This window comes from Lentzea sp. HUAS TT2, from assembly GCF_051853195.1.
Lineage (GTDB): Bacteria > Actinomycetota > Actinomycetes > Mycobacteriales > Pseudonocardiaceae > Lentzea.
Genome location: NZ_CP196667.1, coordinates 56361 through 113451, shown reverse-complemented (window position 1 = coordinate 113451; position 57091 = coordinate 56361). Strand labels below are relative to the sequence as shown.

Genomic DNA, 57091 nt, shown 5'->3' with positions numbered 1-57091 from the left:
GCGCCTGCGGTTCAGCCCGGACGGCCGGTTCCTGTTCGTCTCGACCGGTGACGCGCAGAACGGCAACAACGCGCAGAACCTGAACACCAACGCCGGCAAGATCCTGCGGCTCAACCCGGACGGCTCCATCCCGTCCGACAACCCGTTCCCCGGCAAGGCGATCTGGAGCTACGGCCACCGCAACGTGCAGGGCCTCGACTTCGACTCGCAGGGGCGCCTGTGGGCCTCGGAGTTCGGCAACTCGCAGCAGGACGAGGTCAACCTGATCACCAAGGGCGGCAACTACGGCTGGGAGCCCTGCGAGGGCACGATCGGCAACTGCGCCGGCACCGTCCCGCCGAAGAAGACCTGGTCGACCTCGCAGGCCTCGCCCTCAGGCCTGACGATCATCAACGACTACGTCTTCGTCGCCACCACCGTCGGCCAGCGCATCTACCGGATGCGCATCGACGCCAACGGCAACCTCGTCGACCAGCAGATCTACTTCCAGGGCACCTACAACCGGCTGCGCACGGTCGAGGTGGACCAGGAGGGCGACATCTGGCTGACGACGACGACCGACAAGGACGGCTCGGCCGGCAACGACCGGATCATGCACATCGACATCGTCTACGAAGGCGGCTCCAGCGGGTTCAAGCTGACCTCCTCCGCCTTCGCCGACGACGCGATGATCCCGGCCAAGCACACCTGCGCCGGTGACGGCGTCCCCGGTCAGGACCCGTCGCCGCCGTTCGCGTGGGGTGAGTCGTCCGGTGCTGCCGCCTACGCGATCGTGTTCGCCGACCGCGTGAACAACGGCAACAAGCTGCACTGGGCGATCTGGGACATTCCGGGCGCCACCCGGTCGTTGCCGGAGAACCTCGGGGCCGGGTTCAACGTGCCGAACCAGGGTTCGGCGAAGCAGAAGGCGATGGAGTCCGGCGCCAACTCGCTGAAGTACTTCGGGCCCTGTCCCGGTGGCTCCACCAACCCGTACACGTTCACGTTGTACGCGTTGAACACCGCGACTGTTCCCGGGATCACTTCCGGTTCCTCGATGGCCCAGATCGAGACGGCCATCAAGAACGCCTCCACCGCGAACACGGTGCTGCGCGGCCGTTCCAACGCCCGGCGCTCCTAGCTCCACCTGGTGAGACAGGTGCCCGTACGCACGCGTGCGTACGGGCACTTCACTTGTTTCGTAAGGATTTGAGGGCTGCGAGTGTCAGACCCCGCGTGTAGCGTCGAACGGGCCAGACGATCACGGGGAGTGTGGCAGCGTGACTGCGTTGCGTAACCAACCGGCGCCGGCGAGGTTCGCCGACCGCGCCGAGGCCGAGGCTTATGTGGCCTCGGTCTGTTTCAAACACGGGCCTCCGAGGCTGTTCGGCGTGGAGCTCGAATGGACCGTTCACCACGCCGAAGACCCGGCACGGAAGCTGGACAAACACAGGCTGGCGGCAGCTCTCGGGGAGCACGCGCCGCCGACACTCGTTCCGGACAGCCCTCAGCGGCCGCTTCCCAGCGGCACTCCTTTGACCGTCGAACCGGGCGGGCAGGTCGAGATCTCCACACCTCCCTGCACCAGCCTCCCGGACCTCTTCCGAACGGTCACCCAGGACATCTCCCACCTCACCGCGATGCTGGCCGACCACGGTCTCGTGCTCGGCGAACACGGCGCTGACCTGCATCGAAGTCCCACGCGCGTGCTGCGGGTGCCCCGGTACGCCGCGATGGAGCACGCGTTCGGCGAGCTCGGCCAGGACGGCATCTCGATGATGTGCAACACCGCGGGCCTGCAGGTGTGCCTCGACTTCGGCGAGCAGAAGCACCTGCAGGACCGGTGGGCGGCCGTGCATCAGCTCGGTCCTGTGTTCATCGCGATGTTCGCGAACTCGCCCAGCATCGGCGGGATGCACGAAGGCTGGGCGTCCGCGCGGATGAGAACGCTCTACGGCTGTGATCCCGTGCGCACCAGACCCAGTGCTGTGTGCGCCGATCCGGCCCAGGCCTATGCGCGAAGAGTCGTGGACACGCCCGTCATCGTCGTGCGCGGACCGGGTCCTAGTTGGATCCCGCCGCGCCGCATGACGTTTGCGGACTGGTTGAACGGGGCACACGATCGCGTTCCTACAAGCGACGACCTGGACTACCACATGTCGTTGATGTTCCCGCCGGTCCGGCCGCGCGGGTACATCGAGATCAGATACCTCGACACGCCCGCGCCCGGCGGGTGGGTCGCGCCGAGTGCGCTGCTCGTCGCGCTGTTCAGCGATCCGTCCGTTGTGGACGGTGTGCTGGCGGCGACGGAACGGGCAGCCGGGCGGTGGCTCGCCGCCGCGCGGTACGGGATGGCGGACGAACGCGTCGCGCGCGCCGCGAAGGACGTCGTGGCGCTGGGCATCGAGGCGTTGCCCCGCACCGGACTTTCTCAGGACCAGATCGGCTTCATCAGCCGGGAGCTTGAGGGGAAGCTGTGACTGAAGAACTCCGCGAGCAGGTGGCGGAGGAACTGTTGCGCTCGCGCGCGCGTTCCACCGCCCTGACCGACGCCGTCGACGAGCACGACCTCGTCCGGCAGCACTCCAAGCTGATGTCGCCGCTGGTCTGGGACCTGGCGCACATCGGCAACCAGGAAGAGCTGTGGCTCGTTCGCGACGTCGGCGGACGCGAACCGGTGCGCAGCGACATCGACGAGTACTACGACGCGTTCAAGTTCTCCCGCAGCGTGCGGCCCGAGCTGCCGTTGCTCAACCCGCGCGAGGCCCGCCAGTACGTCGGTGACGTGCGCGGCAAGGTGTTCGACGTGCTGGAGAAGGTGCCGCTGCAGGGGCGCCGGCTCGTCGAGAACGCCTTCGCGTTCGGCATGATCGTGCAGCACGAACAGCAGCACGACGAGACGATGCTCGCCACGCACCAGTTGCGCACCGGCGAACCTGTTCTGTACGCACCGCCGCCGCCCAGTGGAAACCTCGTTCCCGTGACGGAGGTGTTCATTCCGGGCGGACCGTTCGAAATGGGCACGTCGGACGAACCGTGGGCGCTCGACAACGAACGTCCCGCGCACGCCGTCCACGTCGACTCGTTCTTCATCGACACCACCCCGGTCACGAACGGCGAGTACGCCGAGTTCATCCTGGCCGGCGGGTACGACGACCGTCGACTGTGGACGGACGAGGGCTGGGAGCACCGGACGAACGCCAAGCTGGTGGCGCCGCGGTTCTGGCAGCGCGAGGAGAACTCGTTCGTGCGCACCGCGTTCGGCGTGACCGAGCCGATCGTGCCGGACGAACCCGTTGTGCACGTGTGCTTCCACGAGGCCCAGGCCTACGCGACGTGGGCGCACAAGCGCCTGCCGACGGAGGCGGAGTGGGAGAAGGCGGCCCGTTTCGACACGGCGACCGGCAAGACCCGGCGTTACCCGTGGGGCGACGAGGAACCGGCAGAAGACCACGCGAACCTCGGCCAGCGGCACCTGCGCCCGGCCCCGGTCGGCGCCTACCCGGCGGGGGCGTCGTCCAGCGGCGTGCACCAGCTGATCGGTGACGTGTGGGAGTGGACCTCCAGCGACTTCGGTCCCTACCCGGGCTTCGAGGTGTTCCCGTACAAGGAGTACTCCGAGGTCTTCTTCGGACCGGACTACAAGGTGCTGCGCGGAGGCTCGTTCGGCACCGACAAGTCCGCGGTCCGCGCCACGTTCCGCAACTGGGACTACCCGATCAGAAGGCAGATCTTCTCCGGCTTCCGCTGCGCCAGGGACGCCTAGGCCGATGTGCCGCCATCTGGCTTACCTGGGCACCGCTGTGCCCATCTCCGGCCCGCTCTTCGACGCACCGCACTCGCTGGAGCACCAGTCGTACGCGCCCGCAGACATGAGGGCCGGGGGAACGGTCAACGTCGACGGGTACGGCGTCGGCTGGTTCCCCGGCCCGGTGCGGTACCGGCGGGCCGGCACGTTGTGGAGCGACGCGAACCTGCGTCAGCTGGCGGGCACGTCGTCCACGGCTTTCCTGGCGGCGGTCCGCAGCGCCACCGCCGGGATGCCGGTGACGGACGCCGCGTGCGCGCCGTTCACCGACGGCACGTGGTTGTTCAGCCACAACGGACGCGTCGACGGCTGGCCGCACACCGCGGCGGGCCTGGCGAAGACGCTCGACGTGACCGATCTGCTCACGATGGACGCACCGACCGACTCCGCGCTGCTGTGGACGGTCCTCAGGCGTCGCCTGGAGACGGGGAAGGACCCGGCCCAGGTGCTCGCCGAACTCGTGCGGGAGGTCGTGGACGCGGCTCCGAAGTCGCGCCTGAACTTCCTGCTGACCAACGGAGAAGTGCTCGTGGGGACGACGTGGACACACGCCCTGTGGGTGCTGCAGAAAGGCGAGGGCGTGACACTCGCGTCCGAGCCGCTCGACGACGACCCGGGCTGGCGGGAGATCCCTGACCAGCATGTGGTCACCGCCGTTCCATCCACTGTGGAGGTTCGACCACTATGACCGAGCCGGTGCTGGACGTTCATCTCAAGCCGGAGGACGCCGCACACGCGCTACGTGCCGACGTGCGGGCCGGACTGACCGCGGACCCCAAGTGGGTCTCGCCGAAGTGGTTCTACGACGCCGTCGGCAGCGCGTTGTTCGAGGACATCACCCGACTGCCCGAGTACTACCCGACCCGTGCCGAACGGGAGGTGCTGGCCGCCCGCGCGGGCGAGATCGCCTCGACCACGGGTGCGCATTCGCTGGTGGAGCTGGGTTCCGGCTCGTCGGAGAAGACGCGGCTGCTGCTCAGCGCACTGACGCGACACGGAACGCTCAGGGAGTTCGTGCCGCAGGACGTGTCGGTGTCGGCGTTGACCGAGGCCGCGCACGCGATCATCGCGGACTACCCGGGCTTGCGCGTGCACGGCGTGGTCGGCGACTTCACACAGCACCTGAGCCTGCTCCCAGGGGAGTCGCCGCGCGTGGTGGCGTTCCTGGGCGGCACGATCGGCAACCTGATCCCGGAGGAACGGGAGAAGTTCCTCCGCACGGTCCGCGACGTGCTGGATCCGGGGGAGTGGCTGCTGCTCGGCACGGACCTCGTCAAGGATCCCGGCACGCTGGTGCGGGCGTACGACGACGCGCAGGGCGTGACGGCGGAGTTCAACCGCAACGTGCTGAACGTGCTGAACCGCGAGGTCGGCGGCGACTTCGACGTCGAGGCCTTCGAGCACGTGGCGTTGTGGAACGCCGAGCAGGAGTGGATCGAGATGCGGCTGCGCGCCAAGCGGGCCATGCGCGTGACGCTCGCCGAGCTCGGCCTCACCGTGGAGTTCCGCGAGGGCGAGGAGCTGCGGACCGAGGTGTCGGCCAAGTTCCGCGAGGAGGGCGTCAAGCAGGAGCTGGAGGACGCCGGATTTTCGCTGCACCGCTGGTGGACCGACGCCGAGGGCAGGTTTGCGGTCTCACTGGCCCAAGCGGTGTAGCCCAGGTCACAACCCGACGATAGGCGGGTACTGGCGGCCTGCCGTCGGTGGTGGGCTGGGGTGATGACTCCTGCATCAACGCGTGCCGTGCGTGTGGCGCTCGTCAGCGCGCTCGCGCTCGGCACCGTCATCACCGGTCTGGGCAGCGCGTCGGCCCAGCCAGAGGCCACCTCCGCCGTCAGACCCGCCGCGTGGGGACCGTGCGCGGCGGACGTGCTCGCCGAGATCCCCGCCGCCGAACGCACCAAGGTCAGCTGTGCGATCCAGACCGTGCCCGTCGACCACTCGCGCCCGCGCGGGGACTCGACGGGCATCGTCATGATGAAGCGCCCCGCGGGCGACCCGGCGAAGAAGATCGGCTCGCTGTTCATCAACCCCGGCGGTCCCGGTGGCGCCGGCCTGATCTACAGCGCGTACGGCTCGAGCTTCTTCACCCCGGAGATCCTGGAGAAGTTCGACCTCATCGGCTTCGACCCGCGCGGTGTCGGCCGCAGCGCGCCGCTGCGCTGCTTCCGCACCCAGGAGGAGGCCGACGCGGTCAACGTCGGCTGGTACGCGTTGCCGATCACCCGCGACGAGATCGCCAGCTCGATCCGGCAGTCCAAGGTCTACACGGACTACTGCAAGATCAACGCCGGCCCGTTGCTCAACCACATGTCGACCGAGGCCGTCGCGCGCGACCTCGACGTGATGCGCGAGGCCGTGGGGGACAGGCAGCTCACGTACGTCGGGTTCTCGTACGGCACGCTGCTCGGCGCCACCTACGCGAACGTCTTCCCGGCCAAGTCGCGTGCCCTGGTCCTGGACGGCAACGTCGACCCGCAGCTGCGCCTGACCAACGGCGCGCAGTACGACCGTGAACGTGCTCGCGGCTTCGAGATCGCGCTCGACGCGATGCTGAAGCGCTGCGACTCCGTCGGTGTCGAGCGGTGTGCGTTCGCCGGGGATGCCCGCAAGAAGTTCGACAACCTGCGCGAGTCGCTGCGCAAGGCGCCCACGACGTTGCCGAACGGCACGACGGTGACGCTGACCGACGTCGTCGGCCGCACGTCGAGCAACCTGTACAGCCCGACGACGTTCAAGGCGCTGACCACGTGGCTGCAGTCGATCCACGCGGCGCAGAACCCGTCCGCGTTGGCTGTTCAGTCCGTTGTGGACGCTCCCGCGATGCTGAACAACCTGGGCGGCAAGGCCGACGTGCGGGTGCTGCCGGAGACGCCGTACACGAGCGACGACTCGTACTACGCCGTCAACTGCATCGACAAGCCGTTCGCGCGGACGAACCGCAACTGGGCTGCCACCGCGGACAAGTGGGAGAAGGAGTCCAGGACTTTCGGCCGCTACCAGGCCGCGTCCGACCTGCTCACGTGCCCGACCTGGCCGACGCGCAACCCGGACCGCTGGATCGGGCCGTGGAACAAGCGCACCAAGAACCCGGTCGTCGTGGTGGGCAACTACTACGACCCGGCCACCCAGTACCTGTTCTCGCAGCGCATGGCCAAGCAGCTCGGCAACGCGCGGCTGATCAGCGTCGACTCGTTCGGCCACTGCATCCTCGGTGACTCGGCCGGTGCCGACGCGGCGGTGACGAGGTACCTGGTGGACCTGACCGCGCCCGCTGACGGTCAGGTGTTCCAGCCGAACGCGCAGCCGTTCTGATCGTGACGTGCCCGCCTGTCGTCCGGGACACAACCAGACGATAGGCGGGTACAAACGGTGCACGCAGGGTGGTGGGGTGCATCCGTGACGTCATCTTCCAGTTCTCTGCGTGTTGTGCGCGCGGCGCTCGCGAGCGCCCTCGTGCTCGGCACCATCGTTTCCGGCCTGGGCGCGGCGAGCGCCCAGGCCGATCCCGCCGTCAAGCCCGCTGCCTGGGGGCAGTGCGCGGCCGACGTTCTCGCCACCCTTCCCGCCACCGTGACGCCCGAGGAGCGCGCGAAGCTCACGTGCGCCGTTCAGGAAGTGCCCGTCGACCACTCGCGCCCGCGCGGTGAGAAGACCGGCATCGCCATGATGAAGCGACCGGCCAACGACCCGTCGCGCAAGATCGGCTCGATCTTCCTCAACCCCGGTGGTCCCGGCGGTTCCGGTCTGATCCGCGGCGCCATCGCGAAGAACTACTTCCAGCCGTCGGTGCTGGACCGGTTCGACGTCGTCGGCTTCGACCCGCGCGGCGTGGCCCGCAGCGCGCCGATGCGCTGCTTCCGCACGCAGGAGGAGGCCGACTCGGTCAACGAGGGCTGGTACTCCCTGCCCATCACCAAGGCCGAGATCGCGAGCACCATCAAGCAGTCCAAGCTCTACACGGACTACTGCAAGATCAACGCCGGCCCGTTGCTCAACCACATGTCGACCGAGGCCGTCGCGCGCGACCTCGACGTCATGCGCGAGGCCGTGGGCGACAAGCAGCTCAACTTCGTGGGCTTCTCGTACGGCACGCTGATCGGCTCGACGTACGCGAACATCTTCCCGCAGCGCACGCGGGCGATGGTGATCGACGGCAACGTGGACCCGCGGCTGCGGCTGACCAACGGCGCCGAGTACGACCGCCAGCGCGCCGACGGCTTCGAGATCGCTTTGGACGCGATGCTGAAGCGCTGCGACTCCGCCGGTGTCGCCAAGTGCGCGTTCGCCGGGGACGCCCGCGGCAAGTTCGAGGCCCTCAAGGTCGCACTGGGCAAGGGTCCGGCCACGTTGCCCGACGGCACGAAGGTCACGCTGTCCGACGTCGTGGGCCGGGTCGCGGGTGACCTGTACTCGATCGCGCGGATCACGCCTCTGGCCGCGTGGCTGCAGAGCATCCACGCTGCGCTGAACCCGTCCGTCGCCTCTCTCAGCGTTCAGTCCACTGTGGAGCTGGCCGCGCCGTTGAACAACGCCGGTGGCCGCATGGACGTCGACCCGCTGCCGGACACCCCGTACACCGCGGACGACTCGTACTACGGCGTCAACTGCACCGACAAGCCGTTCGCCCGCACGACCCGCAACTGGGAGCGGACCGCGGCCGAGTGGGAGAAGGACTCGCCCACGTTCGGTCGCTACCAGGCCGCCTCGGACCTGCTGACCTGTGCGACGTGGCCGACGCGCAACCCGGACCGCTGGATCGGGCCGTGGAACAAGCGCACCAAGAACCCGGTCGTCGTGGTGGGCAACTACTACGACCCGGCGACGCAGTACCTGTTCGCGCAGCGCATGGCCAAGCAGCTCGGCAACGCGCGCCTGATCAGCGTCGACTCGTTCGGCCACTGCATCCTGGGCCGCTCGGCGGGCACGGACGCGGCGGTCGCGAAGTACCTCGTGGATCTCGTCGCCCCCGCTGAAGGTCAGGTGTTCCAGCCGAACGTTCAGCCGTTCGCCTGATCCTTTCGCAGCCGGCGGTGGCGGTGCTCGTGCAGCACCGCCACCGCGGCGGCGACGATCAGCACGGCCGGCGAGTACACCGGCCACAGCCACACGGCGAGGCCGAACAGCGCGGCCGTGACGAACGCGGCAGGGGTGCGCCGCACGACGGCCCACACCAGCACCGCCGCGGCGACCACCCAGAGCAGGCGGTAGTCGTAGAGGTCGAGCTCGCGGCTCATCTCCACACCGCGAAGCGTCGTGACGCTCTCCTCGCCCGTGTACCAGTCCGGCTGGGTCCCGCAGCGGGCACCGGGCCGGGTGCAGAGATCGGACCGCAGGGGTGCGTTCACGGTCAGGGTGAGCGCCGCGAGTGCGCTGACGCCCAGCACGGCCCACGATGGAACCCTCACAGCAGCGCGCTCCTCACGATCAGCACGACAGCACTCACTCCGGACACGACCAGCATCGGCGTCCGCACGCCCTTCGCGTCGACCTTCTTGCGCAACGGCCCCGAGAGCAGGAAACCGGCGACCAGGAACGGGATCAGCGCGAGGCCGGTCCACAGCTGGTGCGCGCGGACCTGGCCGGCGGCGAGCAGCCCGATCACGGACGCGCCGGAGCCCAGCACGAAGAACGCCGCGAGCGTCGCCCTGACCTGCGGCCCCGCCTGGTTCTGGTAGAGCAGCGCGACCATCGGCCCGCCCACCGCCGTCGCCGTGCCGAACGACCCGCTCGCGAACCCCGCCGTCACGAGGGACTTGGGCCGGGGCTCCGGTCGCCAGGCCGTGATCGACAGCAGCACGCACGCCAGCACCGAACCGCCGACCACGAGGCCGAAGCCCTTCGGGTCGAGCGAGTCGACGATCCAGATGCCGACGAACGTCCCCGGCAGCCGGCCGAGCATCGCCCAGCCGACGCCGCGCCAGTCCACGTGCCCGAACTCCCGCGCGAGCGCCATCGACGCGTGCGCGGCGGCGATCATCAGCACCGGCACCGGCAGCAGCGTCGGATCCAGCAGCGCGAGCAACGGCACGGCGACCAGCGCCAGGCCGAAGCCGATCAGGCCCTGCAGCAGACCCCCTATCGCGACGACCACTCCCGCTGCCGCCAGCAACCCCCAAGACATAGTTCGCGATGCTATCGACCGTTGTTCGCCTTCCGTTGGCCCAGCGCATCTACATTGCGCGCCATGACCGCCTCCCGCCGTTCCTTCCTGCTCGGCACCGGTGCGACCGCCGCCGCTGCCGCCCTGGTCACCCCTGGTTCCGCCAGCGCTGACAACGTTGTCGGGTACGGCCGTCCCGACCCGGAGGCGCGGCGGTTCACGCTCGCCGTGATCCCGGACACGCAGTACATGTTCGACCTCGACCGCGGCGACTCGGCGCCGTTGAAGGCCACGCTGCAGTACCTGGCCGACCACCGGAAGTCCGAGAACATCGTCTTCATCAGCCACCTCGGCGACCTGGTCGAGAACGCTCGCGCGAGCGAGATCGACGACATCAGCGAGCGGTTCGAGGTGCTCGACCGCCGCCGGATCGGGTACAGCGTGCTCGCCGGCAACCACGACGTGCCGGACTCGCGGCTGGACGACCAGCGCGGCCGCACGCCGTACCTCGACCGGTTCGGGCCGCAGCGGTTCCGCACGTCGCCGACGTTCCGCGGGGCGAGCGCCGACGGCTACAACTCGTTCCACGTCTTCCGCGCGGCCGGGCAGGAGTGGCTGGTCCTCGCGCTGGACTGGCGCATGTCCGCCAAGGGTTTCGAGTGGGCGCGCTCGGTGCTGTCCAAGCACGCCAAGCTTCCCGTCATCCTCACCACCCACGAGCTCGTCTACGACGGAGGTGACGGTCTTGCCGCGATGTCCGACTACGGGCGCCGGCTGTGGAACGAGCTGATCAAGGACAACGACCAGATCTTCCTGACCCTGAACGGGCACTTCTGGCCGCCGGCGCGGGCGACGTTGCAGAACTCGGCCGGCAACGACGTGCACGTGCACATCACGAACTACCAGGACCGCTACTACGGCGGCGGCGCGATGATCCGGCTCTACCACTTCGACCTGGACCGCCGGGTGATCGACGTGCGGACGCTGTCGCCGTGGCTGCTCGGCAAGAGGTCGCTCAACCCGTTGGAGCGCAAGGAGACCGAGCTGACCGGCCCGGACGACCGGTTCAGCTTGCCGATCGACTTCGAGCAGCGGTTCGCCCGCTTCGACCCGCCGGTGCTGCCGCCCGCCCAGCCGGTCAGGGACGTGCTGGTGCGCGGCACGGTCGCGTACTGGCGGCTCGGCGAGGGCCTGAAGGACCTGTCGGGCAACGGGAACGACCTGAGGCAGACCGGTTCGCTGACGCCGTCTGACGACCACAGCCGGTTCGCGCCGTCACACCGCTCGCTGTTCTTCGACAAGACCGGCTACCTGTCCACTGTGGATTCCGCGCCGGTGAACCGCGAGACGTTCGAACGCGGGTACACCATCGAGGTGTTCCTCAAGCTGCCCGCGGGGTTCAGCCACCCGTGGTGCGGCTTGTTCACCAAGCTCGCGCCCGGTTCCGCCGCGGGCAAGACCGGCGACGACCCGAGCGAGCCGATCGCGACCCTCAACGTGGCCGGTGGCGGCCAGCTGCAGTGGGCGGTGTTCCCGCGCAACCTGCCGAGCATCTCGACCAACTGGGGTCACGAGATGGACTACGAGGCGTGGTGGCACGTCGCGGTGGTCAACGACGGCGTGCACACCACGCTGTACGTCGACGGATCCCCCTTGCTGCGCAACCCGTCCACGCCCGCGCGCGGCATCTCGACCGCCGGCGACCCGTGGCTCGTCGGCGCCTACGCGTACAACAGGGTCGTCGAGAAGTCGTTGCACGGCTGGCTCGGCGACATGCGGATCGTGAACCGGCCGCTGGACCGTTCCGAGTTCATGCGGTCGAAGGCAGCCCGAACCGCGGGAACAGACTGAGGTCGAAGAACGACGAGACGCGCGTGATCCGGTCGCCCCGCACCTCCAGCGCCTGGAGGTTGAACGGCCGGAACACGCCGTCCGGCTCCCTGAGGTAGAGGCCGAAGGCGGGCTGGCCGTTGGCCTCCGTGGCGATCATCCTGGCGCCGTGCGGGACCGACGGGCACTGGTTCGTGAGGTGCCACGCGACCATCTCGGGGCCGCGGTAGAACTGCGGGTACGGCGGCATCTCCCAGATGACGTCCTCCGCGAACATGCCGATGATCGCGGGGATGTCCTTGGCCTCGAACGCCTTCACCCACCGGTCGAGCAACGCCTTGGCGTCCGCGGGTTCGACGACCTCGTCCTCGGTGAGGTCTCCGAGCTGCGCGTGGGCCCGTTGCAGGGCGCTGTTGACGGCTGCGACGGTCATCTCCAGCTCATCGGCGGTCTCGGCGGCGCTGAGCCTCAGCACGTCGCGCAGGATCAGCACCGCGCGTTGCCTCGGTGGCAGGTGCTGCAGGGCCGCGACGAACGCCAGCCTGGTGGACTCGCGTTCGCCGACGATCGCGGCCGGATCCGTCGGGAACGGCTCCAGCCACGGGATCTCGTGGTCCTGCGTGAGCGGGTCGTGCTCCGTGGCGCCCTGGGTGCCGAGCCCGAACGGCAGCGGCCGTTTCGCCCGCCCGTCGAGCGCGGTCAGGCAGACGTTCGTGGCGATGCGGTAGAGCCAGGTGCGCAGCGAGGAGCGGCCCTCGAACTGGTCGTACGCCTTCCACGCCCGGAGGTAGGTCTCCTGCACCAGGTCCTCGGCGTCGTGCAGCGAACCGAGCATCCGGTAGCAGTGGGTGAGGAGCTCCCGTCTGAACGGGTCGGCCGCGGTCTCGAAGTCCGTTGTCATCCTTGTGCTCCGATCGACTTGCGCAGCCGGGTGATGAGCGTGTCCACGTGGGTCCTGAGCTCCTGCGGTTCGTGGATCTCGAAGTCGATGTCCAGGTACAGCAGGAAGAACACGATCCGGTCGAGTGCCTCGGCGCCGGTGCGCATCAGGCAGGAGTTGTCGTCGATCGGCTCCAGTGACGCAGCAACGGGCGAGGTGCGTTCCGCGACGACGTGCAGCGGGGCGTGGACCGTCAGCACGGCCTGGTAGGTGTAGACGTTCGAGGCGACCTGCCGGGAGACGAACTCGCCCAACGACTCCGCCGGTGGTTCGCGCGGCGTGAACCGTGCGGCGAGCGTCGGTTGTTCGGTGATCCGGTCCACCCGGAACGTTCGCCAGTCCTCTTTGGACACGTCCCACGCGACCAGGTACCACCGCCGCCCGGTGTGCACGAGACCCTGCGGTTCGATCAGCCGCTTCGACGGCTCGCCCTGCGTTGAGGCGTAGGGGAACCGCAGCTGCTGGTGGTCGCGGCAGGCGGCGGCGATGATCGTGAGCGTCTCCGCGTCGACCGTCGGGCCCACGGCCGTCAGGGGAGTGGTGTGCGCCTGGAGCGCCTGGACCCGCCTGCGCAGCTTCGCCGGGAGCACCTGTTCCAGCTTGGTGAGAGCGCGGACCGACGTCTCCTCGATGCCCGCGATCGTGCCGTTCGCGGCCGTTCTGAGCCCGACCGCGACGGCGACCGCCTCGTCGTCGTCGAGCAGGAGCGGCGGCAGCTCCGCGCCGGCCCCGAGCTGGTAACCGCCGGCCGCGCCGGGCAGTGACGTGACGGGATAACCGAGGCTGCGCAGCTTGTCCACGTCCCGGCGGATCGTGCGCACGTCGACGTTGAGCCGCCCGGCGAGCTCCGGGCCCGTCCAGTCACGCCGCACCTGCAACAGGGACAGGAGCTTCAGCAGCCGTGCGGACGTCTCCAGCATGGGGTGATTCTAGATTCCATTGCGGACAACGGCCTTCGGTGGCTAGGGTTGTCCACATGACTGCCGGGTCGGCCTCGTGCCGTGAGCGGAACGGTTGCCCGGCCCTGACTTGATCAGGGCCCCTCCATCCCCGCGCCTATCCGTAGATCGGGATACGCGCGTTCGGGAGAGGAGGTGATGCGCAATGCTTCCCAACGTTGGTGATGTCTTCTCGGGGAAGGTCGTCTCGACCGTTCCCTTCGGTTCGTTCATCGAGCACCCCGCCGGTGCACACGGGCTCCTGCACGGCCGGCAGGCCGAGGTCGGTGCCTCGGTGCAGGTGAAGGTGCTCGCGGTGGACGCTGAGCAGCAGCGGTTCAGCCTGGAGCTGGCGTGAGTCAGTGCTCGGGCAGAGGCGCCCTGCCCGGGTTCTCTCACGGCTTGCGGTAGTCCGTGCATTCACTGGTCAGGCGGTCGTGCAGGGTTTTGCGGTGTCCTTCTTCGGAGGGTGCCGGGCCTAGTGCGTCCGCTGGGCTGGTGACGCCGTGCAGTAGCCGGTACAGGACTACATCCGTTGCTGTGTAAAGCCAATCGTCCGCCTTGCCGGGTGGGGCGGCTGGGCCCAGCATGTTCTCGAACCACGCCGGGAAGAGCAGGTCGTTGGCCACCGCGTCCTCTATGCGGGTGCGGATCTGCCGGCGGGTGCGCTTGATGGCCTCGTTGCCGGCCGACTTGGCGACGGTGTCCTTGGCGTGCGTGTCGTCGTCCGGGGCTTCTGGGCGGTGTTGGGTCGCTGCGGCTTTCCACTGCTTGTAGTTCTTGCGCCACAACGGTTCCGCTGTGGGTGGGAGGTGGGTCAGGGCCTCTGCCGCGTCGATCGCTTCCAGGGCTCTCTTGTCGTACTCCGCTATGGCCTTGCGGGTGTCCTTGGCTTCCTGAGGGGTGAAGGTCTTGCGGGCGTAGGCTTCTTGGCCTGCTCTGATGCTGTCGAGCTGGCGGGGTTCGATCTCCGGCCAGTCGTCGAAGTTCGCCTTGGTGGTCTCGCTCGCCCTGACTTTTCTGTTCAGGGCCACCAGGAGGCGTTCCAGGCGGTGGACGCTCTCGGCCAGTTCGGTGACCCGGTCGTTGGTCTTGGTCAGCTTGCGGGCGTTGTCCTTGATCTGGTTCGTCTGAGCCAGTTGGTCGTGGGCCGCGTCTGTTTGAGCGTTCTCCAGCCTGGTTTCCAGGGATTTGAGCTCCTTTTTGAGGCGCTCGATCTTGTCGTCCAAGGCCTTGACCGGGTCTATGTTCACGTGCGCGTCCTCCAGGCCCACCAGGCGATGCCGGCTGCGGTGATCATCGTCGCCCAGCCGTTGGCTATCGGGGTCAGGAGGGTGGCGGCCAGCGCCGCGCTGATCGCCGCGGTCCTCGCCCTGGGCTCCCAGACGGTACGGCCGGCGGGATCCACCAGGACCGCCGCGGCCGTCGCCACCGCCAGCAGCAGGGAGAGCAGGGACCAGGCGTCGAACCAGCCCACGGCGACGATGAGGGCCGCCGCCGTGGTGGCCGCGGCGATCGCCCGGTTCGGCACGGTCAGCCTGGCCGCCTCCACGTTCCTGCGGGCCTGCATGACGGCTTCCACTTCGGCGTTCGTGGTGGTGAGGAGAGCGGGGAAGTCGGGGCTGCCGGGGCCTGCGGCCTTCAGGGCCCGCAAGGCTGTTCGCAGGGACTGCTGGCGGTCGGCCAGGTGAGCGAACGGATCGGCTGCCATGCCCTGACATCGTGATCAAGGGGGGTGGGCTGGGCTAGGCCTGTGAGGGGAGTTGGTCCGGTTGCCGACGAACTTCCCTCACTTGGGCTAGTGGTCTCGCTTCGCTCGCCCTGGGCGTGGGTGAGGTGACGAAGCCACCCCACCCAGACCGCTGGGGTCAGGACTTCCTGCGGGCCTCCGGGGGCCAGACGACCTCGATCGGCACGCCGGATGCGCGTGCCTGTTCCACGACGTCCGCCGTGCCGCCCTTGCCCTGGGCCGGGATGCCGTCCCAGACCGCCACCAGGACCTCCACGGAGGCGAGCATGCGTTCGTTCGCCGCCACGTAGGCCTGGCGCCCGCTCGACATGTGCGGCAGGACGCTGACCACCGTGGCGGCGGCACGCAGTTCGTCGTAGTCCGCTACCTGGTGTGGTTTCAGGCGGTCCCGGTAGTCCAGTGCCGGGAGGACCACCTCCACCTCGCCGCCCAGGGCCAGGACGGCTCTGGCGAAGAGCTGGTCCGCGCCCGGCGCCAGGCAGGTCACTCCCACGAGGTGGGAGTCGAGCTTGGTCAGGGTCTCCGTTATCGCCGCCTGGACCGCTGGGACGCATTCCGGGACCAGGTTGCTGTGGCCGGTGATGCCTACTCGCATCAGGCTGTCCGGATCGCTCTGATCGCGTCCCTGGTGTCCTGCACGGCGGGGATGTGGCGGTGCCGTGCCGCTTCCTTGGCGAAGTCCTCGAGTTTCCTCAGGACTCTGCCCGAGGAGAGCTTCGCCGCTGTCGGCAGGACCTCGTTGATCAACCCGCACGCTGCCTCCGGGTCTCCCGCGACCATTTTGGTGCGCGCCAGTCCGATCACGTCGAAGGCGCGGTTGCGCACCTTGGACGGGTCACGGAGTTCCAGGGCTCGCCGGATGTGTTGTTCGGCGAACACCGCTTGGGTTGGGTCGTGCATTGCCAGGTCTCGGCAGCGGGCGCCGATGACGCCCTCCAGCTCTGCCTCGTCGAAGCTGTGGAGGTAGCGCGGTTCGTTGTCCGCCAGGCGTTGGGCGAAGCTCTCCTGGGCCATGCCCACTGCCTGGTGGAACTCCCGCGTCTTGCCCATCTGGGCGTAGGCCCAGGCCTCCCTGGTGAGGAGCAGGGCCTTGAGGGTCGGGGTTCCTGTCCGGCGGGTGCCGTACTGGCCCAGCTGGACCAGTTCCAGGCCGTCCTCCGGGCGGCCCAGGTCGAACATCTGCCTCGCCATGGCCGCCAGGCAGAGGGCCGCGAAGCCGTCGTTGTGGCCTGCCTTGGCCATGCGGATGGCCAGCACGTAGTAGCGCTGGGCCGCGTTGTGCAGGCCCGCGTCGAACGACATGCTCGCCGCCACCTTCGACAGTTCGGCGCCTATGAAGAACGCGCGTTCTGTCGTGGGGCCGCTCGGTGCCCGGCCCAGGCGTTCCGCCAGCTCGTCCAGCTGGCCCAGGACCGCTTTGCGGGCCAGGCCGTAGCCGCCCCTGCCGCCCCAGCCCCGCAGGCCGTCGGCCACGCGCTGCAACGCGAAGAGCTCCTCCTCGCTGATCGCCGAGTGCGACGACCACTTCGACAGGTTCTGCAGGGGGTGCAGCCACCGCTGCAGCGGCTCGACCAGTGCGGACCCCACCGTCACCGCGGCGGCTCCTGTGAGCGCCGCTCGTCTGCTGATCGCCAAGTCGCTCCTCGCCGTCTCCTCGACCGAACGGGCAATGCTCGTCGCCTCCCAGGGGGCGGCGAGCACGTCTGGCGGGCCCGAATCGGGGGAGCCCACCTGAGCTGGGATGACGACTCGGTCGAACCACAGTCGTTCGCCCGGTACACCGAGCACGAGCGCGAAGTGGCGCAGCCGGTCGAGTCGGTCGATCTGGTTCTCGCCCGACTCGTAACGCGACAGCTGCGCCTGGCTTATGCCCAGCCACGCCGCCATGCGGTCCTGCGTGACGCGGCTCAGGTGCTGGGGGTGGTGCCGGTACGCGGAGATCAGCGCACCCATGTCTCGGTCGGCGCACGCTGCGGCGATCGCGGGGAGGTCCCAGAAGTCGTCGGGCACCTCAGGTGGTCCGTGCACGTCCGCACGAGCGTTGCGGCGGCACCGGTAACACAGCCGATCGGAGTTGTCGGCGGCGATGAACGCCCCACACGGGCAAGCGCGTCTGGATTTGGGTCTCGCTGCATCCATCGGCCTCGCCCCCGTCACTGAGCGTTTCCCCAGTGTACGGAGGTGTGATCGTCAGTCCATCCATCTCATGCATAAGACGTAATGGATTCGCGTGTCGCAGTCCTGGTGCCCCCGTGTGGCGGATGAGCTTCATACGCCCGCTGCATGAGGCTCATGCAGCGGGCGAGTGGTGTTGGCGGGAAGTGAGAAGCACCCTGCACAACGTCAGCCGCGGGTCGATCCCCGTGGCGTGGCCAGTGCCTGACCCACCCAACGGGGAGGACAACCGCCGATGAGCCTCACGACCGCGGAGACCGGCACGTCCGGGATCCCACAGAACAGGGGACACGCACGTGCGATCGGGGAGGCCGTCGCCGGCTACCGGTTGCTCGGCTGGCAGGTGACCGTCACCGAGCAGGGTGTGTTCCTACCACTAGGCCCCGCCACGACAGCCCTGGCGATGCCGGCCAGGATCGGCTCGCGCGTGCTGGCCGACCTGAAGTCGCGCATGCTCGCCGGACCGGTCACGGTCATCCCCGGCCCCCGCGAGCACTGGATCTTCCTCGCGGAGCTGGTGGCGTTGCTGCCCACGCACCTCAAGGCGCCGCCGGAGGTCCAGTTCGTGCGCTCGCCGCACCGGATCGCGCTTCCGCCGACGATGACCAGGTACGGGTCGCTGCGCTGGGCGAACCCGCCGTCGCACTCGCGGCACTGGTTCCCGCCGTTCACCGCCGTGCTGGCCCTGGCCCGGACGGCTGCCGCGGAGGACCAGCGCCGATAATCGGTGCTCGTGGATCGTCGAACAGTGTTGTTGTGTGGGCTCGCCGCCGCGTTGAGCGCCTGTGGCGAGCCCGCTCCTCGCAAGTCGGGTGGTGTCGGGACCGCCCGGCCCGGGGATCGGGTGGTGGCCGCCTCCGGGGTGCCCGAGGGGTCCGGGGTGCTGGTGGACATGCCGGGCAACGCCCAGCTGTTGGTCGTGCAGCCTCGATCGGGTGAATTCCGTGCGTTCAACCCCGCGTGTCCGCACGTGGGCTCGTTGGTCAACCCTCCCGCCGGCGGAGTGATCACCTGCCCGTTGCACGGGAGCGCTTTCGACCCGGCTACGGGTGCCGTCCGCAAAGGACCTGCGACTTCGGGCTTGACCGAGGTCGCCATCGCTCGTTCCGGAGACGATTTGGTGCTCGGCTGAGAGCTGTGCATTTGCTGTGCATCGGGCATCTCGCTGAACTTTCACCGACCGATTCGCGTAATGCTGTGGTGTGACCCCGAACACCCACCACCACGGAGGATCGGTCGTGAACACCGAAAGCCTGGTCAGCAGGCGGGCGGCACTGTGCGGAATCGCCGTCGCCCTCGCTGTACCCAGCGGACTCGTGACCGCGTGCAGTTCAGCGGGTCCCTCCTCGGGCTCGTCGCCCACTTCCGCCGGAGGCTCGGAACCGACTTCCGGAGCCGCTGGTTCCGCGGGTACGTCCCTGGTCGCGCTGGCCGACGTGCCCGAGGGCGGCGGTGCCGTCGTCGACGGTCCCGGCGGCCGCAAGATCGTCGTCGCGCGCATCTCCGCCACCGAGGTGAAGGCGTACGACGCGTCGTGCCCGCATCAGGGTTCCGTGGTCGCGGAACCCGCCGGTGGCACCATCACGTGCCCTTCGCACGGCAGCCAGTTCGGTGCGTCCGACGGCTCGGTGAAGAAGGGGCCGGCGACGTCCGGCCTGCGGGCGGTCGGCGTGAAGGTCGACGGCGACCAGGTGGTCCTGACCTGACCCTTTCTGTTTTTGTCAGACCACGTCGATAGTCTTGACGGCGTGGCAGATCCCTCGACGTATCGCCCCGCCGTGGGCACGATTCCTGAGGCTCCCGGCGTCTACAAGTTCCGCGACGCCGGTGGCCGGGTCGTGTACGTCGGCAAGGCGAAGAGCCTGCGCAGCAGGCTGAACTCGTACTTCGCGGATCTGGCCGGGCTGCACCCGCGCACGCGCCAGATGGTGACGACGGCGGCCTCCGTCGAGTGGACGGTGGTCGCCACCGAGGTCGAGGCGCTGCAGCTCGAGTACAACTGGATCAAGGAGTTCGACCCGCGTTTCAACGTCCGGTACCGCGACGACAAGTCGTATCCGGTGCTGGCCGTCACGTTGCACGAGGAATACCCGCGGCTGCACGTGTACCGCGGCCCGCGCAAAAAGGGCGTGCGTTACTTCGGGCCTTTCGCGCACGCCTGGGCCATTCGCGAGACGCTCGACCTGCTGCTGCGCGTTTTTCCCGCGCGCACGTGTTCGGCGGGCGTTTTCAAGCGGCACAACCAGATGGGCCGCCCGTGCCTGCTCGGGTACATCGACAAGTGCTCGGCGCCGTGCGTCGGCAAGGTGTCGGCGGACGAACACCGCGACATCGTGCTGGATTTCTGCGATTTCCTCGCGGGCAAGACGGACAACATGGTCCGCCGCCTCGAACGAGAGATGCTGCAGGCCTCAGAAGAGCTGGAGTTCGAACGAGCCGCGCGCCTGCGCGACGACCTGGGCGCACTCCGCCGCGCGATGGAGAAGCAGGCTGTCGTGCTCGGCGACGGCACGGACGCGGACGTGATGGCGTTCGCGCAGGACGAGCTCGAGGTCTCGGTCCAGGTCTTCCACGTGCGCGGCGGCCGTGTCCGCGGCCAGCGCGGCTGGGTGCTGGACAAGGTGGAGGCCATCGACGACGCGGCGCTCGTCGACCAGTTCATCATGCAGTTCTACGGCGACAACACCGAGAACACCCCGCGCGAGGTCCTCGTCCCGGTACTCCCGGACGACGCGCCGGCCCTCGAAGACCTGCTGTCAGAACAACGAGGCTCCCGGGTCGTCCTGCGAGTGCCCCAGCGAGGCGACAAGCGGGCACTGATGGAAACGGTGGCGCGCAACGCCTCCGAGGCCTTCGCCCAGCACAAGCTCCGCCGGGCCGGCGACCTGACCGCCCGCTCCGCAGCCCTGCAAGAGATCCAAGACGCTCTTGCGTTGGACACCGCACCCCTGCGCATCGAGTGCATCGACATCAGCCACGTCCAGGGCACCGACGTGGTGGCCTCCCTGGTCGTCTTCGAGGACGGCCTGGCCCGCAAGGCCGAATACCGCCGCTTCGCCCTCCGCGAGGCGGCGACGGAAGGCGACGTGGCCTCGATAGCCGAGGTGGTCCGCCGCCGCTTCCAGGCGATGCTGCGCGAGACCGCCTCGGGCGGCCCCAACCCCGGCATCGACCCGGACACCGGCAAACCCCGCAAGTTCGCCTACCCGCCCAACCTCCTGGTGGTCGACGGCGCTGGGCCCCAGGCCGCCGCGGCCTCCGACGTCCTGGCCGAGCTGGGCATCACCGACGTGGCCGTCGTCGGCCTGGCCAAGCGGCTGGAGGAGGTCTGGGTCCCCGGCGAGTCCGACCCGGTGATCCTGCCGCGCAGCAGTGACGGGTTGTACCTGCTGCAGCGGGTTCGCGACGAGGCTCACCGGTTCGCCATCGCCTATCACCGGCAGAAGCGGTCGAAGCGGATGACCACGTCCGAGTTGGACGAGGTTCCTGGGCTGGGGGAGACGCGGAAGGCCGCGCTGCTCAAGCACTTCGGGTCGGTGCGGAAGCTGCGGCAGGCCACTGTGGACGAGATCAGTGATGTGCCGGGGGTGGGACGGCGGACCGCTGAGGCGGTGGTGGCTACTTTGGCTTCGGCGGGCGGGAAGGCCTGATGGGGCTTGGGGTGTTGGGCCGCGCGGAGGTGGGGACGTTGCGTGCCGCGCGGGTGTGGTTGCTGGCCGGGCTGTCGCGTGCGGTGCGGGTGTGGCCGGCTGCCGGGTTGTGGCGGACCGGGCGGGTCGTGGCCGATGGCCGCTCGTTGCCCACAGCCGCCGGGTCTCCGTTACCCCACAGCACTTCCCGCAGCGTCCGCCCGCCGCACGCAACACGGGTGCTGCGTACCGGACCGGATCGCGGCAGGTGTCCGAACACGGCCGCCGCCCCACCCGATCCGTCCAGGACCGCCGCCCCAACCGGGCCGTCCAGGACCGGCGTGGCCGCAGCACCTCCCACCGACCTCACAACCCACAGCCGTCCCGCCTCTCCCACAAGCCGCAACCGCCCCGCCACCCCCATTCACCCGGCACCAGCCCCGCGAACAGGGCGAGGATCGTGACCGCGGCCACGACGCGCCCCTCCCAACAGCCGAACCTGCCGCGCGCGGAGGCCGTTCCAGTGGAGACTGCACGCCGGGCACAGCGCCACCTGCGCGCGGCCCGCCCCAGCGAGCTCGTTCCAGCAACTGGCAACCGGGCTTGCCCAAACGAGAGCGCCCAGCAGCGCTCATGAACAGGTAACGGAGTCGTAGTCGTGAACGCGGAGAAGTCCGGCATCGAAGTCGCCGTGGTGACCGGGCTGTCCGGTGCGGGCCGCAGCACCGCGGCCAAGTGCCTGGAGGACCTCGGCTGGTTCGTCGTGGACAACCTGCCCCCGGAACTCATCGCCACCATGGTCGAGCTCGGCGCCCAGGCGCGCGGGGCGATCACCAGGGTCGCCGTCGTCATGGACGTGCGCAGCCGCGCGTTCACCGAGGACCTGGCCGCCATCATCAAGGACCTCGACGCGCGCGGGTACAAGCCGCGCGTGCTCTTCCTCGAAGCCACCGACGACGTGCTGATCCGGCGGTTCGAGGCGGTGCGGCGCGGTCACCCGATGCAGGGGCACGGGCGGCTGCAGGACGGCATCGAGGCCGAGCGGATCCTGCTGACGCCGCTCAAGCAGGAAGCCGACCTGGTTCTGGACACGTCGGCGCTGAGCATCCACCAGCTGCGGGCCAAGATCGAGGACACGTTCGGCACGGAGGCGGCCACCCGCACTCGGGTCACGGTGCTGAGCTTCGGCTACAAGTACGGGCTGCCTATGGACTCCGACCTCGTCATGGACGTGCGGTTCCTGCCGAACCCGTTCTGGATCCCGGAGCTGCGCGAGCAGACGGGGCTCGATGGTGAGGTGCGCAACTACGTGCTGTCCCAGGAGGGCGCGGACGAGTTCCTTGATCGGTACCACGAGCTGCTCCGGCTCATCGGTGCCGGATATCGGCGTGAGGGCAAGCGCTACCTGACGCTCGCGATCGGCTGCACCGGTGGCAAGCACCGCAGTGTCGCCCTGAGCGAAGAGCTGGCCGCGCGGCTGGCGAGCGAGGACGGCATGGCCGTGAAGGTCGTGCACAGGGATCTGGGACGTGAGTGACGAAGTTGAAAGCTGTTGCTTTGGGTGGCGGACACGGGCTGCACGCGACGCTGACCGCGCTGAAACGGGTCACCGACGACGTGACGGCCGTGGTGACCGTCGCGGACGACGGGGGCTCGTCCGGCCGGCTGCGCAGGGAGCTCGCTGACCTGCTGCCGCCGGGCGACCTGCGCAAGGCCATGGCGGCGCTGGCCGGGGAGGACGAGGCCAGCCAGCGCTGGACGTCCCTGTTCAAGCACCGCTTCGGCGGCACGGGGGCCCTCGCCGGTCACGCGGTCGGCAACCTGGTGATCGCCGGGCTGCTCGAGCAGCTCGGCGACCCGGTGGCGGTGCTCGACCTCACGAGCAGGCTGCTCGGCGTCAAGGGCAGGGTGCTGCCGATGTCGAACGACCCGCTCGACATCGAGGCGGACGTCGTGGGCCTCGACGAGGACGAGACGGACGTGCGGCGCATCCGGGGACAGGTCGCCATCGCGACCACGCCGGGGCTCGTGCAGCGCATCCGTCTCACTGCCCCGAACGGGCGACCTGCCGGCTGTCCGGAAGCAGTACAGGCTGTACTTGACGCCGATGTCGTGGTACTCGGCCCCGGATCGTGGTTCACCAGCGTGTTGCCGCATCTGCTGGTGCCCGAACTGCACGAGGCGCTGGTGCACACGCGCGCCAAGAAGGTCCTTGTGCTCAATCTCGTCCCCCAACCGGGTGAAACCGCTGGTTTCTCTCCGGAGCGGCATTTGGACGTAGTCTGCGAACACGCACCCGAGCTGAAGGTGGACGCGGTGATCGCCGACGTCGACTCGGTCCCGACCCCGGACCGGTTGACGCGAGCCGCCTCGGCACTGGGTGCGAGAACGCATCTGGCCAAGATCGCCGCACCGGACGCCGCTGAGCGGCATGATCCGATGGCACTGGCGGGTTGCCTGAGGCAAGTGGTCGAGGAGACCGGAGTGGGAGGGACGAGCCCGTGGCGATGACGTCGGCGGTCAAGGACGAGCTGAGCAGGCTCGCGGTATCCAAGACCTGTTGCCGCCGCGCGGAGGTGTCCTCCCTGCTCAGGTTCGCCGGCGGACTGCACATCGTGTCCGGCCGGGTCGTCGTCGAGGCCGAGCTCGACCTGGGATCCGCGGCCCGCAGGCTGCTCAAGGAGATCCAGGCGCTCTACGGCCACCACGCCGAGGTCTTCACGATCCAGTCGAACGGCCTGCGCAAGGGCACCCGGTACGTCGTCCGCGTGGTCAAGGACGGCGAGGGTCTCGCCAGGCAGACCGGCCTGCTCGACCCGCGCGGACGCCCCGTGCGCGGCCTGCCCGCGCCGGTCGTGTCCGGTGGCGTGTGCGACGCCGAGGCCGCGTGGCGCGGTGCCTTCCTGGCGCACGGCTCGCTGACCGAACCCGGTCGCAGCTCGTCGCTGGAGATCACCTGCCCCGGTCCCGAGGCGGCGCTGGCCCTGGTCGGCGCGGCGCGCAGGATGGGCATCTCGTCCAAGTCGCGCGAGGTCCGCGGGGCCGAGCGCGTGGTGATAAGGGACGGCGACGCCATCGGGGCGATGCTGACCAAGCTCGGCGCGCACGACAGCGTGATGGCCTGGGAAGAGCGCCGCATGCGGCGTGAGGTCCGCGCCACCGCGAACAGGCTGGCGAACTTCGACGACGCGAACCTGCGCCGCTCGGCCCGCGCGGCCGTCGCGGCGGCCGCACGGGTGGCGCGCGCGTTGGAGATCCTCGGCCCGGAGGCACCGGACCACCTGGCCGCCGCAGGGCAGCTCAGGCTCGCGCACCGCCAGGCGTCCCTGGAGGAGCTGGGCCAGCTGTCCGACCCGCAGATGACCAAGGACGCGGTGGCAGGCCGTATAAGGCGTCTGCTGGCCATGGCGGACAAGCGGGCCAAGGACCTGGGACTGCCGGACACCGAGTCCGCGGTCACGGCGGAGATGCTCGAGGCCGAGGTCTGAGGGCGAAGCACCCGGAGCACGGTCGAGCCCCCTGACGCGGTGTCAGGGGGCTCGATCCGTTCTAGCGCATCCCGAGCTGGGTGAGCAGCGGCGTCGCGAGCGTGCGCGAGTAGGTCTGGGTCACGTGGTTGTTCCGATACACCACGACGTTGCCGACCACGGCGGGGCAGACGTCCGCGCGGCAGTACCACGGGGTCAGGTCCACCACCTTGACGCCGGAGACGCCGGCGGAGGCAGCCACGAGCGGGTCGCCCTCGCCCTGGAACGCCTCGGCACGCGGGGTGCCGCACGCTGCCGGGTCGCCGGAGTTGCGCTCCAGACACCGCGGCACCTGGCTGTTGGGGCGGGGCAGGTCCCTGATCACCGCGACAGGGATCCCGGCGCCGGACAACGCCGTCAGCATCTCCCGGTAGCCGCGCACCATGTCCTCGCGGGACTTCCACGTCCACTTGAGGTCGCTGAGGTACGACTCGCGGGACATGCCGGACACCACCACGAGGGTGGGCCTGAGCTCCTTGAGACGATCGAGCACGCCGCGGTTCTGGTCGGAGCAGATCGTCAGCGGTGCGCCGGCCGCCGAGGGCGGCACCGAGGTGAACGGGCAGCCGTTGCGCGTCATCGTCCGCACCTGCCACTGGCCGCGGCCCTCGCCGAGAGCGAAGTCGATCAGCGGTGAGTTGTACTGCGCCGCGTGCGAGTCGCCGAGCAGCACCACGGTCTTCCGCGCGGAGCTGTCGCCCCACGTGCAGGCGGTGGAGGGGAAGTCGAGCTGGTAGACGTTGCAGTCCCTGTCGTTGTCGCTGTCCGGGCCGTCCTGGTTCGCCACGGCCGGGTCCGGCAGCAGCGGCACGCCGGTGGGTGCCGGCCGGGGTGAGCGGGCGTCCAGCGCCATCGCGCCGGGGTGGTCGGCGTCGAGCACCGTGAGGGACGCGAGCTCCGTCAGGCGCTTTTCCGCGGTGTACCAGGGGATCGAGGCCGCGACCACGGACACGACCACGAGGATCGCGCCGAACAGGTACGTGCCGCGGCGACGGCCGAACCTGTTGCGGCGGAACGGGTCCTCGACGAAGCGCTTGGACAGCGCGGCGAGCACGAGGCTGATCGCGAGGGCGACGAGCATCTCCTTCTTCGACAACCGGTCGTGCCCGCCGAGTTCGAGGATCACCACGATGACGGGCCAGTGCCACAGGTAGAGGCTGTAGGAGATGTCGCCGACGTAGCGGACGGGACGGACGCTCAGCAGCCGCGCCAGCAGCGTGCCGGCGCAGGCCAGCATCGCCGCGGTGCCGAGCACGGGCAGCGCCGCCACCCAGCCGGGGAACTCCATGTCGGTCGTGTAGAGCACGGTCGAGACCAGCACGGCCGCGAAACCCAGCCAGCCGAGCACCTCCCGCACCGTCCGCGTCAGCGACACGCGGTGCAGCACCATCGCCGTGAGGCCACCGATGCCGAGCTCCCACATGCGGGTCGGGGTCACGAAGTACGCGGCACCGTGGTCGACCGGCGTGTAGTAGACGGAGAACGCGAACGACGCGGCCGTCACCAGTGCGACGGCGCCGACGGCGTAGGGGACCGTGCGGCCGTTGAGGCGTCCCGCGAGCGCCGCGCTGCCGATCAGCAACAGCGGGATCACGAGGTAGAACTGCTCCTCGACGGCCAGCGACCAGTAGTGCTGCACGGGGGAGGCGGCGGCGGTGGCGTGCCCGTAGTCGTTGGACAGCACGGCGAGCAGCCAGTTCTGGGCGTTCAGCGCGGAGGCGACGACCTCGCGCAGGAAGCCCGGCCACCGGGACTCGGGCAGCAGCACCACGACGGCGGCCACGACGGCGAGCAGCGTCGCGGTGGCGGCGGGCAGCAGACGGCGGATGCGCCGCGCGTAGAAGTCGCGCAGGCTCACCGTTCCGGTGCGGCGCAGCTCGCCGGTGAGCGTGCCGATGATCAGGAACCCGGAGATGACGAAGAAGACGTCGACACCGACGAAGCCGCCCGGTAACCACGACGGGCGCAGGTGGTAGAGCAGGACCACGCCGACGGCGAGCGCCCGGAGGCCCTGGATGTCGCCGCGCAGAGCGTGCTGGGGGCGGGGAGCTTCGAGCACCGCGGCGGGTTGCTCGGCGGAGGTGACCGCCACGGACGACTCCTAGCTACGTGGTGTCGCGGCACCCCATCCGCGCAAATGCGGCAGAGGATAACCCGATCGGGTGGCTCCCTTCGCACCCAGGTCAGTGGGTCTGCCGGCCCGCCCACACGGCGAGCTGGGCACGCGAGCGCAGTCCCAGCTTCGACCGCGCGTGCGTGACGTGCCGGGCAACGGTGTGCGGTGAGATGCCGAGCCGTTGCCCGATCTGCCGGTTCGTCAGCCCCTCCGCCACGAGCGTCGCCACGTGCAGCTCACGTGCGGAGACCACGCCGTCGTCCTCGGCCAGCGGCTGCGCGGTCAGGGCGTAGGAGATGGCCTGCGCCAACGACATCCGCTCGCCCGTCGACTCGGCGGCGCGCAGCCGCACGGCCGTGATCCGCTCGCGGCAGACGGCACGCGCGTCGTCGAGGAGGGCCTGCCAGTACGGCTCCGCGCGGAAGTCGTAGCGGGTGCGGACCAGCGACGCGGAGGTCAGCAGCGAGAGCGCGCGTTCGTCGTCGGAACCCACGCCGACCAGGCCCAGCGCCAGCCCCTCCAGGTCGTAGTACTGGTCCATCGGGTGCTCGGAGCCGACCTCCAGGCTCTCCCGGAACAGCTCGACCGCCTCGGGATAGCTCCTGCGCGCCAACGCGATCGCGCCCGCGCTGTGCAGGACCGGGTTCAGCATGTGCGGCAGGCCGATCAGCCTGGTCAGCGTCAACGCCTCGCGCACCAGCGGCGCCGCCCGGTCCGCGAAGCCGTGCTGCAGCAACGTCCAGCCGTAGGAGTTCAGCAGGATGGCGCGCGCGAGCTTGTCGTCCGAGTCGTGCAGCAGCACGGCGGCCTCGTCGAACATCTGCCAGGCCAGCGCGGGATCACCGGTGTGGGCCTCCGCGGAGGCGAGCACCTCCAGCGCACGGGCCGTCGTGCCGGGACGGCGCGCGTCGGCGCGTTCGATGGCCAGCGACTCCTCGGCGAACCGGCGGGTCACGTGCCAGCCGCCGCGCACCCGGTGGTGCATCGCGGCCAGCACCGCGAGGGTGCTCCGGTACGGCTGCGGCATCGGCTGGGACAGGGCCTGGTGCAGCTGTTCGGTCGGGGCGCCGCGAGGGCCGCGCGGGGTCGAGGTCCAGGCCGTCGCGACGATCGCGAGCGCGTGCCGGGACCAGTCGCCGGTCTCGGCCGTCCTGGCCACGGCCAGTTCCAGCAGGCCCACGTTGCGGTCCAGGCGCAGGACGACGGGCGGCGACGGGAAGAACGACGAGATCTCCGGCTCCACGACCGAACACACCCACTCGACCACGCGGTCGGCCACAAGAGTGAGATCCCCGTGCGCGATAGCGCGCTCGTAGCAGTAGAGCCGGACGGACTCGAGCTGGCGGAACGTCGTGTGGCCACCGACCCGGTCGACCACCAGCAACGACTTCTGCTCGAGGCCCGTCAGCAGCTCCAGGGCGTCCGGGACACCGCACACCGCGCTCGCCACACCGAGGTCGAACGGCACGCCCAGCGCCGCGAGTCGCCGAGAGGCCGCCTGCTCCTCCTCGGACAGCAGGTCGTAACTCCAGCCGATCGCGGTCCGCAGCGTGCGGTGCCGGTCCTCGGCGGCGCGCGGCCCGCCTGTCAGCAACGCCAGCCGGTCGCCCAGGCGGGCGAGGATGTCGGCGGGGGAGAGCACGGTGATGCGCCGCGCGGCCAGTTCGATCGCAAGGGGCATGCCGTCGAGCGACCTGCACACGGCGACGACGTCGGCGACGTTCGCGGCGTCCACCTCGAACGAGCGGTCCACCGAGACCGCACGGTCGCGGAAGAGCACCACCGCGTCGTGCCGCAGGGCCTCGGCGACGTCGCAGTCCGCGGGCGGCAGCTCCAGCTCCCCGACGGCGAAGACCTGTTCGCCCGCAAGGCGAAGAGGCTCCCGCGACGTCGCCAGGACGCGCAGCCGCGGGCAGCAGGCCAGCAGCTCCGCCACGACGTCGGCGACGTCGAGCAGCAGGTGCTCGCAGTTGTCGAGCACGAGCAACGGCCGCCGGTGCTGCTCGATCTCGGCGATCACCGCGTCGAGCACGGAGCGGTTGGGCAGCGGGTGCGCGCCGACCGCGTGGTAGATCGCCTGGACGGCGTCGGAGGCCGGAGCCAGCGCTGTCCACCACGTCTGGTCGGCGCGTTTGCTGACGTGCTGCACGGCGAGGCGGGTCTTGCCCGCCCCCGCGGGACCGGCCAGCGTGACGAGGCGGTCCGTGCCGTGGCGTGCCAGCGAGGCCAGCTCCTCGCGGCGGCCCACGAACGTGTCGAGCGGCGAGGGGACGGTCGAGTCATGCGGGGAGTCATCGCGTGCCGAGCTGCGTTCGCGGTAAGCGCGCTGACGGCAGGCGTTGGAGCAGTAGCGTCGGCCCGCGACCGCTTCGGGAAGCGGGTCCCCACATGTCACGCAGGCGGCATTGGCCGTCATGACCATTGACCGTACCGGCGCGTAACGGTCCGTAACACCCGCTGTTTCGGGGTATTGAAGGGTCCTTCCGAGCCTGGCAAGGATCACTCCATGACAGCGCAGACCAGACCCGGGAACCCGCTCGTCCCGCCGCAGGACCGCCAGGTGGTCGACGAGTGGCTCGCACGGATCACGGCGGTCGTCGGCAGGGACCCGAAGGACACCGGACCGGAGGCTTGCCGCACGGCCGCGGAGGCGGCAGAGGAACTGAGCGCGTACCTCTGGATGCTCCGCGCCCTGCGCCGCCGAACGGCCTAATCAGGGGCTGTTTTTCTGGCTCGATCAAGAGATACGCACTATCCCTGTGACCAGGGACGCAGTTCGGCAGATAGGGTGGGCTTGTTCCTACCAAGCTGAACGCAAGGAGTCAGTCGTGACGGTTCGTGTAGGTGTCAACGGTTTCGGTCGCATCGGGCGCAACTTCTTCCGCGCCGTGAGGGCCGGCGGCCACGACATCGAGATCGTCGCGTTCAACGACCTGGGTGACGTCGCCACCATGGCCCACCTGCTGAAGTACGACAGCATCCTCGGTCGACTGGACGCCGACGTGCAGGTCGTCGACGAGGGCATCTCCGTCGACGGCAAGGTCATCAAGGCCCTCGCCGAGCGCAACCCGGGCGCTCTGCCCTGGAAGGACCTCGGCGTCGACGTCGTGGTCGAGTCGACCGGCTTCTTCACCGACGCCACCAAGGCCCGCGCGCACGTGGACGAGGGCGGCGCCAAGAAGGTCATCATCTCCGCGCCGGCCAAGAACGAGGACCTCACGGTCGTCATCGGCGCCAACGAGGAGAAGTTCGACGGTTCGCAGACGATCATCTCGAACGCGTCCTGCACCACGAACTGCCTCGCGCCGCTGGCCAAGGTCCTCAACGACAGCTTCGGCGTCGAGCAGGGCCTCATGACCACGATCCACGCGTACACGCAGGACCAGAACCTGCAGGACGCGCCGCACAGCGACCTCCGCCGTGCCCGCGCCGCCGCGCTGAACATCGTCCCGACCTCCACGGGCGCCGCGAAGGCCATCGGCCTGGTGCTGCCGGAGCTCAAGGGCAAGCTCGACGGCTACGCGCTGCGCGTGCCGATCCCCACGGGCTCGGCCACCGACCTGACCGTCACGCTCAAGCGCGAGGTCACCGTCGAAGAGGTCAACGCCGCGTACAAGGCCGCCGCCGAGGGCCCCCTGGCCGGCATCCTCAAGTACTCGACGGACCCGATCGTGTCGGCCGACATCGTCACCGACCCGCACTCGTGCATCTACGACGCGCCGCTGACCAAGGTCATCGGCAACCAGGTCAAGGTCGTCGGCTGGTACGACAACGAGTGGGGCTACTCCAACCGCCTCGCGGACCTCGTCAAGCTCGTCGCGTCGAAGATCTGAGCAGGGGCGAACAGTCAGTGAAGACTCTCAGCGACCTGCTCGCCGAGGGTGTCGCAGGTCGGCGCGTCCTGGTGCGCGCCGACCTGAACGTCCCCCTCGACGGAGACAAGATCACCGATGACGGCCGCGTGCGCGCGTCCGTGCCGACGATCAAGGCACTCGCCGACGCGGGTGCCCGCGTGATCGTCACCGCCCACCTCGGCCGCCCCAAGGGCGAGCCGGACCCGAAGTTCTCCCTGGCGCCCGCCGCCGCTCGCCTCGGTGAGCTGCTCGGCACCGAGGTCGCGCTCGCGGGCGACCTGGTCGGCCCGTCCGCCACGTCCGTGGTCGGCGCGCTCACCGACGGTGGCGTCGTGATGCTGGAGAACGTCCGCTTCGACGCCCGTGAGACCTCGAAGGACGGCGCGGAGCGCGCGGCACTGGCCGACGAGCTCGCGGCGTTCGCGGACGCGTTCGTGTCCGACGGTTTCGGTGTCGTGCACCGCAAGCAGGCCTCGGTCTACGACGTGGCGCAGAAGCTGCCCGCGTACGTCGGCGGTCTGGTCGAGGCCGAGCTGAAGGTGCTCAAGAAGCTCACCGACGACCTGGAGCGCCCGTACGTCGTGGTGCTCGGCGGCGCGAAGGTGTCCGACAAGCTCGGCGTCATCGCGAACCTGCTGGCCAAGGTCGACCGGCTGCTCATCGGCGGCGGCATGGCGTACACGTTCCTCAAGGCCCAGGGCCACGAGGTCGGCACGTCGCTGCTGCAGGAAGACCAGCTCGACCAGGTCAAGGGCTTCCTCGAGGAAGCGGACAAGCGCGGCGTCGAGCTCGTGCTGCCGGTCGACGTGCTGGTCACGGCCGAGTTCGGCAACACCGACCACGAGGTCGTCCCCACCTCCGAGATCCCCGCGGACAAGATGGGTCTCGACATCGGCCCGAAGTCGCGCGAGCTGTTCGCGTCGAAGCTCGCCGATGCCAAGACGGTGTTCTGGAACGGCCCCATGGGCGTCTTCGAGATCGAGACCTACGCCGGTGGCACGCGTGCCGTCGCGGAGGCCCTGGTCAAGTCCGACGCGTTCACCGTCGTCGGCGGCGGCGACTCGGCTGCCGCGGTGCGTGCGCTGGGTCTGCCCGAGGACGGCTTCTCGCACATCTCCACCGGTGGTGGCGCGTCCCTGGAGTTCCTGGAAGGCAAGGAACTCCCCGGCATCAGCGTTTTGGAGTCCTGATGGCAGCCCGGCTCCCGCTCATCGCGGGCAACTGGAAGATGAACCTCAACCACCTCGAGGCCATCGGTCTCGTGCAGAAGATCGCTTTCTCCCTCCCGGAGAAGTACTTCGCCAAGGTCGAGGTCGCCGTTCTTCCCCCGTTCGTCGACATCCGCAGCATCCAGACGCTGGTCGACGGCGACAAGCTGCTGCTCAAGTACGGCGCGCAGGACATCTCGCAGCACGACTCCGGTGCCTACACCGGTGAGGTCTCCGGCCCGATGATCAAGAAGCTCGGCTGCCACTACGTGGTCGTCGGGCACTCCGAGCGGCGCGAGTACCACGGCGAGACGGACGCCATCGTCAACGCCAAGGTCAAGGCGGCGCTGAAGGTCGAGGTCACCCCGATCTTCTGCTTCGGCGAGAAGCTCGACGTCCGCGAGGCCAAGGGTCACCTGGAGCTGGTGCGCCAGCAGCTGGAGGACGGCCTCAAGGGCTTCACCGCCGAACAGGTCGCCCAGATCGTGTTCGCCTACGAGCCCGTCTGGGCCATCGGCACCGGCCGCACCGCCTCTTCGGCTGACGCGCAGGAGGTGTGCTCGCTGGTCCGCTCGTTCGTCGCGGAGAAGTACGGCGAGGAGACCGCGGCCGTCGTCCGGGTGCTCTACGGCGGTTCGGTGAAGTCGTCGAACATCGGTGAACTGATCGCGCAGAAGGACATCGACGGCGCTCTCGTCGGCGGTGCCAGCCTTCAGGCGGACGAATTCACCAAGCTGTGCGCATTGGCTGCCGGCGGGCCTCTACCCTAAGTTGATCTGGCTTAATCCCTAATCCCACCGGATGCACACGTTCGGCAGTCGAACAGGTACTCTATGGCGTCGGCTGCCTGACAGCGAGGAAGAAATGATCCTGTTCCTGCAGATCCTGTTGATCGTCTCCAGCGTGCTGCTGGTGCTGCTGGTGTTGCTGCACCGCGGCCGTGGTGGCGGCCTTTCTTCGCTGTTCGGCGGCGGTATGCAGTCGAGTCTGTCCGGTTCCTCCGTCGTCGAGAAGAACCTCGACCGCCTGACGCTGTTCGTCGGCGCGGTCTGGGTCATCGCCATCGTGGGCATCGGACTCCTGATCAAGCTCCCCGGGGCCTGATCAACCGTTCAGCGGCAGAAGCCCTCAGGGGCTTGGAGTAACCACTTGGTGGGGGTGTAACGGTCGATGTCCGGTGGTAACGCGATTCGCGGTACCCGCGTCGGCGCAGGCCCGATGGGCGAATCGGAACGCGGCGAGTCCGCGCCCCGTCGTCGGGTGTCGTACTGGTGCGCGAACGGTCACGAGTCCCGGCCTTCCTTCGCGGTCGAAGCGGACGTGCCGGAGAACTGGGACTGCCCGCGCTGCGGCCTCCCCGCAGGTCGCGACGAGCAGACACCACCCGCTCCTCCGCGCAACGAGCCGTACAAGACGCACCTTGCGTACGTGAAGGAGCGGCGCTCCGACGCGGACGGCGAGGCGATCCTCGAAGAGGCTCTCGCCAAGCTGCGCCGCCAGCGCGAAGAGCCTTAAGGCTCAGATCCTCCGAATACGCGAAAGGCCCCCTCATCCTGCGGAGAGGGGGCCTTTCGCGTTGTTGCTCGGTTGCACGCGGGGCGCTTTCGTACCGCATGTCGGTACGAAAGGGCCCCGCGTGCGGTCAGCGGCGAAGGCCGCTGAACTGACGGCGCAGCATCGCCGCTCCGACGAGCAGGAAGAACAGCAGTACGACGAGCGTGCTGGTCGTGCCACCCGAGGAGCTCGACAGCGTCACGTCGACGTTGCCCACGAGCACGATGCCGCACTCCGCGCGCACCTTGTGGCGGCCGGGCTCGATGCTCGAGAACTTCACCGGCGAGCGGAACGTGCCGTTCTCGTCCGCCGTGGTCTTGCCGACGTCCTGGCCCAGCGACTTCAGCGTCACGTCCGCGCCCTTGGGGCAGCCGGTGCCGGTCGCGGTCAGGTCGTCACCGGGCTGGATGTTCTCCTTGTCCAGGACCAGGACGCCGTCGTCGGGGTTCGTCAGCGCGTCGGTCGTGGAGGAGGAGGGCGGGGTCGACGAGTCCGTGGTGGTCGTGGTCGTCGTCGTGGTAGTCACCGGGGGAGTGGTGGTGGTCGTGATGACCGGGGGACGGGTCGTCACGGGCGGGTTGGTGACCGGCGGGTTCGTCACGGGCGGCTGCGTGGTGACGGGCGGGCGCGTCGTGGTGACCGGCGGCGGGATCTGGACCGTGTAGTTGTTGGACGCCGAGCTGGCCTGGCACGAGGTCGGCTGCACGGTCACGCGGTGGCTGCCGGCGGTGGCGTTCGCCGGAACCGTTGCCGAACCGGAACCCGTTCCGTTGCTGTCGCCGGAGCCGCTGCCCACTACTGTCTTGCCGTCCCACAGGACGCGCACCGTGCGGAACTCGCACGTCCGGGGGAAGTAGATTCCCGTCCACGAGACTTTGAAGCCCGTTCCCGGTGCGCCGACGTTCGGGCTGACCGTGAGCGCTGGCGGCTGCTGGGCCGCGGCCGGTGTGGCGACCAGCACCGTAACACCGGCCATCATGGCCACGAGTAAGCCTAAAGACCGCATTCCAACTCCCCGGATCAGAACCTAAGGTGCGCTAGTGAGACGTCGCATGGCCGGTGCAGGTTTACTGCTGTGGGTCGGAATTATGCTGCTTCCCTCAACGGCCTCCGCACAGGACGGGTCTGTGATCCTCGAGGCCGATGTGGACGGTAGGCCGGTTGGAGTAGGGACCCTGGTGCTGGACCCGTCGCGGACCGCGAAGGTCTCCATCACGGTCCGCAACAACACGAACACCCTGCAGCGCGTGAAGACCGTGCGGATCAGCGGCACCGCGCTGGCGTTGACCTTCTTCGCTTACGACACAACGGTTCCGTTCGACGTGCCGGCGAAGTCCTCCGAGACCCGTTCGTTCCCGCTGGAGCCGACCGACCTCGGCTCGCAGGCGATCGGTCTCCTTCCGGTCACGGTCGAGGTCATCGACGTCGGGCGGGAGAGCATCGCGTCCGTCGAGACGACCGGGGACGTCCGGGGCTCGCTCTGGTCGGTCTACGGGGCGTTCGGGCTGGGCGTGCTCGTGCTGACCGGTCTGTCGTGGGCGGGTGCGTTGATCGCGCTGGCCCGTCGCCGCCTGCCCGTGAACCGGTGGCAGCGAGCCATGCGGTTCCTGCCGGCCGGTGTCGGTACCGGGCTGGTCGCGGTGATCTCGCTGTCCGTGCTGCGGCTGGTGGCGCCGTCGCCGACGGCCGAGATCCCGTTCATCGTCGGGGCCGCCGCGGCCGCGTTCGTGCTCGGTTACCTGACGCCGCACCCCGGTGAGCAGAGGCATCCGTCCGATGTGGATACCGTGAGGATTCAACGGTGATTCAGTCCAGTGTGGTCGCCGCGTTGCCGCAGTACGCCGTCGGCGAGCAGATCGGCGAGGGCGGCATGGGTGTCGTCTACGGCGGTGTGCACCGGCAGCTGGGGCGTCCCGTGGCGATCAAGCGGCTGCCGCACGCCGTGGCCGAGGACCCGCGGATGAGCGAGCGGTTCGAGCACGAGGCGCGGTTGCTGGCCCGGCTCGACCACCCGCACATCGTGCCCGTCTACGACTACGTCCGGCAGCAGGGCGAGCACCTGCTGGTGATGGAACGGCTCGACGGCGGCACGGTCTGGTCGCGGTTCTCCGACGACGGCCTGACCGCGCAGCAGTCGTGCGGGATCGTGCTGGCGGCGTTGTCGGGGTTGCACGCGGCGCACGAGGCCGGGGTGCTGCACCTCGACGTGAAGCCCAAGAACCTGCTCTTCACCTCGAACGGCGTGGTGAAGGTGGCGGACTTCGGCATCTCCCAGGTGGTGTCGGAGGGCGCGACGCTCGTGACGCACGGTGGCGCGGTGCTCGGCACGCCCGCCTACATCGCGCCGGAGCAGGCGATGGGCAACGCGCTGTCGCCCGCGGCCGACGTCTACGCGACCGGCACGATGCTCTACGAACTGCTCTGCGGCGACCTGCCGTTCGAACGCGGCGGCGGCCCGATCGCGATGATCCAGAAGCGGGTCTTCCAGGAGCCGCGGCCGGTGCCGAAGGTGCCGGAACCCCTTGCGAGTGTGGTGATGCGCAGCATCGCGCGCGAACCCGAGGCGCGCTATCGCAACGCCGAGACGTTCGCGATCGACCTGGCGGGCGCGGCGGGCCACCTGTTCGGCCCGGACTGGCTCGTGCGTCTGGGCATGCCCGTGCACCTCGCACCGCAGGTGTCGTCGTCGTCCACGCGTCCGTCGCTGCGGCCGGTGCCCGAACGGGACACGGTCACGCTCACCGGGCAGCGGATCCGGGCCACGCTGGTCGATCCGGTCCCGGCCGCCCGGCTCAGCGGCAGCAGCACGCTGGTGCCGGCCTCGGAGGTGATCAAGCCGCCATCGAAGCCGTGGGCGTTGTGGCTGGTCGCCGCACTCGCGTTGATCGCGATGGCCGTCGTGCCGTTCGTGGCGACCGGTAACCCGCCCACCACGATCGTCGAGCTGGACCTGGCCGACCCCGTGAAGGTCGAGGGCACGCACCTCGTCGTGACGGCGGCCGGGATCCCGCTCGCGGACGTGCCCGAGCGCGCCCCGGAGGGCTTCGTGCTGCCGGGCGCGGCGCGGTGGATCATCGGCGGCGTCGTGACGGCCCAGGTCGACGACCAGCCGCCGTTCCTGCTGAAGTCCAGCCAGACGCCGTGGCTGAGCCTGATGGGCACCGGCTCGGTGTTGTTGCTGCTCTTCACGTTCGCGTACCTGGAGTCGAACCTGCGGGCGCTGCGCCGGCGGCAGACCGGGGTGGCGGCGGTGATCGCGTCCGTGCCGCTCGGCCTCGGACTCGGCCTGTCCGTGTGGCTGCTCGTGTCCGTGCTGCTGGAGCACGAGCCGACGATGCCGATCGCGCTCACGTGCGGTGTGCTCGGCGCGGCGGCGGCATTGAGTGCGTCGCTCGCCTCTAAGCCCGCCTGACCGCCAGTTCGAACAGGTCCGCGAGCTCCCTCGCGTACGCGGAGACGTCGGTGTCCGGCCGGGCCATGAGCTCGGCCGGCGCCGCCTCCATCGCGGCGATGACCGACACCGCCATCACGCGCGGTGCGAAGTCCCGCAGCTCACCGCACTTCTGGCCTTCGCGGAACATGTCCTCCAGCTCGGCCAGCGTGCGTTCGTTCTGCTCCTCCGACCACGTCCGTGCGGCTTCGGCGTCCCGTGCGGCGGCCGCGATCTGGGAGATCGCGATGAGCTCTGCGGGGTGCTCGCTGCAGTAGTGCACGAAGCCCTCGATGAGTGACCGCAGCGCCGCGGGGTAGCCGTCGGTGCTCTTGGAGCGTGCGGTCAGTGCGCGGTCCATCGAGTCGTGCACCGTCAGCATGACCTGCTTCATCAGTTCCTCGCGCTTGGCGAAGTGGTACGTGATGAGCCCCGGGCTGATGCCCGCACGCTGTGCGATCTGCACGAACGACGCCTTGGCGTACCCGATCTCGGCGATCGTCGCGATGGTCGCGGCCACGATCTGACCGCGCCGGGCGTCCTCGATGAAGCTGCGCTTCTGGTCGCCCGACCGATTTTCTGGTTGCATGACCAGTAGCCTAGTTGAGTAACTAGTCGAGGGGGAACGATGATCAGTCGAAAGGTGTTCTTGAAGGCCGTTGCCGGTGCCGCGGCACTGAGCGTCGCGGGAGGAACGGCGTCAGCGGCGCCGAAGAAGCGGGGCGGCGTCTGTTACGACACCGGCGTGCTGCACGCGGTGGGGGACCCGTTGAGCCGCGTGCGGTGGAGCCGTCCGCAGCTGGAACGGGAGATCCGCCTGATCGCCGACGAGCTGCGCTGCCCGTCGATCACGGCGTTCGGCACCGACCTCGGCCGGCTCGCCGAGACGACGGACGCGGCGCTGCGCCACGGCATGCAGGTCTTCGTGCAGCCGAGGCTCTACGACCACCCGCAGGAGCAGGTCCTGGAACACATGGCCGAGGCAGCGCGCACGGCCGAGCGGAAGCGGCGCGGCGACAACGTCAAGTTCGTCACCGGCTGCGAGCACTTCCTGTTCACGCCGGGCATCATCCCCGGCGACACGTTCCTGGACCGGCTCGCGAACATCCCGTCGATCACGGACTGGCCCGGCGTCATCCAGCGCTTCCGCGAGTTCATGGTGAAGGCCGTAGAGGTGGCGCGCAGGGAGTTCCACGGCCGGATCACCTACGGCGCTGCCGCGGGGGCCGATGGCGACTGGAACGACTGGTCGTTGTTCGACCTCGTCGGCCTCGACTACTACACGTACTTCGAGACCGATGCCGAGTACGCGACTGACCTGGACAAACACCGTCGCTGGGGCAAGCCGCTGATGATCATGGAGTACGGCTGCTGCACGTTCACGGGCGCCGCGGTGGCCGGCGGGATGGGCTGGGACATCGTCGACTACGAGGCCACCCCACCGGTGATCAAGCCGGGCTTCGAGCGGAACGAACGCGAGCAGGCCGACCACATCGCCCGCATGCTGCGCGTGTTCGGCGCACAGCCCGATGTCGAGGGATCGCACCTGTACTCGGTCATCTCACCGGACTCGCCGCACAACCCGACGTGCCGCGATCGCGACTACGACATGGCCTCGTACAGCTTGCTGCGCACGATGCGTGAGCGGTTCGACGACGACAACTCGCCCTACCGGCTGAAGCCCAAGAAGTCGTTCCACGCCTTCCAGCGGTTCAATCGGTGATGACGCGCTCGCGAGGGAACGTGGCCGACACCAGGAAGCCGCCGTCCTCGGTCGGGCCGGCCGAGAACTCGCCACCGAGCAACGTGGCGCGCTCGCGCAGGCCGACCAGGCCGTGACCTCCGCTGGGCAGTGACGACGACGGGCTGGACGCCGCGGTGTTGCGGATCTCGACCAGCACGTTGTCGTCGTACTGGGCGTCGATGAACACCGTCGCGCTCGCTCCCACGGCGTGCTTGCGGATGTTGGTGAGGGCCTCCTGCACCGTCCGGTAGACGGCGCCGGACACCGGTGCGGAGAGGTCCTCCACCGGCCCCTTGAGCTGGATGGTCACCTCGAAGCCCGCGTCGGCGGCCAGTTCGGACAGCTCGTCCAGGCCCGGCTGGGTGTCCTCCGTGGTGCGCAGGACGGACACGAGCGTGCGCAGCTCGTCGAGCGTGCGCGTCGACAACGTGCGGATGGTGCCCGCGACCTGTTTGTGCTCGGCGTCGACCACGGCCATGCGCAGCGCACCCGCCTGCATCGCGATGAGGCTGACCTGATGCGACACCACGTCGTGCATCTCGCGGGCGAGCTTTGCCCGTTCGTCGGCACGGATGGCGTGCGCGTGCAGCACGCGCTCTCTCTCGCGGGACTCGGCGAGTTCGCGGATGCGGTTGGACAACTCCTGGCGTGCGTGCACCAGCAGGCCGATCGCGATGGGCAGGCCCGACACCAGGAAGCCGTAGATCGCCGAGTGGAAGTGCCCCGACGCCGGGCGCTCGATCAGTTCCTCGAACGGCCAGGCGACGAACCGGCAGAGCCAGACCAGCGCGGCCGCGAGGCCCGTCTGCCAGCCACCGAGGTAGCGGCGGGCGACCGTGTAGAGGGCGATCATCGCGGCGAGCTGCGACCAGCCGACGAAGAAGCCGGGGATGGTCAGCACCAGCGTGAGGAACGGGAACCGCCGCCGCAGGACCAGCGCGCCGACCGCGAGCCAGTTGAGCCACAGCTGGTAGTTCTCGATCGGCGGGAGGTCCGTGATCGGGTCGGCCTCGAGCCACAGTCCGTACAGCCAGACGTCGAGGACGGCGAAGAAGATCAACGCCAGGTCCGCGAGCACCTGCCGGTAGTCACCACTGAGCGGCCAGCGCGAGCGGGCCGCGGTCTCCTCCGGCCGTCTGGCCGGGAGCAGCGTCGTGGTCAGGATCCGACCTCCCCTGTGAGCCTTGCGATCCTCACCGTACTGCGCGTATGCGGCGGATGGCATTGGCTGCCCCTTTACCCCGACCTGCCCCGTCATGGGGGTAAGACGCCCGCACACGCGAATCTGTACGCCGCTCTCCTCACATATGTGCTACCGCACACGTCCGTGCGGACGCGTGCGGTAGTCACAGCACTACTGAGGGGCTGTCCGGAGGGCTGTCAGGGGCACGTCTTCCAGCTGAACTGGTAGGTCGTGTCGATGGCGCCGTCCGTGGAGTCCATCGACACGAAGCTCGTCGTCGTGGCCGTGTTGGACGAGCCGGGGTAGACGCGGAGCTCGGTGTTGATGTTGAAGTTCCGCTTCTCGCCGCAGGGGGAGTAGACGATCGCGGCGACCTCGGTCGTGTCGGTGGCCTGCCAGTCGTCGCTGTGCGGGCCGTTGTACCGGTGCTGAGCCGAGTCGTTCTGCGACATGCCCTGGAAGTAGTAGTTGGCCTTCTGGATGGCGTACGCGCCTCTCTCGAGGTGCGCGAACCCTCTGTAGTCGGCCTGGGCGATGCCGTAGGTGAAGCCCTGCGGGACGTTGACCCGCAGGTTGAGCTGGCAGTTCTTGCGGAAGTCGGTCGGCCGTGCGCCGACGCCGATCTGGGCCAGGTAGTCGCTGTAGGTGACGGTGAAGGCCTTGTTGTCCTCGGAGACCGCGACGGCCGCCGTGCCGGCGGGGCAGCCGGAACCGTTGACGGTGACGACGTCGATGGTGATGTGGTCCGGCGGAGGCGTCTCGTTGGGGGAGCCGGGTGGGATGACGATCGTTGAGGCGAGCAGGGCAGCGGCAACCGCGTTGAGCATGGGGCACCTTTCCAAACGCGTCTCGCAGGGAGGGGTGGCGGCGGTTGGAACTCCGGTGGCGGCGGCCTTTGTCAGAAAATCAGCAGCGCTTCCACGAGAAGTGATGCAGGGTGCGTACTTCTCCGCGCTGGTAGTCCATCGTCATGAAACTGTTCGTATTGGCGTCCGAGCTACCCTTGTCGACCCGCAGCGAGCTGTTGACGTTGAGATTCTTCTTCTCGCCGCACGGCGACCAGACGATCTCCGAGAACTCGGTCCGGTGAGTGATCGACCAGTTGTCGTCGAACGGCCCCGCGAACGTGTGCTTCCACGTCGTGGTGGCCGATTGACCCTGGAAGTAGTAATTCACCGACTGGTACCCGGTCGCGCCGGGTTTGAGGTACCCGTAGCCGCCGTAGGTCGCTTCCGCGATGCCGTAGCTGAAGCCCTGAGGGACGTTGATCTGCAGCGTGAGCTGGCAGTTCTTCCGGAAGTCCGTCGCAGCCGCACCCTTGCCGGCCTGGGCGAGGTAGTCGCTGTAGATCACCCAGAACGAGGTGTTGTCCGGTGAGACGATCACTTCGGCGGTGCCCTGCTTGCACCCGGAACCGTTCACCGTCACCACGTCGATCGTCACGCGCTCCGAAGGAATCGTCGAGGCGTGCGCGGGTGCTGACGACAATGTGAACAGCACAGCCAGAGCGGCTGCTGCCGTCGCTTTACGCATGAAGTTGGCCTTTCCTGGTGCCTCTTTCTCAGCGTGGAGCGGCAGCGGTGCCGCGAAGGTTAGCGCAGAGGCTCAACCAATGGTGTGATCCAAATGGCCCAGCTCACACTGATGGAGCAGTTCGTGAAGGATCACCAAAAATAGTCGGTGACCTGGTGCTGAAGCCACGAATAGTTTCCGGCATACTTGCCCGCATGTCGCTGGCTGGGCTGGTGCTCGTCGTTGAGGACGAGGACCCCGTGCGTAGGTACACCGTGAGCCTGCTCGATGAGCTGGGCTTCACCGTTCTGCAGGCCAGTGACGGCACCGAGGCGCTCGCGGTCCTGCGTGAACGGTCCACCGAGATCGGCGCGATGCTGCTCGACCACAGCATGCCCGGCCTGTCCGGCGAGGAGGTGCTCGCCGAGCTCAAGCGCGAGGGCCTGACCGTGCCGGTGGTGCTGACCAGCGGTTACGATCGCACGTCGCTGGAGCGGCAGTTCGCGGGCCACGAGATCGCGGGCTACCTGCAGAAGCCGTTCCGCCTGGAGACGCTGGACGAGACGCTGCGCGCGGTGCTCGCCCGCAGCGCTCAGGCGTCCTGAGCCAGCACCCTGCGGATCCGTTCGAGCAGCACCGACTCCACGTACGGCTTGGTGATCAGCACCTCGTCGTCCAGGACCTCGTCGGTCGTGTAGCCGGACATGTAGATCACCGCGGGCGCGGCACCGGTCGAGCGCAGCAGCCGGACGAGCTCAGGGCCGCCCATCTTCGGCATCACGACGTCGGTGAGCACGAGGTCGATGGTGCTGCGGTGCGCGGTCGCGAGCTGCAGCGCCTGCTGACCGTCACCCGCCTCGATCACCACGTAGCCCGCGATCTCCAGCGAGCGCCTGGTCATGACCCGCACCTGCGCGTCGTCCTCCACGAGCAACACGGTGCCGGCGCCCCGGTGCGTGGTCGTGCGGCGCGTGCAGGGCGCTTCTGGCGTGCCGTCGCGTTCGATCGGCACGGGCAGATAGACCTCCACGGTCGTGCCCTCGCCCAGCGCGCTGATGAGTTCGATCTGCCCGCCGGACTGCTGCACGATGCCGAACACCGTCGACAGGCCCAGCCCGGTGCCCTTGCCGACCGGTTTGGTCGTGAAGTACGGCTCGAACACCTGCGCCTGCACGTCCGGGGCCATGCCGGCGCCGGTGTCCTGGACGCGCAGCACGACGTACTCGCCCGGCCGCACGCCGACGATCCGGCCGGTGTCGCCGCTGCCGAGCTTGCGGTCCGCGATCGAGATGCTGAGCGTGCCGCCGTCGGGCATGGCGTCGCGGGAGTTGACCGCGAGGTTGAACAGGATCTGCTCGACCTGGCCCGCGTCCGCCCACACCTGGGAGACGCCGTCCGGCAGCTGCATGTCCAGTTCGATGTGGTCGCCGACGAGCGTGCGCAGCATCGAGTGGATCTTGGTGAGGTTGTGCTTGAGGTCCAGCGACTCCGGGTGCAGGACCTGCTGGCGGGTGAACGCGAGCAGCTGCCTGGTCAGGTTCGCGGCCCGTTCGCCGGCGTGCCTGATGTCCTCGATCGCCGTGCGCCTCGGATCGTCCTGAAGGGTGCGCCGCAGCAGCATCTCGCTGTTGCCGTTCACGACCGTGAGGATGTTGTTGAAGTCGTGCGCGATGCCACCGGTCAACCGGCCGATGGCTTCCATCTTCTGCGCGTGCCGTAGCTGCGCCTCAGTCTCGCCGACGCGTTCTTCGAGCCGTGCGCGCGCGTCCTTCAGCTCCTGCATCAGCCTGATGCTCCGCAACGCGCTGCTGAGCTGCTGCTGCACGGCCTCGTAGATCCAGCCGGGCTCCGGGCCCTCCTCGAAGATCACGTACCCGAGGTGGTCCTCGTCGGTGTAGAGCGGGGCGACCAGCGCGCTGAACGGGACGTCGCGCCGGAACTGGTACGGCGTCAGGTTGATCGTGGGGAACGGGGTCTCCGGCGGGGTCGTGAGCGCGCCGTGCTCGTACCGGACGAGTGTGCGCGCCGTGCCTGGCGTGTCGTACGCCATGACGTGACAGCCGGGGATCGCAAGGCGGGGGAGTTCTTCGGCCAGCGCGGTCGTCAGCTCGTCCACGCCACGTGACGCGATGAGCCGTTGTCCCGCTTCACGCACCGTCTGGTCGTGACGCTCGTGCGACAGGTACTTGAACCGTGCGTCCGTGGCGAACGCATCGCCGAGAAGAAGCTGCACGCGCAGCCACAGGTCGTTGATGATCGTCGCGTCACTGATGCGCGCCGTCACGAACCTGTGCAGGTCGAACAGCGGTGGCCACCACTGCGCCGGTTCGGACCCGGCGCGCGCACTCAAGCGGATGTACTCGGCCAGCAGCTTCAGGAACTCCGCGCCCTCGACCTCGCCGCGGCCCGCCGCCAGCAGCTCGACGACGAGCTGCTCGGCCCACCCGTCCGGCAGCTTCGCAGAGGGCTGCCCGAGCGAGTCGCGCAGGTGGTCGGCCACCGTGGACGCGGTCGCGGACTCGCTGATGTTGAGCCGGTCGTGCGCGGGAGCGTGGTCTCCGAGCCCGGACGGCAGGCAGCCGCACGACCGCCGCACGATCAGCTCGGTCGGCATGGTCTGCCGCTGGCGCGTGGGCTCGCCCTTCACCAGCGCCACCGCGAGCTCAGCGGCCCGGAAACCCATCTCGTGGTACGGCGCTCTGACGGTCGTGAAGGCGGGCGTCGCGGCGTCGACGGTCTGTGACCGCGTGCTTCCCGTGCCGTGACCGAGGTCGTGCGTGCGAACGTTCGTGTGGTTGCCGTACCCGACGACGGCGACGTCCTCCGGCGTGCGGAAACCCAGCGCCTCCAGCACGGACACGACCCCGATCGCGTAGTCGTCGTTCGCGGCGGCGATGGCGTCCGGCGGTTCCTCGATCTTCGCGAGCATCCTGCGCACGGCGTCGGCGGCGCGGTTCGGTTCCCAGATGAACGAGCCCGGCATCGTGACGAGCGAGGGGTCGAACGGGATCCCGTGGTTGCGCAACGAATCGGCGTACCCCAGGAACCGCTCTCGGGCGCCCGCATGCGTTTGCGGCCCGCGCACGAACGCGATCCGCCGCTTGCCGTGCACCTCGATGAGGTGGTCGACGGCCTGCTTCATGCCGTCGCGGTTGTCCATCAGAATCGTTGGCCACTGGGCAAGGCCGGTCTCAACGCTCACGATGGGCATGGGTGCATACCGCTTCACGTACTCCTGCATGCCCTCGGAGCCGATGAGCTGACCCACGCGCGTAGTCCACACGACGAGTGCATCGATACGGTTGGCCGAGATCAGGTCGTAGACCGTGTTCGCCCGACGTTTGAGCGGATCCGGATGGTCCAGTTCGCTGCCGACAAAACACACGAGGTCGCACCCGAGGTGCTGAGCGCCATCACTCACACCGCGCCACTGCTCGCCCGCGAGCTCGATGAGCGGGCCAGCGGTGATCATCCCGATGGTGGGACGTCGCTTCGCACTGCCGTTTGCCACAAAACCCCCGCTACTCAACGCGATTGGGGATGATACGCGTTGTCGGGGGGAATGCCTGCCGTGTTACCGGAGGGATTGGTGAACGCTGTACTGGAGGGCCTGGCGACGAACCCCGCGCTCCCGGCCCACCTGCTGGACCGCCTGACCACCTGGCCCGAACTGGCCTCCGACCTGGCAGATCGCACCGATCTCTCTCCTGCACACGTACGCGCGCTATTGACCCACAACGACCCCACAGTCGCATACAAACTGCTGGAGCAGGGTTACGTCCAGCCAACAGAAATACCCATTGCCAACGAATCGGTCGCCCTGGTCGTCACCGGCCACCCCGACGCCGATCCCGCACTGACCCGCGCACTGGCCTTCCACCCGGACCCGGCGATCCGCGCGAGCCTCGCAGAACGGGCATTCCACCTGCCCGCCGACGTGGTCGACCTGCTGGCCCGCGACCCGGATCCGGCGGTGGTGGCTTCGCTGGCGCGCTTTTCTTCGTCGGGTTCTTCGCTGGCTTTTTTGAGCGGTCATCCGGATGTCGACGTGCGTCGTGCGCTGGCTTCCAACCCGTTCGTGGCTCCTGCGGTGCTGGCTTCGATGAGTGCCTCGGGCGGACTGGCCCGGGAGTTGGCCGGCAATCCCGCTACACCTTCTGCTGTTGCCGCGGAGCTGCTGCGTCACCACGCATCCCGTTACTTCCTGGCTGGGCGCACGGATCTGCCGTCCGGTGTCTACGAAGAGCTCGCGGCTGAGCTGGAGCCCGGCATCCTGTCGCAGTTGGCCGCCAATCCTGCCGTTCCTGTTCCGGTGTTGCGGTCTCTTGCCGGGACCCGTGCTCTGCGGCTCGTTCTGCTGCGCAATCCGGTGATTCCGTTGTCGTTGCTGGAGGAGCTTGCGCCTGTCGCGCCTGTTGGGGGCGAGCTCGTTCCGCGTGTTGCTTCCGCTTCTGTTGCTGAGCTTCGGGAGATGGCCTTGTCTCCTGTTGCGCAGGTGCGGATGTTGGTGGCCGGGCGTTCTGACTTGCCGCCGGATCTCTTTGCCGGGCTGGTCTTGGACGGGGATCTGGGGGTTGCCGCTGCTGTGGTGACGCATCCTCTGGTTGTGGTTGAGCAGCTTGGAGAGCTGGCTTCTCGGCACGGGGCTGGGTTGTACCCGTGGATTGCCCGGAATCCGTTGTGTCCTGCCGAGTTGTTGCACCACATGGCTTTGCGGGCTGATTCTGGGGAGGAGATCTTTCGGGCTGTTGCCCGGCATCCTGCTGCTTCCGGGGAGACTTTGTCGTTGTGCCTGGAGGATGCTCAGGCGCGGTATCTCGCTGCCGCTCATCCTCACCTGCCGGTGGCGAGGATCGTCGAGTTGCTGGGGAGTGCGTTCACGGCGGGGGCCGCGGCGGCGAACCCTTCGTTGCCGGTGCGGGTGATGGAGGAGCTGGTGGATCGGAGCGGGGTGTGAGCGACTACCACCACTTGATCAGGTTGGTCTGCTCCTTGCGGACCGCGTACCCGTTGGCCGCGTAGAACTCCCGGGCGTGCACACGGTTCTGCCCGGTCACCAGCCGCACCCCGGCGGCACCGTCGGCCCGCGCCCACTCCTCGCCCGCGGCCAGCAGCGCCCTGCCCACACCCCGGCGCTGATGCCGCGGCGAGATGGCCAGCGTGATCAGGTTCTTCAACGGCCGGTGGTAGGTGTTCTCGTAGTCGCTGAGCTGGATGTAGCCGAGCACGTCGGCGCCGTCGACCGCCACGAGCAGCACCACGTTGGGCGCCTTGATGATGCGTTCCAGCTGGGCCAGTGTCTCAGGCAAGGGGAACTCGTAGTCCAGCGCCTCGCGGTTGATCTGCTGGATCGCCGGCGCGTCTTCGGCCAGCACGTCTCGGATGTGCACCTCGACCCCCTCGGTTGATCACTCCAGCTAACCACGCTGGGCGAGACGGGCGAATCGGCTGGACACAAACAGGATCGCGCTGCAACGCTCGAACCCGAGGTGATGACGTGCGCGCTCCCCGACGACGCTTCGACACTTCCGCCATGATCGAGTTGCTGCTCGGGGTGCCGACGGTGCTGAGCAGCCTGCTGATCGTCACGCTCGTCGGCAGGCCCGTGACGCCGGAGATGCCGTGGCTGTTCCCGGTGGTGTGGCTGCTTTCCGGCGCGATCGTGTTCGTGCCGGCCGTGGACAAGCTGCTGGCGGCGCTGGCGCACCGGTTGCGTCGGCCGACCCGGACGGAGAGTGCCGCGCTGGCGCCGTTGCTGGAGGACGTGTGCGGTGCGGCCGGGGTGGATCCTGCGCGGTACTGGTTGCGGATCCAGAACTCCAAGGAGATCAACGCGATGGCGGTCGGCGGGCACGTGGTCGGGGTGTCGACGGCGGCGCTGCAGTTGCCCTCGAAGCAGCTCGAAGCCGTGCTGGCGCACGAGATCGGGCATCACCTGGCCGGGCACACGAAGATCTCGTTGCTGCGGTGGTGGTTCGAGTTGCCGGCTCGCGCGGTGGTGTGGCTGGTCATCGTCACCGGGGTGGCCATCTACGTGGCGGGCGACAAGATCGGCACTACCGGGGCCAGGGTCGTCAGTTTCGTGTTGATCGTGGCGCTCGGGGTCGCGGCTGTGCTGGTCAGCCCGTGGGTGTTGTTGGTGCCGGTGATCGCGCCGCTGCTGGCGCTGGCGAGCAGGAGGGCCGAGCTGCACGCCGATCGGATCGCGGCCGAGCTCGGGTACCGGCTGGTGTTGCTGGAAGTGTTGCAGCGCTGGGTGAAGGAGGGCTACGACGAGCAACGGGCCATGGCCGGGCTCCGGGCCCGGATGCTGGCCTCGCACCCGTCGTGCGCGCTGCGCATCAGCAAACTGCGTGGGGAAAGGCGAAGGCCCCTGAGCCGGAGCCCAGGGGCCTGAAAGCCGTCAAGCCAGTGGCGGCTTGAACAACGCCGGCACCGCTGACGCGGCCGTGGTGTCCAGCAGCCACAACGTCCTGCGGCGGCCGGTGGCGCCCGCGGCGGGGAGTTGCACCTCGCCGGCGCCGTCGAGGGCCATGGCCACGGCGGCGGCCTTGGCCTCGCCGGTGGTCATCAGCCAGACCTCCTGCGCGCACCGGACCGAGGCCAGCGTCAGCGACACGCGCGTCGGCGGGGGCTTCGGGCAGTTGCGCACGGCCACGACGGACCGTTCCTTCTCGTGCACGGCAGGGGAGTCCGGGAAGACCGAGGCCACGTGGCCCTCCTCGCCGACGCCCAGCAGGCAGACGTCGAACGTGGGCACGTCGCCGTGATCCTCCGGCTGCGCGAGGGACGCCAGCAGAGCGGCGTAGGCCTCGGCGGCCGCCTCGGGGTCGTCGCCGAACTTGCCGTCCGAAGGCTCCATCACGTGCACCCGTGACGGGTCCAGCGGAACGTGGTCCAGCAGCGCGGCACGGGCCTGCGTCTCGTTGCGGTCGGGATGTCCCGACGGCAGGAAGCGCTCGTCGCCCCAGAACAGGTCCACCCGCGACCAGTCCACCGCGTCGCGCGCGGCGCCCCGGTTCAGGTGTTCCAGGACGGCGGTGCCGGTGCGGCCGCCGGTCAGCACGACGGACGCGTGGCCACGTGCGGCCTGGGCGTCGACCATGCGGGTCACCAGGCGGGCCGCCGCGGCGGCGGCCAGGAGGTCGCCGTCGCGGTGGACCACCACTTGCGAGTTGCTCACGAACCAGCCTTCGCCTTCGACTTCTTGGGTGCGGCCGAACCGTTGGCGGCCTCCGCGGCGACAGGAGCCTCCTCGGGCGCCTCCGGCTTCGCCGAGTGCGCGCGGCCCTTCGTGACCTTCGACAGCGACTTCAGCGCCGCCGCGTAGACCTCGTCCGGGTCGAGCCTGCGCAGTTCCTCCGCGAGGCAGTCGCGCACCGAACGACGCTGCAGCGCCACCCGCCGCGAGGGCTGGCCGGGCTGGGTCAGCGTGCCGACCTTGCCGTCCGGGCGGATCAGGTCGACGTCACCGGAGGGACGGCCGAGCCGCACCTCCACGATGCCTTCACCCGACGTCGCCTTGAAGCGCTTGGCCGGCACCTTCAGCCGGTCCGTCAGCCACGCGGCGAGCAGGTCCGTGGACGGCGAGTCGGCCTCACCGGTCACGTCGGCCTCGACGACCTTCTCGTACGGCGGCAGGTCCAGCGACGACGCGAGCATGGCGCGCCACAGCGTCAGCCGCGTCCACGCCAGGTCCGTGTCGCCCGGCGCGTAGTGCGCCCGCCGGGACTCGAGGGCCTTGATCGGGTTCTTCTCGGCGGCGGCATCGGTGATGCGGCGCTGCGCGAGCTGACCGATCGGGTCCTTCGACGGGGACACGGGCGCGTCGAACGGCCACCACGCCACGACCGGGGTGTCCGGCAGCAGCAGCGGCATGACGCACGAGGCGCCTTCCTTGGCCAGTTCCCCGTACAGACGAAGAACAACGACTTCCGACGCTCCGGCGTCGCCACCGACGCGGATCTGCGCGTCCAGGCGAGGTGCCGCCTGACGAGCGCCGCGGGCCACGACGATCACACGACAGGGGTGCTCGCGCGAGGCGTCGTTGGCCGCGTCGATCGCGGCGTCGGTGCGCTGGCCGTCCTCGGTCACGATGACGAGGGTCAGCACGCGACCGAGGGTCGTCGCACCGCCTTCGTCGCGCAGCCGGACCAGGCGCGAGTTGATCTGGGAGGTGGTGGTCGAGGGCAGGTCGATGATCACGGACGCCTCCAGTGCCTTCCGGTCCGAGCCGTCATCGCGTCCGCCGACGGCGGCCCCCACGTACCGGCCTTGTACTTCTCCAAAGCGGGTTCGTCCTTGCGCGCCCAGAACTCGAGCACCGGGTCCAGGATCTCCCAGGACAGCTCGACCTCGTCGTTCTTCGGGAACAGCGACGGCTCACCGAGCAGCACGTCGAGCAGCAGCCGCTCGTAGGCCTCCGGCGACGACTCGGTGAACGAGTGGCCGTACCCGAAGTCCATCGTGACGTCGCGGACTTCCATCGTGTTGCCGGGAACCTTCGACCCGAACCGGATCGTCACGCCCTCGTCCGGCTGCACGCGCACAACGAGCGCGTTCTGGCCGAGCTCCTCGGTCGCCGTGTCGTCGAACGGCAGGTGCGGCGCCCGCTTGAACACGACGGCCACCTCGGTGACACGACGGCCCAGGCGCTTGCCGGTGCGCAGGTAGAACGGCACCCCGGCCCAGCGGCGGGTGTTGACCTCGCAGGTGATCGCGCCGAACGTCTCGGTCTTCGACTCGGGCGAGAAACCGCCCTCCTCCAGCAGTCCGAGCACCTTCTGGCCGCCCTGCCAGCCACCGGTGTACTGGCCGCGCGAGGTGGTCTCCTCGAACGGCTGCGCGGGCCGCGTCGCCGAGAGGATCTTCACCTTCTCCGCTCGGAGGTCGGCCGGCTTGAACGAGACCGGCTCCTCCATCGCGATCAGCGCGAGCAGCTGCAGCAGGTGGTTCTGGATGACGTCGCGCGTCGCGCCGATGCCGTCGTAGTACCCGGCGCGGCCACCGAGACCGATGTCCTCGGCCATGGTGATCTGCACGTGGTCGACGTAGTTCGAGTTCCAGATGGGTTCGTACAGCTGGTTCGCGAACCGCAGCGCCAGGATGTTCTGCACGGTCTCCTTGCCGAGGTAGTGGTCGATGCGGAACACCGACTCCTCGGGGAAGACCTCGTTGACCGTCTTGTTCAGCTCCTTGGCCGACTTCAGGTCGTGGCCGAACGGCTTCTCGATGACGACGCGGCGCCACTGGTCCGGTGCCGTCTGGGCGAGACCCGCGCGCTTGAGCTGGTTGACCACCGTCGGGAACGCGCCCGGCGGGATCGACAGGTAGAACGCGTGGTTGCCGCCCGTGCCGCGCTCGGCGTCGAGCTGGGCCAGGCACGAGGCCAGGTTGTCGAACGACGCGTCGTCGTCGAACGTGCCCTGCACGAACCGGATGCCCTCGGCGAGCTGCTGCCAGACCGCCTCGTTGAACGGCGTCCGCGCGTGCTCCTTCACCGCGTCGTGCACGACCTTCATGAAGTCCTGGTCGGCCCAGTCGCGGCGGGCGAAGCCGACGAGACCGAAGCCCGGCGGCAGCAGACCCCGGTTCGCGAGGTCGTAGATCGCGGGCATCAGCTTCTTGCGCGACAGGTCACCGGTGACACCGAAGATGACCAGCGCGCTCGGGCCCGCGATGCGGGGCATGCGCTTGTCCCGCGCGTCCCGCAGCGGGTTGTGCCACTTGGCGGATGTGGTCACGAGCCGTCCTCCTGGACTGCCTCGACGAGCTGGGCCAAGCCGGCGATGCGGTCCTCGAGGTGAAGACGCAGCACCGGGCGACCGTGTTCGGCCAGGACCTGACCGTCGCCGAGCGCCTGCGCGAGCTGCAGCTGCGCCAGCGTGTAGGGACGGCCGGGCACCTCCAGGTCGTCACCGGACTCGCCGGTGATCTGGATGAACACGCCGTTCTGGTGACCGCCCTTGTGGTACTGGCCGGTCGAGTGCAGGAAGCGCGGACCCCAGCCGAACGTGGTCTGCAGGTGCGTCCTCTTCGCGATCTCCGCACGGAGCAGCTCGAACGACGCGTCGTCGATCCTGTCCAAGTACGCCTGAACGGAGATGTAGCCGTGGTCGGGCGCCACTTCAACGATCGCCGCAAGCGCTTCCGCGACCGTGGTGACCTTGCGCGGTGCCCAGTCCGTGCCGTGTCCCTCGACCGGGCCGTCCACAAAGGACGGTACGGTCGCGGCGACGGCCGGCGCGTCGAGCAGCGCGCGGGAGGCCTTCTTCGCGGCCTCGACGTCGGGCTGGTCGAACGGGTTGATGCCGAGCACCCTGCCCACGAGCGCGGTCGCGTACTCCCACAGCAGGAACTGCGCGCCGAGCTTGCCCTCGACCGCGATGTTCGCCGACCCGGTGGCCGGTCCGATCGCGACGGTCGTGGCATCCGTTCGTGCGTCCACGAAGCCGGGAGCGCCGGGGCCCTCGACGACGACCGGCAGCAGGCCGGTGCCGTTCTTGCCCGTCGACTCGGCGATGAGCTGCTCGGCCCAGTCGCCGAAGCCCACGATGCCGGACCCGGTGTCCGCGAAGATGATCTTCTCGGCTCCGTGCGCGTGCGCGGCGCCGAAGACTCCGGCCAGGATCACCGCGGGGTTCTCCACCGAGTCCTGCGACACGACCTTCGCGACCTCGGCCGCGTCGTCGAGCAGGGCCTCGACGTCCGCACCGGCCAGGTAGGACGGCACCAGGCCGAACGCGGTCAGCGCCGAGTACCGGCCACCGACGTTCGGGTCGGCCAGGAACACCTTGCGGTAGCCCGCCTCCTCGGACGCCTTCTGCAGCGGCGAGCCGGGGTCGGTGACCACCACGATGCGCGACGCGGCGTCGATGCCCGCGTCGGTGAAAGCCTTCTCGAAGATGCGCCGGTGGCTGTCGGTCTCGACGGTTCCACCGGACTTGGACGACACCACGATCACCGTGCGCTCGAGATCACCGGCGAGAGCGTCGGCGACCTGGGCGGGATCGGTGGTGTCCAGCACGACCAGCGGGACGCCCGCGGTCCGCGTGATCACCTCGGGGGCCAGCGACGAGCCACCCATTCCGGCGAGAACGACGCGGTCGACGCCCTCGGCGTGCAGATCGGCGCGCAGCGCCACGAGATCGGGGAGCAATGCACGGGACGTCTCGTGCAACGTCGTCCAGGAGAGGCGGATGCTCGCCTCGGACTCGGCTTCCGGCCCCCACAGGGTCGGGTCCTGCGCGGTCAGCTTGCTCGGCACCGAATCCGCGACCAGGTCAGCAGCGATGATGCTGACCTGGTCGGCGTTCGGTGACCTCACGATTTCGACGGAGGTCACTTCGTGATCAGCCCTTCAGTTGAGCCAGTTGGTTCGTCACCGTCTCGAGCAACTCTTCCCAGGACTTCTCGAACTTCTCGACGCCTTCGGTCTCCAGGACCACGAACACGTCCTGAAGGTCGATTCCCACGGCGGCGAGCTTGTCGAAGACCTCCTGGCCCTCAGCGGCGCGCCCGGTGACCGTGTCACCGGTGATCTTGCCCCCGTCGGCGACGGCGTGCAGCGTCTTCTCGGGCATCGTGTTGACGACGCCGGCGACGACGAGCTGGTCGACGTAGAGGGTGGGGGAGTAGCTCGGGTCCTTCACGCCGGTCGACGCCCACAGTGGACGCTGCGCGTTCGCGCCGTCCGCCTTGAGGGCCTCCCAGCGCTCGCCCTGGAACGTCTTCTCGAACGCTCCGTAGGCGATCCAGGCGTTGGCCAGGGCGGCCTTGCCCTTCAGCGCCTTCGCCTCGTCCGTGCCGATCTTGTCGAGCCGCTTGTCGATCTCGGTGTCCACCCGGGACACGAAGAAGGACGCGACCGAGTGGATCGAGCGCAGGTCGTGGCCGTTGGCCTTGGCCTGCTCGAGACCGGCGACGTAGGCCTCCATGACCTTCTCGTACCGCTCGACGGAGAAGATCAGCGTGACGTTGACGCTGATGCCCTCGGCGATCGTCTTGGTGATCGCCGGCAGACCCGCCTCGGTGGCCGGGATCTTCACCAGCAGGTTCGGCCGGTCCACGGTCTTCCACAGGTCCTGCGCCTCGGCCACGGTCTTGTCCGTGTCGAACGCCAGGCGCGGGTCGACCTCGATGGAGACGCGGCCGTCCACACCACCGGTCGAGTTGTAGATGTCGCGGAACTTGTCGCACGCGTTGCGCACGTCCGTCGTGGTGACCTCGCGGATGGTCGCCTCGGTGTCGGCACCGCGGTTCGCGAGCTCGCGGACCTGCTCGTCGTAGGACTCGCCCTTCGAGAGCGCTCCCGCGAAGATCGTCGGGTTCGTCGTGACACCGACGACGTTCCAGTCGCGGATCAGCTCGTCCAGGTTGCCGCTGGTGAGCCGCTCACGGGACAGGTCGTCGAGCCAGATGGAAACTCCGGCGCCGGACAGGGCGTCGAGGTTGGGCTTGCTCACTGGATTAACCCCTCACTCGGTCAAGGGAACGGCGGGCGGCGGCCACGACGTTCTCGGTCGTGAAGCCGAACTCCTTGAACAGGACCTGGTAGTCGGCCGAGGCACCGAAGTGCTCGATCGAGACGATCTCGCCGTTGTCGCCGACGTAGCGGTACCACGGCTGCGCGATGCCGGCCTCGACCGCGACGCGCGCCTTGACCGCCGACGGGATGACCGACTCGCGGTACTCGGCGTCCTGCTTCTCGAACCACTCGATCGACGGCATCGACACCACACGCACTGCAACGCCGTCGGCCTGCAGGGCCTTCCCGGCCTCGGCGGCGACCTGCAGCTCAGAGCCTGTGCCGATGATCACGATCTCGGGGTTCTCGTCACCGAAGAGCACGTAACCACCGCGCTTGACGCCCTCGGCGGAGGTGCCCTCCAGCGTCGGCAGGTTCTGCCGGCTCAGCGCGAAGCCGACCGGGCCGAGCTGCTCGATGGTGGCCTTCCACGCGTACGCGGTCTCGTTCGCGTCACCGGGACGGATCACGGTGAAGTCCGGGATCGCGCGCAGGGCGGCGAGGTGCTCGATCGGCTGGTGCGTCGGGCCGTCCTCGCCCAGGCCGATGGAGTCGTGCGTCCACACGTACGTCACGGCGGCCTGCATGATCGCGGCCAGACGCACCGACGGGCGCATGTAGTCGGAGAACACGAGGAACGTGCCACCGAACGGGCGGGTCGGGCCGTGCAGGGCGATGCCGTTGAGGATCGCGCCCATCGCGTGCTCGCGGACACCGAAGTGCAGCACGCGGCCGTACGGGTCGGCGTTCCACATGCCCGTGGAGATCGACGGCGGACCGAAGGACTTGGCGCCCTTGATCGTCGTCAGGTTCGACTCGGCCAGGTCGGCCGAACCGCCCCACAGCTCGGGCAGGTGCTTGGCGAGCGCGTTGATGACCTCACCGGAGGCCTTGCGGGTCGGCACGCCCTTCGCGTCCACCGGGTAGACCGGCAGGTCGGCGTCCCAGCCCTCTGGCAGCTCGCGGGCGACGAGGCGGTCCAGCAGCTTCTTGTTCTCGGCGTTGGCGGACGCCCACGCGTCGAACGACTTCTGCCACTCGGCCTTGGCGTGCTCGCCGCGCTTCACGACCTCGCGGGCGTGCGCCAGGACCTCGTCGGCGACCTCGAAGGTCTGCTCGGGGTCGAAGCCGAGGATCTGCTTGGTGGCCTTGACCTCGTCGACGCCCAGCGCGGCGCCGTGCGCGGCACCGGTGTTCTGCTTGTTCGGCGCCGGGTAGCCGATGATCGTGCGCAGCAGGATGAACGACGGCTTGTCGGTGACGGCCTTGGCCTTCTCGACGGCCTCGAGGATGCCCTTGACGTTCTCGCCGGACTCGACGACCTGGACGTGCCAGCCGTAGGCCTCGTAGCGCTTCGCGGTGTCCTCGGACAGCGCGATCGTCGTGTCGTCCTCGATGGAGATCTTGTTGTCGTCGTAGAAGACGACCAGGTTGCCCAGCTGCTGCGTGCCCGCGAGCGACGAGGCCTCGGAGGTGACGCCCTCCTCGATGTCACCGTCGGAGGCGATCACGTAGATGTGGTGGTCGAACGGGCTGGCGCCCTGCGCGGCGTCCGGGTCGAACAGGCCGCGCTCGCGGCGGGCGGCCATGGCCATGCCGACGGCGGAGGCCAGACCGGAGCCCAGCGGGCCGGTCGTGATCTCGACGCCCCTGGTGTGACCGTGCTCGGGGTGACCCGGCGTCTTCGAGCCCCACTTGCGCAGGGACTTGAGGTCGTCGAGCTCCAGGCCGTAACCGGACAGGAACAGCTGCACGTACAGCGTCAGGCTGGAGTGCCCCGCGGAGAGCACGAACCGGTCGCGGCCGATCCAGTCCGCGTCCGCGGGGTCGTGCCGCAGCACGCGCTGGAACAACGTGTACGCGAGCGGCGCCAGGCTCATCGCGGTGCCGGGATGGCCGTTGCCGACGTTCTGCACGGCGTCCGCCGCGAGCACGCGCGCGGTGTCCACGGCGCGCTTGTCGAGCTCGGTCCAGTCGTCAGGCAGATCGGCCTTGGTGAGCCGGGTGATGTCGTCGGTGACGGTCACGGACTTACAGCTCCAAACTTGTCGTCTCGTGCGGGGCGAGACCCAAGCGATCGAACACAGTCGTGAATCGATCCCGAACGGCCTGACCCGCTTCTCTCCCACGTCCTCCGGCCAGCCTAGTCCTGAGAGATTCAGATGTTGCTCTGAAAGGTCCCAGGCACGTGTGTGCCGGGGCACACCAGCACCCGAACGGGCTGTGAATTCTTTGCGCGGTTACCATCAGTCGCTGGATTTCACACCTGTCTCAACACGAGGAGCGTTCCCGCGATGAGTGCCGTCCTCGAGGCCCCCAGGTCGCCTCGCCAGGTTGTTGGCGCTTACGTGGCGCTCACCAAGCCGCGGGTCATCGAGCTCCTGCTGATCACCACGATCCCCGCGATGCTGCTGGCCCAGCACGGCCTGCCGCCCCTGTGGCTCATCGCCTGCACCCTCACCGGCGGCACCCTCGCCGCGGGGTCGGCAAATGCCCTCAACTGCTTCGTCGACGCCGACATCGACTCGGTCATGAAGCGCACGGCGGCCCGCCCGCTCGCCCACAACGCCATTCCGCCGCGCAACGCCCTGATCTTCGGCGTCGTGCTCGGAATCGTCTCGTTCGCTTTCCTGTGGATCTTCGTCAACCTGATGTCGGCCGCGTTCGCGGTGGCGACGATCCTCTTCTACATCTTCGTCTACACGCTCGTGCTCAAGCGCCGCACCTCCCAGAACATCATCTGGGGCGGCATGGCGGGCTGCATGCCGGTGATCATCGGCTGGAGCGCGGTGACGGGCACCGTCGAGTGGCCGGCGCTGGTCATGTTCGGCGTGATCTTCTTCTGGACGCCGCCGCACACCTGGGCGCTCGCGATGAAGTTCAAGGAGGACTACGCCCGAGCAGGCGTGCCCATGCTGCCCGTGGTGGCGACAGCTCAGCAGGTGACGCGGCAGATCGTGATCTACAGCTGGATCACCGTCGTCTGCACCCTCGCCCTCGCTCCTGTCACCTCGTGGATCTACGTGGCGATCGCGGCGGTGTCGGGCGTGTGGTTCGCCGTCTTCGCGCACAAGTTGCACAACGTTGTTCGCCGCGGCGGGTCCACGAACACCATGAAGTTCTTCCACATGTCGAACCTCTACCTGATGCTCGTGTTCTGCGGTCTCGCCGTGGACGCCGTGGTCGGGTTGCCGGTGCTTGGCTGGCCGTTCTAGCTGCACCTCCAGTCGTACGGCTGTGGCGCCCGTTGAGTTCACCGTCACCGGTGGTGAAGGTTCACCACTG

General features: G+C 68.9%; 53 protein-coding genes (2 of these 53 only partly in view). 30 read left to right on the top strand and 23 right to left on the bottom strand.

The features are described 5' to 3' along the window. The 7 genes from ACSHWB_RS00555 to ACSHWB_RS00525 all read left to right on the top strand — a co-directional run. A protein-coding gene (locus ACSHWB_RS00555; protein ID WP_439660109.1) for a PQQ-dependent sugar dehydrogenase crosses the window boundary here: on the top strand, positions 1-1120 show its 3' end. 1757 nt of this gene lie to the left of the window's left edge; the window shows 1120 of its 2877 coding nt (coding positions 1758-2877); its start codon lies off the left edge, out of view; it ends in the stop codon at positions 1118-1120. A 139-nt stretch (positions 1121-1259) separates the two neighbouring features. Beyond that, on the top strand, positions 1260-2459 hold the full coding sequence (locus ACSHWB_RS00550) for a glutamate-cysteine ligase family protein (RefSeq protein WP_439660108.1): 1200 nt from the start codon (positions 1260-1262) through the stop codon (positions 2457-2459). Then, entirely contained in the window at positions 2456-3745 is a 1290-nt protein-coding gene (gene egtB / locus ACSHWB_RS00545) for an ergothioneine biosynthesis protein EgtB (protein ID WP_439660107.1), read from the top strand. Before ACSHWB_RS00550 ends, egtB begins: the two co-directional genes overlap by 4 nt. A 4-nt stretch (positions 3746-3749) precedes the next feature. Then, positions 3750-4475 (top strand): ergothioneine biosynthesis protein EgtC, encoded by a 726-nt coding sequence (gene egtC, locus ACSHWB_RS00540; protein WP_439660106.1) that lies wholly within the window; start codon positions 3750-3752, stop codon positions 4473-4475. Further along, positions 4472-5443, top strand: coding sequence for an L-histidine N(alpha)-methyltransferase (gene egtD / locus ACSHWB_RS00535; RefSeq protein ID WP_439660105.1), 972 nt, complete (start codon positions 4472-4474; stop codon positions 5441-5443). Before egtC ends, egtD begins: the two co-directional genes overlap by 4 nt. Before the next feature lie 63 nt (positions 5444-5506). After that, the gene (locus ACSHWB_RS00530; RefSeq protein ID WP_439660104.1) at positions 5507-7102 is read left to right on the top strand and encodes an alpha/beta hydrolase; all 1596 of its coding nucleotides are present in this window, start codon (positions 5507-5509) and stop codon (positions 7100-7102) included. 114 nt (positions 7103-7216) lie between these two features. Then, entirely contained in the window at positions 7217-8803 is a 1587-nt protein-coding gene (locus tag ACSHWB_RS00525) for an alpha/beta hydrolase (RefSeq protein ID WP_439660103.1), read from the top strand. Here ACSHWB_RS00525 and ACSHWB_RS00520 read toward each other — a convergent pair. Together ACSHWB_RS00520 and ACSHWB_RS00515 are read right to left on the bottom strand one after the other, a co-directional pair. Beyond that, the gene (locus tag ACSHWB_RS00520) at positions 8788-9195 is read right to left on the bottom strand and encodes a hypothetical protein (RefSeq protein WP_439660102.1); all 408 of its coding nucleotides are present in this window, start codon (positions 9193-9195) and stop codon (positions 8788-8790) included. The two genes, ACSHWB_RS00525 and ACSHWB_RS00520, sit on opposite strands and share 16 nt — an antisense overlap. Continuing rightward, entirely contained in the window at positions 9192-9911 is a 720-nt protein-coding gene (locus tag ACSHWB_RS00515; RefSeq protein ID WP_439660101.1) for a sulfite exporter TauE/SafE family protein, read from the bottom strand. The genes ACSHWB_RS00520 and ACSHWB_RS00515 overlap by 4 nt, the downstream gene beginning before the upstream one ends. A 63-nt stretch (positions 9912-9974) precedes the next feature. Here ACSHWB_RS00515 and ACSHWB_RS00510 point away from each other — a divergent pair, with 63 nt between their 5' ends. Then, positions 9975-11741: a LamG-like jellyroll fold domain-containing protein gene (locus tag ACSHWB_RS00510; protein ID WP_439660100.1), complete on the top strand. Its 1767-nt coding sequence runs from the start codon at positions 9975-9977 to the stop codon at positions 11739-11741. On the opposite strand, the gene ACSHWB_RS00505 is transcribed toward ACSHWB_RS00510, so the two are convergent. Both ACSHWB_RS00505 and ACSHWB_RS00500 read right to left on the bottom strand, forming a co-directional pair. Beyond that, positions 11701-12621, bottom strand: coding sequence for a sigma-70 family RNA polymerase sigma factor (locus tag ACSHWB_RS00505; protein WP_439660099.1), 921 nt, complete (start codon positions 12619-12621; stop codon positions 11701-11703). The genes ACSHWB_RS00510 and ACSHWB_RS00505 overlap by 41 nt on opposite strands. Beyond that, entirely contained in the window at positions 12618-13580 is a 963-nt protein-coding gene (locus ACSHWB_RS00500; RefSeq protein WP_439660098.1) for a helix-turn-helix transcriptional regulator, read from the bottom strand. Before ACSHWB_RS00500 ends, ACSHWB_RS00505 begins: the two co-directional genes overlap by 4 nt. Positions 13581-13764: 184 nt before the next feature. Between ACSHWB_RS00500 and ACSHWB_RS00495 the strand changes: the two genes are divergently transcribed. Beyond that, positions 13765-13956 (top strand): S1 RNA-binding domain-containing protein, encoded by a 192-nt coding sequence (locus tag ACSHWB_RS00495; protein WP_030478090.1) that lies wholly within the window; start codon positions 13765-13767, stop codon positions 13954-13956. A 37-nt stretch (positions 13957-13993) separates the two neighbouring features. Here ACSHWB_RS00495 and ACSHWB_RS00490 read toward each other — a convergent pair whose 3' ends face one another. The 4 genes from ACSHWB_RS00490 to ACSHWB_RS00475 all read right to left on the bottom strand — a co-directional run bounded on the left by ACSHWB_RS00490 (position 13994) and on the right by ACSHWB_RS00475 (position 17376). Next, positions 13994-14872 carry a hypothetical protein gene (locus tag ACSHWB_RS00490; protein ID WP_439660097.1) on the bottom strand — a complete coding sequence of 293 codons (879 nt, stop codon included), beginning with the start codon at positions 14870-14872 and terminating at the stop codon, positions 13994-13996. Further along, a complete protein-coding gene (locus ACSHWB_RS00485) occupies positions 14848-15309 on the bottom strand; it encodes a hypothetical protein (RefSeq protein ID WP_439660096.1) in 462 nt (153 codons plus the stop codon). Before ACSHWB_RS00485 ends, ACSHWB_RS00490 begins: the two co-directional genes overlap by 25 nt. A 157-nt stretch (positions 15310-15466) precedes the next feature. Next, positions 15467-15943: a hypothetical protein gene (locus ACSHWB_RS00480; protein WP_439660095.1), complete on the bottom strand. Its 477-nt coding sequence runs from the start codon at positions 15941-15943 to the stop codon at positions 15467-15469. Beyond that, positions 15943-17376, bottom strand: coding sequence for a helix-turn-helix domain-containing protein (locus ACSHWB_RS00475; RefSeq protein ID WP_439660094.1), 1434 nt, complete (start codon positions 17374-17376; stop codon positions 15943-15945). Before ACSHWB_RS00475 ends, ACSHWB_RS00480 begins: the two co-directional genes overlap by 1 nt. Positions 17377-17758: 382 nt before the next feature. On the opposite strand from ACSHWB_RS00475, the gene ACSHWB_RS00470 reads away from it, so the two are divergent. From ACSHWB_RS00470 to whiA, 7 genes are all read left to right on the top strand, one after another. Continuing rightward, positions 17759-18247, top strand: a complete 489-nt coding sequence (locus ACSHWB_RS00470; protein WP_439660093.1) for a hypothetical protein — start codon at positions 17759-17761, stop codon at positions 18245-18247. Positions 18248-18256: 9 nt separating this feature from the next. After that, complete coding sequence (locus ACSHWB_RS00465; RefSeq protein ID WP_439660092.1) at positions 18257-18655, top strand: Rieske (2Fe-2S) protein; 399 nt, start codon at positions 18257-18259, stop codon at positions 18653-18655. A 106-nt stretch (positions 18656-18761) separates the two neighbouring features. Continuing rightward, positions 18762-19229, top strand: coding sequence for a Rieske (2Fe-2S) protein (locus tag ACSHWB_RS00460; protein ID WP_439660091.1), 468 nt, complete (start codon positions 18762-18764; stop codon positions 19227-19229). Positions 19230-19271: 42 nt separating this feature from the next. Further along, entirely contained in the window at positions 19272-21173 is a 1902-nt protein-coding gene (gene uvrC, locus ACSHWB_RS00455) for an excinuclease ABC subunit UvrC (protein WP_439660090.1), read from the top strand. A 658-nt stretch (positions 21174-21831) separates the two neighbouring features. Continuing rightward, positions 21832-22689: an RNase adapter RapZ gene (gene rapZ, locus ACSHWB_RS00450; RefSeq protein WP_439664493.1), complete on the top strand. Its 858-nt coding sequence runs from the start codon at positions 21832-21834 to the stop codon at positions 22687-22689. Between the two features lie 5 nt (positions 22690-22694). Then, positions 22695-23663 carry a gluconeogenesis factor YvcK family protein gene (locus ACSHWB_RS00445; RefSeq protein ID WP_439664492.1) on the top strand — a complete coding sequence of 323 codons (969 nt, stop codon included), beginning with the start codon at positions 22695-22697 and terminating at the stop codon, positions 23661-23663. Next, positions 23654-24640 (top strand): DNA-binding protein WhiA, encoded by a 987-nt coding sequence (gene whiA / locus ACSHWB_RS00440; RefSeq protein WP_030478101.1) that lies wholly within the window; start codon positions 23654-23656, stop codon positions 24638-24640. Before ACSHWB_RS00445 ends, whiA begins: the two co-directional genes overlap by 10 nt. A 61-nt stretch (positions 24641-24701) precedes the next feature. Here whiA and ACSHWB_RS00435 read toward each other — a convergent pair whose 3' ends face one another. Beyond that, positions 24702-26771, bottom strand: a complete 2070-nt coding sequence (locus ACSHWB_RS00435; RefSeq protein ID WP_439660089.1) for an acyltransferase family protein — start codon at positions 26769-26771, stop codon at positions 24702-24704. A 91-nt stretch (positions 26772-26862) separates the two neighbouring features. Further along, positions 26863-29211, bottom strand: coding sequence for an ATP-binding protein (locus tag ACSHWB_RS00430; RefSeq protein ID WP_439660088.1), 2349 nt, complete (start codon positions 29209-29211; stop codon positions 26863-26865). 90 nt (positions 29212-29301) lie between these two features. On the opposite strand from ACSHWB_RS00430, the gene ACSHWB_RS00425 reads away from it, so the two are divergent. From ACSHWB_RS00425 to ACSHWB_RS00400, 6 genes are all read left to right on the top strand, one after another. Beyond that, the gene (locus ACSHWB_RS00425) at positions 29302-29508 is read left to right on the top strand and encodes a hypothetical protein (RefSeq protein WP_439660087.1); all 207 of its coding nucleotides are present in this window, start codon (positions 29302-29304) and stop codon (positions 29506-29508) included. A 115-nt stretch (positions 29509-29623) separates the two neighbouring features. Beyond that, positions 29624-30628, top strand: a complete 1005-nt coding sequence (gene gap / locus ACSHWB_RS00420; RefSeq protein ID WP_439660086.1) for a type I glyceraldehyde-3-phosphate dehydrogenase — start codon at positions 29624-29626, stop codon at positions 30626-30628. Positions 30629-30645: 17 nt separating this feature from the next. Further along, positions 30646-31839: a phosphoglycerate kinase gene (locus ACSHWB_RS00415; RefSeq protein WP_439660085.1), complete on the top strand. Its 1194-nt coding sequence runs from the start codon at positions 30646-30648 to the stop codon at positions 31837-31839. Then, complete coding sequence (tpiA, locus tag ACSHWB_RS00410) at positions 31839-32627, top strand: triose-phosphate isomerase (RefSeq protein WP_439660084.1); 789 nt, start codon at positions 31839-31841, stop codon at positions 32625-32627. The genes ACSHWB_RS00415 and tpiA overlap by 1 nt, the downstream gene beginning before the upstream one ends. A gap of 94 nt (positions 32628-32721) precedes the next feature. After that, on the top strand, positions 32722-32961 hold the full coding sequence (gene secG, locus ACSHWB_RS00405; RefSeq protein WP_089958273.1) for a preprotein translocase subunit SecG: 240 nt from the start codon (positions 32722-32724) through the stop codon (positions 32959-32961). 66 nt (positions 32962-33027) lie between these two features. After that, positions 33028-33372, top strand: coding sequence for an RNA polymerase-binding protein RbpA (locus tag ACSHWB_RS00400; protein WP_319971106.1), 345 nt, complete (start codon positions 33028-33030; stop codon positions 33370-33372). A gap of 127 nt (positions 33373-33499) precedes the next feature. On the opposite strand, the gene ACSHWB_RS00395 is transcribed toward ACSHWB_RS00400, so the two are convergent. Then, positions 33500-34390, bottom strand: coding sequence for a hypothetical protein (locus ACSHWB_RS00395; RefSeq protein ID WP_439660083.1), 891 nt, complete (start codon positions 34388-34390; stop codon positions 33500-33502). Positions 34391-34589: 199 nt separating this feature from the next. Here ACSHWB_RS00395 and ACSHWB_RS00390 point away from each other — a divergent pair, with 199 nt between their 5' ends. Both ACSHWB_RS00390 and ACSHWB_RS00385 read left to right on the top strand, forming a co-directional pair. After that, positions 34590-35216, top strand: coding sequence for a hypothetical protein (locus ACSHWB_RS00390; protein WP_439660082.1), 627 nt, complete (start codon positions 34590-34592; stop codon positions 35214-35216). Further along, positions 35213-36823 carry a serine/threonine-protein kinase gene (locus ACSHWB_RS00385; RefSeq protein WP_439660081.1) on the top strand — a complete coding sequence of 537 codons (1611 nt, stop codon included), beginning with the start codon at positions 35213-35215 and terminating at the stop codon, positions 36821-36823. The genes ACSHWB_RS00390 and ACSHWB_RS00385 overlap by 4 nt, the downstream gene beginning before the upstream one ends. On the opposite strand, the gene ACSHWB_RS00380 is transcribed toward ACSHWB_RS00385, so the two are convergent. Then, positions 36810-37430, bottom strand: a complete 621-nt coding sequence (locus ACSHWB_RS00380) for a TetR/AcrR family transcriptional regulator (RefSeq protein WP_439660080.1) — start codon at positions 37428-37430, stop codon at positions 36810-36812. The genes ACSHWB_RS00385 and ACSHWB_RS00380 overlap by 14 nt on opposite strands. Positions 37431-37469: 39 nt before the next feature. Here ACSHWB_RS00380 and ACSHWB_RS00375 point away from each other — a divergent pair, with 39 nt between their 5' ends. Next, a complete protein-coding gene (locus tag ACSHWB_RS00375) occupies positions 37470-38564 on the top strand; it encodes a hypothetical protein (protein WP_439660079.1) in 1095 nt (364 codons plus the stop codon). On the opposite strand, the gene ACSHWB_RS00370 is transcribed toward ACSHWB_RS00375, so the two are convergent. The 3 genes from ACSHWB_RS00370 to ACSHWB_RS00360 form a co-directional block, all read right to left on the bottom strand. Continuing rightward, positions 38554-39810, bottom strand: coding sequence for a sensor histidine kinase (locus ACSHWB_RS00370; protein ID WP_439660078.1), 1257 nt, complete (start codon positions 39808-39810; stop codon positions 38554-38556). The two genes, ACSHWB_RS00375 and ACSHWB_RS00370, sit on opposite strands and share 11 nt — an antisense overlap. 155 nt (positions 39811-39965) lie before the next feature. After that, positions 39966-40595, bottom strand: coding sequence for a DUF4360 domain-containing protein (locus ACSHWB_RS00365; RefSeq protein ID WP_439660077.1), 630 nt, complete (start codon positions 40593-40595; stop codon positions 39966-39968). A 79-nt stretch (positions 40596-40674) separates the two neighbouring features. Beyond that, complete coding sequence (locus ACSHWB_RS00360; RefSeq protein ID WP_439660076.1) at positions 40675-41211, bottom strand: DUF4360 domain-containing protein; 537 nt, start codon at positions 41209-41211, stop codon at positions 40675-40677. Positions 41212-41495: 284 nt separating this feature from the next. On the opposite strand from ACSHWB_RS00360, the gene ACSHWB_RS00355 reads away from it, so the two are divergent. After that, positions 41496-41885: a response regulator gene (locus ACSHWB_RS00355; protein WP_439660075.1), complete on the top strand. Its 390-nt coding sequence runs from the start codon at positions 41496-41498 to the stop codon at positions 41883-41885. Here the strand turns inward: ACSHWB_RS00355 and ACSHWB_RS00350 are convergent. Continuing rightward, the gene (locus ACSHWB_RS00350) at positions 41873-44752 is read right to left on the bottom strand and encodes a substrate-binding domain-containing protein (RefSeq protein ID WP_439660074.1); all 2880 of its coding nucleotides are present in this window, start codon (positions 44750-44752) and stop codon (positions 41873-41875) included. The two genes, ACSHWB_RS00355 and ACSHWB_RS00350, sit on opposite strands and share 13 nt — an antisense overlap. Before the next feature lie 117 nt (positions 44753-44869). Between ACSHWB_RS00350 and ACSHWB_RS00345 the strand changes: the two genes are divergently transcribed. Further along, positions 44870-46237, top strand: a complete 1368-nt coding sequence (locus tag ACSHWB_RS00345) for a hypothetical protein (protein WP_439660073.1) — start codon at positions 44870-44872, stop codon at positions 46235-46237. A 4-nt stretch (positions 46238-46241) separates the two neighbouring features. On the opposite strand, the gene ACSHWB_RS00340 is transcribed toward ACSHWB_RS00345, so the two are convergent. Then, positions 46242-46670 (bottom strand): GNAT family N-acetyltransferase, encoded by a 429-nt coding sequence (locus ACSHWB_RS00340; RefSeq protein ID WP_439660072.1) that lies wholly within the window; start codon positions 46668-46670, stop codon positions 46242-46244. Between the two features lie 143 nt (positions 46671-46813). On the opposite strand from ACSHWB_RS00340, the gene ACSHWB_RS00335 reads away from it, so the two are divergent. Continuing rightward, on the top strand, positions 46814-47677 hold the full coding sequence (locus ACSHWB_RS00335; RefSeq protein WP_439660071.1) for a M48 family metalloprotease: 864 nt from the start codon (positions 46814-46816) through the stop codon (positions 47675-47677). 6 nt (positions 47678-47683) lie between these two features. Here ACSHWB_RS00335 and pgl read toward each other — a convergent pair whose 3' ends face one another. The 6 genes from pgl to tkt are packed head-to-tail and all read right to left on the bottom strand — an operon-like array spanning position 47684 to position 55833. Beyond that, entirely contained in the window at positions 47684-48463 is a 780-nt protein-coding gene (gene pgl, locus ACSHWB_RS00330) for a 6-phosphogluconolactonase (RefSeq protein WP_439660070.1), read from the bottom strand. Further along, on the bottom strand, positions 48460-49485 hold the full coding sequence (gene opcA / locus ACSHWB_RS00325; protein ID WP_439660069.1) for a glucose-6-phosphate dehydrogenase assembly protein OpcA: 1026 nt from the start codon (positions 49483-49485) through the stop codon (positions 48460-48462). Before opcA ends, pgl begins: the two co-directional genes overlap by 4 nt. Further along, positions 49482-50969 (bottom strand): glucose-6-phosphate dehydrogenase, encoded by a 1488-nt coding sequence (gene zwf / locus ACSHWB_RS00320; protein WP_439664491.1) that lies wholly within the window; start codon positions 50967-50969, stop codon positions 49482-49484. Before zwf ends, opcA begins: the two co-directional genes overlap by 4 nt. Before the next feature lie 50 nt (positions 50970-51019). After that, positions 51020-52606: a glucose-6-phosphate isomerase gene (locus ACSHWB_RS00315; protein ID WP_439660068.1), complete on the bottom strand. Its 1587-nt coding sequence runs from the start codon at positions 52604-52606 to the stop codon at positions 51020-51022. Positions 52607-52631: 25 nt separating this feature from the next. Then, positions 52632-53744: a transaldolase gene (tal, locus tag ACSHWB_RS00310; RefSeq protein ID WP_439660067.1), complete on the bottom strand. Its 1113-nt coding sequence runs from the start codon at positions 53742-53744 to the stop codon at positions 52632-52634. A gap of 4 nt (positions 53745-53748) precedes the next feature. After that, positions 53749-55833: a transketolase gene (gene tkt, locus ACSHWB_RS00305; protein ID WP_439660066.1), complete on the bottom strand. Its 2085-nt coding sequence runs from the start codon at positions 55831-55833 to the stop codon at positions 53749-53751. Between the two features lie 267 nt (positions 55834-56100). On the opposite strand from tkt, the gene ACSHWB_RS00300 reads away from it, so the two are divergent. Both ACSHWB_RS00300 and ACSHWB_RS00295 read left to right on the top strand, forming a co-directional pair. Beyond that, the gene (locus ACSHWB_RS00300) at positions 56101-57021 is read left to right on the top strand and encodes a heme o synthase (RefSeq protein ID WP_439660065.1); all 921 of its coding nucleotides are present in this window, start codon (positions 56101-56103) and stop codon (positions 57019-57021) included. A gap of 22 nt (positions 57022-57043) precedes the next feature. Beyond that, on the top strand, positions 57044-57091 hold the start of the coding sequence (locus tag ACSHWB_RS00295; RefSeq protein WP_439660064.1) for a hypothetical protein. The gene runs 1941 nt beyond the window's last position; 48 of the gene's 1989 nt are visible here — the first part of the coding sequence; it begins with the start codon at positions 57044-57046; its stop codon lies beyond the right edge, outside the window.

Bases quoted from the DNA above. Each gene is read 5' to 3' on its own strand.
- egtC (WP_439660106.1), top strand. From the start codon at position 3,750: ATGTGCCGCCATCTGGCTTACCTGGGCACCGCTGTGCCCATCTCCGGC.
- egtD (WP_439660105.1), top strand. From the start codon at position 4,472: ATGACCGAGCCGGTGCTGGACGTTCATCTCAAGCCGGAGGACGCCGCA.
- ACSHWB_RS00530 (WP_439660104.1), top strand. From the start codon at position 5,507: ATGACTCCTGCATCAACGCGTGCCGTGCGTGTGGCGCTCGTCAGCGCG.
- ACSHWB_RS00515 (WP_439660101.1), bottom strand. From the start codon at position 9,911: ATGTCTTGGGGGTTGCTGGCGGCAGCGGGAGTGGTCGTCGCGATAGGG.
- ACSHWB_RS00510 (WP_439660100.1), top strand. From the start codon at position 9,975: ATGACCGCCTCCCGCCGTTCCTTCCTGCTCGGCACCGGTGCGACCGCC.
- ACSHWB_RS00505 (WP_439660099.1), bottom strand. From the start codon at position 12,621: ATGACAACGGACTTCGAGACCGCGGCCGACCCGTTCAGACGGGAGCTC.
- ACSHWB_RS00500 (WP_439660098.1), bottom strand. From the start codon at position 13,580: ATGCTGGAGACGTCCGCACGGCTGCTGAAGCTCCTGTCCCTGTTGCAG.
- ACSHWB_RS00495 (WP_030478090.1), top strand. From the start codon at position 13,765: ATGCTTCCCAACGTTGGTGATGTCTTCTCGGGGAAGGTCGTCTCGACC.
- ACSHWB_RS00485 (WP_439660096.1), bottom strand. From the start codon at position 15,309: ATGGCAGCCGATCCGTTCGCTCACCTGGCCGACCGCCAGCAGTCCCTG.
- ACSHWB_RS00480 (WP_439660095.1), bottom strand. From the start codon at position 15,943: ATGCGAGTAGGCATCACCGGCCACAGCAACCTGGTCCCGGAATGCGTC.
- ACSHWB_RS00470 (WP_439660093.1), top strand. From the start codon at position 17,759: ATGAGCCTCACGACCGCGGAGACCGGCACGTCCGGGATCCCACAGAAC.
- ACSHWB_RS00430 (WP_439660088.1), bottom strand. From the start codon at position 29,211: ATGACGGCCAATGCCGCCTGCGTGACATGTGGGGACCCGCTTCCCGAA.
- ACSHWB_RS00425 (WP_439660087.1), top strand. From the start codon at position 29,302: ATGACAGCGCAGACCAGACCCGGGAACCCGCTCGTCCCGCCGCAGGAC.
- tpiA (WP_439660084.1), top strand. From the start codon at position 31,839: ATGGCAGCCCGGCTCCCGCTCATCGCGGGCAACTGGAAGATGAACCTC.
- secG (WP_089958273.1), top strand. From the start codon at position 32,722: ATGATCCTGTTCCTGCAGATCCTGTTGATCGTCTCCAGCGTGCTGCTG.
- ACSHWB_RS00400 (WP_319971106.1), top strand. From the start codon at position 33,028: ATGTCCGGTGGTAACGCGATTCGCGGTACCCGCGTCGGCGCAGGCCCG.
- ACSHWB_RS00395 (WP_439660083.1), bottom strand. From the start codon at position 34,390: ATGATGGCCGGTGTTACGGTGCTGGTCGCCACACCGGCCGCGGCCCAG.
- ACSHWB_RS00380 (WP_439660080.1), bottom strand. From the start codon at position 37,430: ATGCAACCAGAAAATCGGTCGGGCGACCAGAAGCGCAGCTTCATCGAG.
- ACSHWB_RS00375 (WP_439660079.1), top strand. From the start codon at position 37,470: ATGATCAGTCGAAAGGTGTTCTTGAAGGCCGTTGCCGGTGCCGCGGCA.
- ACSHWB_RS00370 (WP_439660078.1), bottom strand. From the start codon at position 39,810: ATGCCATCCGCCGCATACGCGCAGTACGGTGAGGATCGCAAGGCTCAC.
- ACSHWB_RS00365 (WP_439660077.1), bottom strand. From the start codon at position 40,595: ATGCTCAACGCGGTTGCCGCTGCCCTGCTCGCCTCAACGATCGTCATC.
- ACSHWB_RS00355 (WP_439660075.1), top strand. From the start codon at position 41,496: ATGTCGCTGGCTGGGCTGGTGCTCGTCGTTGAGGACGAGGACCCCGTG.
- ACSHWB_RS00350 (WP_439660074.1), bottom strand. From the start codon at position 44,752: ATGATCACCGCTGGCCCGCTCATCGAGCTCGCGGGCGAGCAGTGGCGC.
- ACSHWB_RS00335 (WP_439660071.1), top strand. From the start codon at position 46,814: ATGATCGAGTTGCTGCTCGGGGTGCCGACGGTGCTGAGCAGCCTGCTG.
- zwf (WP_439664491.1), bottom strand. From the start codon at position 50,969: ATGCCCCGCATCGCGGGCCCGAGCGCGCTGGTCATCTTCGGTGTCACC.
- ACSHWB_RS00300 (WP_439660065.1), top strand. From the start codon at position 56,101: ATGAGTGCCGTCCTCGAGGCCCCCAGGTCGCCTCGCCAGGTTGTTGGC.